This is a genomic window from Phenylobacterium sp. (assembly GCF_036677185.1).
In the GTDB taxonomy this organism is placed as follows: domain Bacteria; phylum Pseudomonadota; class Alphaproteobacteria; order Caulobacterales; family Caulobacteraceae; genus Phenylobacterium.
In genome coordinates this window covers 55347-111840 of record NZ_JAKFEN010000018.1, presented here as the reverse complement: position 1 = coordinate 111840, position 56494 = coordinate 55347, and the positions used below count along the sequence as shown (strand labels likewise).

Here is a 56494-nt window from a genome sequence, read left to right as displayed (position 1 = left end):
CTTCGCCGACGCCCTGGAAGGCGCCTACGCCTCGGCCAGGGGCGTGCGGGCCAAGGGGGCGGCGGTGGGGGAGGCCTATGTGACCTTCGCCTTCGAGCATCCCCAGACCTACAAGGCCATGTTCGACCTCAACCAGCCGCACGAGGAGAACTACCCCGACCTGGTGGCCGCCGCCCTGCGCGCGCGGGCGACCCAGACCTCCTATGTGAAGGACCTGATCGCCGAGGGCATCCTGGCCGGAGATCCGGAGGAGATCGGCCGCATGTTCTGGGCCGCCGCCCACGGCGCCGTCGGGCTGGAGCTGGCCGGCAAGCTGCCGGCTGGTACCGCGCGCGGCCTGCATCGCCACATGAACGGCGCGCTCGCCAAGGGTCTGCGCCCCGGCGCTTGACGGCTCCCACGGCAAGACGCCCAACTGCCCCGCAAAATCGGGGAACGCCATGAGCAAGCCATTCGAGGTCCATTGGGGCGAGGCCGAAGTCCAGACCGTACTGGACCAGGTGCGCGCCTATCCCTGGCCGCCGATTCCGCAGGTTCCCGATGGCTGGGCCTATGGCTGCGACGGCGCCTATCTGAAGGACCTCTGCGCCCACTGGACCGACCGCTACGACTGGCGCGCGGCGGTGGCCGACCTCAACCGCTATCCGCAGTTCACCGCTCGGGTCGAGGACTACGACATCCACTTCCTGCACGTGGTCGGCGAGGCCGGCGGGAAGCGCCCGCTGATCCTGACCCACGGCTGGCCGGGCTCGCACTATGAGTTCTGGGGGGCGATCGAGAAGCTGGCCTTCCCGTCGCGCCACGGCGGCCGGGCGGAGGACGCCTTCGACCTGGTGATCCCGTCCCTGCCCGGCTTCGGCTTCTCCTCGAAGCCAAACCGCCCGATCGGACAGCGGACCACCGCGCGGTTGTTCGACACCCTGATGACGCAGGTGCTGGGCTACCCCCGCTACCTGGCCCAGGGCGGCGACTGGGGGGCGATGGTCACCTCCTGGCTCGGGCGCGAGCACAGCGATCATGTCACCGCCATCCATCTGAACATGATGGCCTTCCGCCCCTTCGGCGGGCCGAAGGACGAGGCCGAGATCGCCTGGATCACCCGCCAGGGGGCGATGATGGACCTGATGGGCGCCTATTTCCGCCTGCAGGCCTCCAAGCCCCAATCCCTGGCCTGGATGGGCGCGGGCAACCCGGTGGGCCAGGCCGCCTGGATCGCCGAACGGTTCCACGACTGGTCCGACCTGCGCGAGAAATCCTTCGACCAGGCCCATCCCAAGGACCGGCTGCTGACCAACATCATGATCTATGTGATGACCGACAGCTTCGCGACCGGCGCCTGGTACTATCGCGGCTTCCTGGAAGAGGGCGGCGTGGCGCTGGCGGACGGCGAGCGCTGCGAAACCCCCACCGCCTTCGCCAACTTCCCCGGCGAACCGCTCTACACCGCCCCGCCGCGCGCCTGGGCCGAGCGGGCCTACAATATCGTCCGCTGGACCGACCAACCGCGCGGCGGCCACTTCGCGGCGATGGAGGAGCCCGACCTCTTCGTGGCCGATGTGCGGGAATGGGGACGCGGGGTCTGATCCCCAAGCTCGTCATCCTCCGGTCAGCCGTAGGCTGATCCGGGGGACCCAAGCTGACTCTCAGGACAAGGCGAATTCGGCTTGGGTCCCCCGGATCGCCCTTCGGGACGACCGGAGGATGACGAGCGTTTTGGCTAAGCCGCCCCATCCTCCAGCGCCGTCTGGATCGCGGCGAGCAGGCGGTCCAGCTCCAGGGGTTTGGGCACCAGCACATCCATGCCGGCGGCCAGGTATTCGGCCTGGTGATGGGCCATGGCGTTGGCGGTCAGCGCGATGATCGGCGTGCGCTTCAGGCCCAGGTCCAGCTCCCGCCGGCGGATCAGGCGCGTGGCGGTGGGGCCGTCCATCACCGGCATCTGGACGTCCATCAGGATCACGTCCCAGGCCTCGGCGGCGCTGGCGGCGACAGCGGCCTGGCCGTCGTCCACGCAGCGGACCTCGACGCCGAGCTGGGCCATCAGGGTCTTCAGGACGAGCTGGTTCATCGGATTATCCTCGGCCGCGAGGATCCTCAGCTCGCCCATGTCGGCGGCCGGCTCGGCTTCGTCGGCCGGGACGGCCCGCGCCTGACCCTCGGCGCGGACTAGCGGCAGGCGCACGGTGAACACCGAGCCCTCCCCCACCGTGGAGCGCACGGAGATATCGCCGCCCATCAGGCCGGTCAGCTCGCGGCAGATGGCCAAGCCCAGACCCGAGCCGCCGAAGCGCCGCGTGGTCGAGGCGTCCTCCTGGACGAACTTCTGGAACAGCGCCCCGAGGCGGCCGGCGGCGATGCCCGGCCCGGTGTCGGAAACCTCGAACATCAGGTTGGTCCCGTCGTGGACGACCGAGACGGCCACCTCGCCGCGGGCGGTGAATTTCACGGCGTTGGAGACCAGGTTGTAGACGATCTGGCGGACCCGCGTGGGGTCCCCGCGCCAGACGCCGGCCGCTTCCGGCGCCACGACCAGGGCGAAGGAGACGTCCTTCTCGGTGGCCAGGGTCGTGAAGGTGGCCTCGGCGCCCTGCATCAGGGTCCTGACGTCGATCAGGCCGTCCTCCAGCTCCAGGCGCCCGGCCTCGATGCGCGACAGGTCCAGCAGGTCGTTGAGCAGGGCCAGCAGGGTCTCGCCGGCCTGGCGGATGACAGAGAGACGCTCGCGTTGACGCTCGGGCAGCTCGTCGCGGGCCATGGCCTGGGCCATGCCCAGCACCCCGTTCAGGGGCGTGCGGATCTCGTGGCTCATGGTGGCCAGGAAGGCGGACTTGGCGGTGTTGGCGGCGTTGGCCTCGTCGCGGGCGCGCTTGAGCCGGGCGTTCACCACCTTCAGTCGCCGCTCCGAGCGTTTGATGTCCTCGATCGACTGGGTGATCACCACGCAGCGCACCGGGCCCTCGCCGGCGAAGCGCGCCGCGGTCATCCGGAACCATTCGCCCGACTGAGCGGAATAGGCCCGCACGAAGCTTTCCTTGCGGCCGTCCAACACCGCGCGGACCCCGCGCTCCAGCGCCCGGCCATGCCCGCCCGGCAGGCGGGCCAGGACGGCGAACAGGTTGCGGCCCATGGGATAGACGTTGCTCTGGACGATTTCGGCGCCCAGCTTCCTGAAGGCGGAATTGGCCGCGATGATCGCTCCGGATTCGTCGATCACCGTGAGCATGGCCGCCAAGCCATCGATGACCCCGCGCCCGAAGCGCTCGGACTCGGCCAGTTCGGCCATGGCCGCCCGCTGGGCGGTGATGTCCTGGCTGGCGCCGTGCAGGGCCACGCACTGGCCGTCGACCATTTCGGGTTCGCCGATCACCCGCAGCCAGATCCGCTCGCCGGCGCCGGTGATGGCCGGCGATTCGAAATCGACCCGTTGGCCGGTGCGGACGGCTAGCTGAAGATGCTCGCGGATCCGGTTACGGTCGCTGGCTTCATAGAGGTCCAGGGAGTCGATATGAGACTCCACCAGGCTTGGCCGGCCGAGCAACCGGGCCAGTTCCGGGCTCCAGCGCACTACGCGCTCCTTCAGGTCGACTTCCCAGCCTCCCAGCCGGGCCAAGGCGCCGGCCTGGCGCAGCGCAACGGTCGTGGCGTGCAAGCGGGCCTGCAGTTCGTAGGCGGCGGTGATCTCGGTCTGCACCGAGGCCGTGCCGATCCGCACCCCATGGGCGTCGAAGCTCGGCCGGACGTCGAGGTCGATCCAGTAGGTGCGGCCGTTCTTGGCGCGATTGAGGATCTCGACCCGGAACCCCTCCCCCGCCGCCAGGGCGGCCGACATCTGGGCGATGGTCTGGGGGTCGGTCTCCGGGCATTGCAGGAGGTCCGCCGGCCGGCGGCCCATCGCCTCGTCCAGGCTGTAGCCGCTGAGCTCCACGAAACCGTCGTTCACCCACTCGATCCGCCCGTCGCGGTCGCAAAGCATGATCCCGCGCGAAGTCGTGCGCACCAGGTCCGCAAGCCGTGAACTGAGATCCGGTACTCGTGCGACGTCCATCCAGCGCTCCCTCGGAGACGATGCCGCGAGTCCCGTGAAGAAAGCAGAAATTCCCCGCTGTTTGGTGAACGCCGCCGGGGCCGCGCGAAACCCGTTCCCACTTTGCGGCCAAGCCCGTTAGAACCCTGGTCCGATGGCCCGCTACGACTTCGCCTCCGACAACACCGCGCCCGCCGCCCCCGAAGCGATGGCGGCGCTGGTCGCCGCCAATTCCGGCTTCACCCCGGGGTACGGGTCCGACCCCATCAGCGCGCGCGGGGCCGACGCCGTGCGCAGGCTGCTCGACGCCGACGCCGAGGTGCGGTTCGTCGCGTCCGGCACGGCGGCCAATTCCCTGGCGCTCGCGGCCCTGTGCCGGCCGTTCGAGGCGGTGCTGGCCCACGAGCACGCCCATGTCTGCACCGACGAGACCGGAGCGCCCGGCTTCTTCGGCCAGGGCCTGGGCCTGGTCGGCCTGGCCGGCGCCTCCGGGCGCATCGACCCCGCGGCGCTGGCCGCGCCGCTCGGCGAGCGCGACGTCGCCCACCGCCAGTCGCCGGCCGCCCTGTCCCTCACCAACGCCACCGAATACGGCACGGTCTATTCGCACGAAGCCCTGGCCGCGCTGATCGCGCCCGCCAAGGCCAAGGGCCTGGGCGTGCATCTGGACGGCGCGCGGCTGGCCAACGCCGCGGCGGCCGGCTTCGACCTGACCCGGATCAAGGACCTTCCCGTCGACATCCTGGTGGTCGGCGGGACCAAGGCGGGGATGAGCCCCAGCGAGGCGGTGGTGATCTTCGACCGCAAGCTCGCCCACCGGTTCGACGCGCGGCTGAAACAGGCGGGCCAGCTTCCCTCCAAGGGCCGATTCTACGCAGCGCCGTTCATCGGCATGCTGGAGGGCGGCGCCTTCGTCGAGCGGGCGGCGCATGCCAACGCCATGGCAAGGCGCCTGGCGGGCCTCATGCCCTTCCCCCTGCGCCATCCGGTGGAAGCCAACGCGGTCTTCGTGGAGATGGACGAGCCCACCCTGCGCTGCCTGCACGCGAGCGGCTGGTTCGCCTACCGGTTCCTCGACGGCTCAGTCCGCTTCATGTGCTCCTGGGCCACGACGCCCGAGGCCGTCGACGAGCTCGGCGCGGCGCTCGCCGCCCTCGTCTAGCCAGACCGATCGGCGCGCTCGCTTCTGGCGGCCGGGCGCGAGTATCCCCCTCTGCACGTAACGTAACCGGGGGCATGGATTGGCCCGATCATGGCGCTCCTGTGTTGCTGGAACGACGCAGTCGCCACATTTAGTGCAATTAAAGTGCGGAAACAGCGAGGCTCGCCACCACCTGCCGTTGCCGGCGTAACACCTGCGTGACAGGGTTCGGCACTCCCGTAGCGACGCGATCCACGACCGTCCTCGCCTCATGGCGTCGATGAAATCGGCTGGGCGCGCCAAACGGTGAAATCAAACGCGGCGTCGGAGCACCCATCCGGCGACCTCTCGTTCATCCAAAGGCCGGGGGGCCAAGATGAAAAGCCATATGAACAACCTCCTTCGCACCATGCTGCTCGGATCGGCAGCCGTCACCTGCCTGGTCCTGCCGGGCACAGCGTTCGCGCAAAGCCAGACGACCGACCGCGCCGCCGCAGTGGACGTCGATGAAGTCATCGTCACGGGCTCGCGCATCCGTCGTCCCGACCTGACCTCGGTTCAGCCGATCCAGATCATTTCCAGCGTTGCGATGGACGAACGCGGCTACACCAACGTCGCCGACGCGCTCAACGACTTGCCTTCGACTGGCATCCCGATCAGCCCGATCGGCGACCAGGGCTCCTTCGGCACTGGCCGGAACTTCATCAACATCTTCAACCTCGGCTCGAACCGCACCCTGACCCTGGTGAACGGCCGCCGCTTCGTGGGCGGCAACCCGGCCTCCATCTTCACCGGCGCCAGCGCCGGGGGCCAGGTCGACCTGAACGTCATCCCGACCGGCCTAGTCGACCGCATCGAAACCATCCAAGCCGGCGGCAGCGCCGTGTACGGTTCGGACGCGATCGCCGGCGTCATCAACATCATCACCAAGCAAGACCAAGCAAGAGTTCGAAGGCCTTGAGTTCGATGGCCAGTACGGCGTTTCCGAGCGGGGCGACGCCGAGTCGTGGCGCACCCGGATCACGGCCGGCACGAATCTGCTGGACGGCCGCCTGAACCTGGCCGGTAGCTACGAGTACAACGAGACGTCACCGCTGGGCTTTGTCGATCGCCCGGTCACGGCGCGCCAGCTCACCTTCGCCGCCAACCCGCAGAACACCAGCGGGTCTGACGCGATCCCCGGCGCGATCATCATCCTCAATCGCCGCATTCCGGAAACCACCACGGGCGGCCTGCCCTTCCGCACCGGCAGCTCGGCCCTCTCGGGTCTGCTCACGATCGTCGATCCGACCAATCCGGCCCAACGGGTGACGGCGCAGTTCGGCCCGGGCGGCGCGTTGATCCCCTACAGCGCCGGCACGTTCTACTCGGGCTCGGTGGCCTCTGGCGGTAACGGGCTGAATCTCGGGGAACTCAGCTCGCTGCAGTCGCCGGTCGACCGCCACGTGGCGACGGGCTTCGCCCGCTTTGACATCACGGAGCGCGTTCGGGTGAAGGGCGAGCTGTTCTACAGCTCGTTCAAGGCCGTCGAGCCGTTCAACCAACCGATCTACAACGCCCCGCTGTTCGGCGGCAATTCGGCCTCGCTGCGGTTCTCGACCTCCAATCCGTTCCTGCCTGCGGCGACTCGCGCGGCCCTGCTGTCCCAGCCCACGGCCCTGCCCGCGGACGCGGCTTCGCCCGGTGACGCGATCTTCTTCCTGTCGCGGGCCTCGGTCGATATCGGAAACAACAAGACCGAAGCCGAGGGTGACACCCTGCGCACGGTGGCGGGACTCGAAGGTGACTTCGACCTGCTCGACCGCTCCTTCTACTGGAACGTGTCGGCGAACTTCGGCCGTTCAGAGGGCAGCTTCACCAGCCCGAACATCATCCAGAGCCGCTTCTTGCAGGCGATCGACGCCGTTCGCGACGCCAGCGGCGCCGTCGTGTGCCGCGACCCCGTGGCGCGGGCGGCGGGTTGCGCCCCGCTGAACATGTTCGGCCTAGGTTCACCCAGCCAAGCGGCGCTCGACTATATCGGCGTTCGTTTCCAGAGCGACTATGCGCTGCTGCAGACGGTCTATGAAGGTAACTTCGGCGGCGAACTGATCGACCTGCCGGCCGGACCTTTGAGCTTCAATGTCGGCTACGAGTATCGCCGCGAGAAGTCAGACTTCAATCCGAACGCTCCGCAGGAACTAGGCGTCGGCCGCTCGGCCGCCATCTCGAACCTGCAAGGCAAGTTCGACACGAAGGAAATGTACGTCGAGGGCCTGGCGCCGATCTTCGGCGGCGACTTCACCCTGCCGGGCCTCCACCGCCTGGAGATCGAGGGCTCCTACCGCAAGATCGATCACAGCCAGGCCGGCGAGGACAAGGCCTGGAGCTACGGTCTGCGGTGGTACCCCGTCGAGGACCTGCTGCTGCGCGCCCAGAAGAGCCGTTCGTTCCGGGCCCCGGCCATCACCGAGGTCAACCTGCCGAACGCGACCAGCTTCATCACCGCCACCGACCCGTGCGACTTCCGGAACATCGGCACCGGTCCGAACCCGGCGACGCGCACGGCCAACTGCCGGGCGGCGTTCCAAGCGCTGGGCCTACCGGCGAACTTCTCACTGACCTCTCAGATCCAGGCGGCGACCGCCCAAGGCAACACCTCGGGCAACCCGAACCTGGAAAACGAAATCGCCGAGCAATGGTCGGCGGGCTTCGTCTATCAGCCGTCCTTCGCTCCTGGGCTGGCGGTCTCGTTCGACTGGGTCAATATCGACCTGACCAACGCCATCTCGAACTTCAACCTGACCTCGATCCTGCAGGTCTGCTACGACTCGCCCAACCCGCCCGCCGACGCTTGCAACCGCTTCCTGCGCGGGAACGCCACCCTGGCCGCCGCACGGCAGGGCCAGATCCTGACCAACGGCGAGAGCAACGGGGCGGGTGTTACGTCAATCGGCCCGCAGACCGGCTTCATCAACGCCGGCTATACCCACTTCCAGGGCTTCACCCTGGGAATCGACTACAACGTCAATCTCGCCGACCTGTCGGACATGCAGGATTGGCTGGGCGGCAATCCGGGCAGCCTGAACTTCAACTTCGACCTGTTCCACGTGAACAAGCAGGAGACCTCGGTCACCGGCCTCGGCTTCGACCTGAATGACGACAAGAACGAGATCGGCAACGCCGACTTCCGCTGGAAGCTGGAAAGCGCCTATCTGCGCGACCCGTTCTCGGTGATCTGGACGATGAACTACATCGGGGAGTCGGAGTTCAACAACGACTTCACTCCGGAGACGCGCCTCCCGCTGACTGTGAAGCGCTACATCCTCCACGATCTGGCCTTCACCTATAAGCTCGACAATCTCGCCGAGCGGATGGGCGTCGGCATGGACAACCTCAAGCTCCGCTTCATCGTGCGCAATGTCGCTGACAAGGAGCCGCCGTGGGGCGCCACGAACTCGGCCAATGCATACGGTACCTACGACTTCATCGGTCGCTACTATCAGGTGGGCCTCACCGCCCGCTTCTAGGGCCTAGAGGGTCGTCCGCTTCGCGCGGGCGGCCTAGCTGGAGAGCAACGGAACCGCCGGCGTGGACGCCGGCGGTTTTGTTTTGGCCCCTAGTCCTCGGCCAGCCAGCCCAGCACCTCGGGCCAGTGCTTGTGCGGCAGGAAGTGGCCGGTCGCCGGGAAGACCCGCGTCTCGCCCACCCGCTCTCCCAGCCAGGCCTTGACCTGGTCGATGCTGGTCATGGCGTCGTCGGCGCCGTGCCAGACGCTGATCGGCGCCGACAGGCCCGAGAGATCGAGATCGGGACTCCTGGCCGCGCAACGGACCTCGTCGGCGATGCCGCGATGGGTCACCGCCAACGACTCGCCGATATAGTCGACGATGAAATCCATCACCCCCGGATGCGCGGCCAGATAGGCCGCGTCGCTGGGCGCCGACGCCGCGGCCCGGACGAAGCGCTCGATCCCCCGGCGGTTGAGCTGCATCCGCATCAGGGCGAACAGGGTGTCGGCCAGCCAGGCGTTACGCAGGATCCGCCGGCGGAACAACACTCCCGGATGGCCCGCGTCGTGCTCGGTCTCGATCATCTGGCCCGAGGGCCGCACGGAGGCCAGCAGGACGCGATCGACGCCCGCGCCAAGTTCGGCGGCGGCCATCAGGGCGAAGGCCGCGCCCGACATGAAGGCGGCGATCCGCACCGGGCCGAGCCCCAGACCGGCGGCCAGTTCCGCCATGTCGCGGCCGACCCCCTGAATGGTGAAGTTGGGTCGCGGGTCGGAGCGTCCAGCGCCGGGCCGTTCCGGCGCGATGAGACGCAGGCCGAGGTCCCGGGCCAGCACATCGGAGCCTCGCGGCAGGATGCTGCAGCCCAGGCCCTGATGGAACACCAGCACCGGCCGCCCCTGGGGATCCCCATAGTCGCGCCAGGCCAGCCGGCGCCCGTCGGAAAGCTGGAAGAACCGGATGGGCGGCGCGGTGGCCAGGGCGCCGCGTTCCGTGGCCGAGATCGCCGCCGCCGGCGCCTCCTCGCCGAAGGCGCCCGAGAGCGAGCCCAGCTGGGTCAGGGCCCGCACCAGCTCGCTCTGGCGGTTCAGGCCCATCTTGTCGAACACCGCGCGGAGCTGGTTGCGCACGGTGTTGACGCTGATCGCCAGGTCGTCGGCGGCCTCTTTCAGGGTCAGGCCATCCTTCAGCCGGGCCGCCACGCGCGTCTCGGCCGGGGTCAGCCCGAAGCTGTCGCGCATGGTGGCCCACAGCCGGTCGGTGGTCTCCACCGCCGGGAACAGCACCGCCACCGCGCCCTCCCCCAGCTCGCCGAGCGGCGGCAGGTCGGCGGCCAAGGCCACCGGCAGGGCCCGCGCCGGGATCACATAGGCGAAGTGCGGGGCCTCGTCGTCGGCCTGGGTGAACTTGACGATCACCTGGCGGCCGGCGGCCTCGCGCAGCCGTCGCCGCGCCGCGTCCAGGGCCTCGTGGTTGGCGGGATTGAAGAACCGCAGGCCCCGGGCCTCGACCAGGCCCAGCCGCTGCTGGAAGGCGGCCGCGCCCCCAGCGTTCCAGGCTATGGCCCCGCCGCTGGGGCCGATCAGCACCACGCCGGCCTGGGTCGCGGCGGCCGGTTCGGCCGGCGCGAGGCCCGCGATCCGTGCGGCGCCGTCGGCCCGGGCCGCTCCGCCGGCCGAGGCCCCGCCCAGGGCCTCGACCAGTTGCTCCCATCGGTCGGGTTCGGCCGCGACGGCGTACAACGCCTCCACGACCAGGGAGATGTTGGCCTTGCCTTGGGGTGTCGCCGTCACCCCTGGCGTCAGGCGGGCACGGCTTGGCGGTGGCCGACCATCCGCGCCAGGCGGCTGTTGATGATCTCCTCGGCCTCCGCGACGATCCGGTGGATCAGCTCCTCGCAGGACGGGATGTCGTGGATCAGGCCCTGGATCTGGCCGGCCGACCAGATGCCGGCGTCGTTGTCGCCCACCTCGTAGACGCTGCGTCCCCGCGTGCCGGCGACCAGCTCGCGCACGTCCTCGAACTTGGCGCCCTGTTTTTCCAGCGCCACAACCTGCTGGCTGATGGCGTTCTTCGCCACCCGGCTGGTGTTGTGCATGGTGCGGAAGATCAGGTCGGTGGCGCGCTCGTCATTGGCGACGATCTGTTCCTTGATGGCCTGGTGGATCGGGCTTTCCTTGGTCGCCATGAAGCGGGTGCCCATGTTGATGCCCTCGGCGCCCAGCGCCAGGGCCGCGACCAGGCCGCGCGCGTCGCCGAAGCCGCCCGAGGCGATCATCGGGATCTTGATCTTGTCGGCCGCCGCGGGGATCAGGATCAAGCCGGGCACGTCGTCCTCTCCGGGGTGGCCGGCGCATTCGAAGCCGTCGATGGAGATGGCGTCCACGCCCATCCGTTCGGCCGACAGGCCGTGGCGCACCGAGGTGCACTTATGGACGACGACGATGCCGTGCTTCTTGAACTCGTCGACGTGTTCCTGCGGCTTGTTGCCGGCGGTCTCGACGATCTTGACGCCTGAGTCGATGATCGCCTGGCGGTACTCGGCATAGGGCGGCGGGGTGATCGCCGGCAGGATGGTGAGGTTCACCCCGAACGGCTTCTTGGTCAGGCTCCGGCAGCGCTCGATCTCCTCGCGCAGCTTGTCCGGCGTGGGTTGGGTCAGGGCGGTGATGAAGCCCAGGCCGCCGGCGTTGGCGACGGCGGCCACCAGCTCGGCCCGGCCGACCCACTGCATGCCGCCCTGGACGATCGGATGCTCGACGCCCACGAGCTCGGTGAAACGGGTCTTCAGGGCCATGACGTTCTCCCAAACAGCTGTTTGGAAGACAATGAACCCGGCGCCGGGGCGTCAGGCAAGCCGTTTGCGCAACGATCTTGCTATTGCAGGCCCGAGCGCCCGATGGCGTAGAAGCGGTCGGAGCGCTGCTTGCGCAGGGCCTCGACATTCATCGAGGCCAGGGACTCCAGCTCCTCGGCCACCGCATCGCCCACCGCCTTCATGGCGGCTTCCTTGTCGGAATGGGCGCCGCCCGGCGGTTCGGGGATGATCCGGTCGACGATCTTCATGCCGATCAGGTCCTGGGCGGTGATCTTCATCGCCTTGGCGGCCTCCTCGGCCGTCCGCGCGCCGCGCCACAGGATGGAGTTGGCGCCCTCGGGGGGGATCACCGAATAGATGGCGTGCTCCAGGATCAGCACCCGGTTGCCGCAGGCGATGCCCAGAGCGCCGCCCGACCCGCCTTCGCCGGTGACCACCGCCACCATGGGCACGTTGAGCATCAGGCACTTCTCGGTCGAGCGCGCGATGGCCTCGGCCACGCCGCGCTCCTCGGAGCCCACGCCCGGATAGGCGGCAGGCGTGTCGACGAAGCTGATCACCGGCAGGTTGAACCGCTCGGCCATCTCCATCAGCCGGATCGCCTTGCGGTAGCCCTCCGGCCGCGCATAGCCGAAATTGTGCTTCACCCGGGTGACGGTGTCGCGGCCCTTCTCGTGGCCCATGACCACCACCGGCTGGCCGCGGAATCGGCCCAGCCCGCCCATCAGCGCCTGGTCGTCGGCGAACTTGCGGTCGCCGCGCAGCTCCACGAACTCCTCGATCAGCCCGCCCACATAGTCGACGAAGTGCGGCCGCTCGGGGTGGCGCGCCACCTGGGTCTTCTGCCAGGCGTCCAGCTTGGAATAGGCTTGACGGCGCATGTCCTGGGCGCGGGCGCGCAGGGCCTCGATCTCGCCGTCCAGGGCGCCGGAGCCCGTGGTCTCGGACAGTTTCGAGAGCTCCTCGATCTTGGCTTCGAGGTCGGCGATAGGGCGCTCGAACTCGAGGTAGTGCGCGGCCATTCGAGGAATCTTCTGTTTCGCTTCCGTCTGCGGAAGGGGCGGAAATTAGGCGGGAACCTTCAGCCTAACAAGTCCGGCGAGCAGCTTGTGGTTTCATCGCCTTGGACGGGCCCCGGGGCGCGCCGTGCAACCTCTGCCCTAGAGGAACGTTTTGGCAGCCGAGGTCGAACCGAACCCACGTCCGGCGGGAGGCTGGCGGGAGGCTCCCCTTCAGAGAGTGGCGCGCCTAGCGCCTGACATCAGGAGTCCACCATGAGAGCCCTCAAGATCGCCCTTGTCGCGACCGCCGCCCTGGCCACCGCCGCGCCGGCGTTCGCCCAGTACCAACCGACCCAGCAGTACCAGCGCGACCTGCGCACCTACGAGAACGACCGCGCCGACTATGCCGACCGGCGCGAACAGTACGAACAGGCTCGCGCCAGCTATGAAGAGCGCCGCGAAACCTATGAGCGCGAACGCGCCCGCTATGACGCCCGCTATGGCCCCGGCGCCTATGTCCGCGTCTACGGTCCCGCCCCCGCCTGGGACGACTCCTATTGGAGCGACCGCTATCGGAGCGTGAGGTGGTCGAGCCGCGACGACTACGACCGCGAGCTTCGCCGCTACGAAGCCGACCGCCGCACCTACGACCGCCAACACGGCATGGGCGCCTATGAGCGTCGCTACGGCCCGCCGCCGATCTGGGCCGCCGGCGACTATGGCCGCGATGCGTCCTATTCGGGGACCTATGTCGATCCCTGCCGGGATCGCCGCAGCAACAACAGCACCGTGGCCGGCGGCCTGCTCGGCGCCCTGGCGGGCGCTGCGCTCGGCTCCAACGTGGCGGCGCGCAACGCCCGCACCGAAGGCGCGGTGCTCGGCGCCGTGGTCGGCGGGGCCATCGGCGCCGGCATCGGCCGGGCCCACGAGAACGCCAAGTGCGACGACACCGGCTATTACTACAGCTACGACCAGACCATCCCGTACCGCGAGAGCCGCTACGAGCGCGGCCGCCGCTCGGGCCAGTACGACTACAGCTACTACAGCCGCCAGCGGTGCCGCCTGGCGCCCGCGCCGATCCGCGGCGACGAGTACCGCTACGTCCGGGTCTGCCCGGACCGTGACGGCCGCTACCGCATCACCGGCTAGCCGCCCTTCGAGACAAGAGGCCGCCCGCTCCCGCGGGCGGCCTTTTCCGTGGCCCTCAGCTCTTCTTGGCCAGCGGGTGCTTGGTGGCCACCACCTCGGCCAGGCGGTCGCCAGCCACATGGGTGTAGATCTGGGTGGTGGCGATGTCGGCGTGGCCCAGCAGCTTCTGCACCACCCGCAGGTCGGCGCCGCCCTCCAGGAGGTGGGTGGCGAAGGCGTGGCGCAGGACGTGGGGGCTGACGCGCGCCGGATCGATCCCGGCGTCGGCGGCGGCCTCATCCAGCAGCTGGGCGAACCGCCGCGGCGTCAGGCGCCCGCCCTTGCCGCGCGACGGGAACAGCCACGGATTGGCGGCGTCGCCCTTGGGCAGGAAGCCCTTGCGGACCTCCAGATAGGCCTTCACCGCCGCGCGCGCCGCTGCGTTCAGCGGGGCCAGCCGCTCCTTGCCGCCCTTGCCCTTCACGATCAGATAGGCCGGGTCGCGGGCCAGCACCGCCAGCGGCAGGGCGGTGAGCTCCGAGATCCGCAGCCCCGAGGCGTAGGCCAGCTCCACCATGCAGCCGAGCCTCAGGCCCTGGGTCCCGTCGCGAGCGCCGGCCGAGGCGATGATGGCGTCCACCTCCGCGCGGCTCAGCACCTTGGGCAGGGGTCGGCCCTTCTTGGGCGCCTCCACCCGGCGGGCGGGATCGTCGGTCCGCCAGCCCTCGCCCAGCACGAAGCGGTAGAACTGGCGCACGGCGGCCCGGCGGCGCGCCGCGGTGGCCGGCGACAGGCCCCGGTCGCTCAGGGCCGCGAAATAGCTCTCGATGTCCTCGGCCGAGGCGGCGGCCAAGTCGCTGCTCCGGGTTCGAAGGAAGGCCTGGGCGTCGGTCAGGTCCTTGCCATAGGCGGTGAGGGTGTTGCGGGCCGAGGCCCGCTCGACGGCCATCATCTCCAGGAACGCCTCGGCCCACCCCGCGCCGCTCATCGCTGCGCCGCCAGGCCTTCGGCCGCATAGGCCCGTGCGTCCTCGTCCAACCCGACCGCCTGCAGGGCGCGGATGATGCGGACCCGGTCGCCCGTGGGCGGTCCGGCCGCGCCGGCGTCGGCGGAGAGCCATAGGGCCAGCAAGGCGGTCTCGCCCATCAGCTTGCGCTCGGCCGCCAAGTCCAGGGCCAGCATCCGCGAGGGCGAGGCCTTGGCCTCCGCGCCGGTATAGGTGGCGAGCTCTCCGCGCGCCTTCGGATCGGCGGGTGCGCCGAGGGCGGCGAAGATCAGGGCGGCGTTCTGGGCCTTGGGGCGGGACTTGGCGTCGGCCGCCGCCGCGCGATCCATCAGCCGGGCCAGGGTTGCGGCGTCGGCCTGTCCGGCCTTGGCCAGGCTGACGGCGTCAGCCAGCACGGGATCGTCCGGCGTCGTCACCACCTGGCCGCGTTCCAGCGCCGCGGCGACCGCAGGCGAGGCCTTGGCCTGGCTGAGATCCAGGGAAAGGTCGCGCGACAGGGCGTAGTCCAGGCCGTTGCGCAACGAGGCCGGGCCGGGATCGCCCCCGCCGGCCAGCTTCACCCCCATCAGCCGGCCGTACGCCGCGTCGCGGGCCTGGCTCTGGGCGAGATCGAAGGTGAGCTGGGCCGCGCCCGCCTCCCCCGCCCGCTGCTGGCAATAGGCGCGCAGGCGCAGCCAGTAGATGTCGTCGCGGCCGGTCGCCAGTTGCGCGGCGATGGTGCAGGCGCGATCGGGCGCGTCGGCCAGCAGGGCCGCCTCGGCCGCCGCCCGGGCCAATTCGGGCGAGCGGTCCAGGCCGGACGAGCGGTCGAGGATCGCGCTGGCCTCGGCCACGGCGCCCTGCGCCAGCAGGGCCGAGACCCGCGCCCCGGCCAGTCCCGCATCCTCGCCGACGCCCTCGGGCCCCGTGGCGCCGGTGGCCAGCACGCGGCTGGCCAGGCCCCGGCCAGCTGGCGACAGCGGCTTGGTCGCCAGTAGGACGATCACCGTGCGCGCGATGCCGGCGGAGGTTCCGCGCCACAGGTTCGGGCCCAAGCCCGTGTCCCGTCCCGCGGTGGAGAAATGGTCCGGCGCGGCCAAGGGGGTGACCGCCACCTCCTGAGCGCTCGCCGCGCCGGAGACCAGGAAGGCGCCGAGCGCCATGCCGATGAGCCTTCGAGCCATCACCACCTCAACCTAACTCAACGCCTGAAGTTGGCGCGAGGGGCCCTGCTCGTGTAGACCTTCGCCGTTCATGGACCGTTACACACCGCTGCGCGCCCGGACCATCGCCCTCGTGGGCCTCATGGGCGTTGGAAAATCGAGCGTGGGCCGCCGGCTCGCCAACGCGCTCGATCTGCCGTTCCGCGACGCCGACGCGGAGGTCGAGGCCGCGGCCGGTCGCTCCATCCCCGATATCTTCGCCGACCTGGGCGAGGCCGCCTTCCGGGAGGGCGAGCGCCGGGTGATCGCCCGCCTGCTGGAGGACCCGCCTCATGTCCTGGCCACCGGCGGGGGGGCCTTCATGAACCCCGAGACCCGCGCGCTGATCAAGTCCCGCTCGATCTCGGTCTGGCTGAAGGCCGACCTCGACGTCCTGGCCCGGCGGGTGTCGCGCAAGGAGAATCGACCGCTCATCTCCGGCAAGGACCCGCTGGAGGTGCTGCAGGCCCAAGCGGCCGAGCGCTATCCGTTCTATGCCGAGGCCGATGTGGTGGTGGAGACCGGCGACGCCGCCCACCATGTGACGGTCGACCAGGTGATCCAGGCCATGACCGCCCATCTACAGGACCATCCCCGATGAGCCGCACCGTCCGCGTCGGCCTGGACGACCGCGCCTATGACGTGATCATCGGCGGCGGCCTGCTGGACCAGGCCGGAACCTGCCTGCGGCCCTTGTTCAAGCGCCCGCGCACCGCGGTGGTCACCGACGAGACCGTCTGGGCCCTGCACGGCGCGCGCCTGACCACGGCTTTCGAGGCGGCGGGCATAGCCTGCCATCCCATCGTCATGCCGCCCGGCGAACCGACCAAGAGCTGGGAGGGGCTGGCGCAGGTCAGCGACCGGCTGCTGGCCCTGGAGCTGGACCGCGGCGACGTGATCACTGCCTTCGGCGGCGGCGTGGTCGGCGATCTCGCGGGTTTCGCCGCGGCGATCTACAAGCGCGGGATCGATTTCGTGCAGATCCCCACCACCCTGCTAGCCCAGGTGGACTCCTCGGTGGGCGGCAAGACCGCCATCGACACCCCCCGGGGCAAGAACCTGATCGGCGCCTTCCACCAGCCGTTGGCGGTCCTGGCCGACCTCGACGTGCTCGCCACCCTCTCGGACCGCGAGATGCGGGCCGGCTACGCCGAGGTCATCAAGTACGGCCTGCTGGGCGACTTCGCCTTCTTCGAATGGCTGGAGACGCATGGACCGAAGGTTCTGGCGCGCGATCCCGAGGCCCTGGGCTACGCCGTCGCCCGCTCGGTCGAGATGAAGGCCGAGATCGTCGCCGAGGACGAGAAGGAGGTCGGCCGCCGCGCCCTTCTGAACCTCGGCCACACCTTCGGCCACGCCCTGGAGGCCGAGACGGGCTTCGGCGAGGGCCTGCTGCACGGCGAGGCGGTGGCGGCGGGCTCGGCCATCGCCTTCCGGTTCTCCGCGGCCCAGGGGCTCTGCGCGCGCCAGGACGCCCAGCGGGCCGAGGCGGCCATCGCCGCCGCCGGCCTGCCCACCCGATTGGCCGGCGTCGCCGCCGCGCCCTTCGCCGCCGAGGCGCTGGTCCGCCACATGGGCCAGGACAAGAAGGCCGAGGGCGGCAAGCTGACCTTCATCCTGGCGCGCGCGCTGGGCGATGCGTTCGTCGCCAAGGATGTCTCCGCACAGGCCGTCCACGACTTCCTGATCTCCGAAGGAGCTTCCCCGTGATCGTCGCGATCCTCGCCGGCCTAGCGCCGGTCCTGGTCGTCCTGCTGGGCCTCTCGGGACTGATATCGGCCGCCGAGACCTCGATGACCGCGGCCAGCCGCGGCCGGATGCACCAGTTGGAGCGCGAGGGCGACCGCGCCGCCCGTAGGGTGAACGTGCTCATCGCCGATCAGGAACGGATGATCGGGGCGATCCTGCTCTCCAACAACGTCATCAATATCGGCGCCTCGGCGCTGACCACCCTGGCCCTCTCCACAGCTTTCCCCGGTCCGATCGGGGCCCTGATCGCCACCGCGGTGATGACCGTGCTGATCGTGATCTTCAGCGAGATCCTGCCGAAATCCCTGGCCATCGCCCGCGCCGACGACGTGGCTCGGGCGCTCTCGATCCCGACCTATTGGGTGGTGCGTATCTTCGGGCCGCTGGCCAACGGCGCCCAGTGGGTCGTGCGTCAGACCCTCAAGCCCTTCGGCATCAACCTCTCCATGGAGACCGACGTCCTGGCGGCCCACGAGGAGATCCGCGGCGCGGTGGAGTACCACCACTCCGAGGGCCTAGTGGAGAGCCGCGACCGCCGCATGCTGGGCGGGGTGCTGGACCTGTCGGAGATGGATGTCACCCAGGTGATGGTCCACCGCAAGTCGATCTCGATGATCGACGCCGACCTGCCGTCGCGCGAGATCGTGGCGGCCATGCTGGAGAGCGGCCACAGCCGCGTTCCGCTCTATCGCAACGACACCGAGAACATCATCGGCATCCTGCACGCCAAGGATCTGCTGGTGGCCATGGCCGATTCCAACGCCGCCTTCGAGAAGCTGGACATCCCGGCCATCGTCCGCGAGCCCTGGTTCATCCCCGAGACCACCACCTTGAAGGATCAGCTCAACGCCTTCCTCAAGCGCCAGAGCCACTTCGCCCTGGTGGTGGACGAGTACGGCTCCCTGCAGGGTCTGATCACCCTGGAGGACATTCTCGAGGAGATCGTCGGCGAGATCGAGGACGAACACGACAACGCGCTCGAGGGCGTGCGCGCCCAGCCGGACGGATCGGTGATGGTCGACGGCTGGGTGGCGATCCGCGACCTGAACCGCGCGCTCGACTGGAACTTGCCCGACGACGACGCCGTCACCGTGGCCGGCCTTGTGATCCACGAGGCCCAGACCATCCCCAAGGTCGGCCAGACCTGGACCTTCCATGGCCATCGCTTCCAGGTGGTCAAGCGCGAACGAAATCAGATCACCTGCCTGCGCATCTCGCCGCCCCAGGACACCGTTGAACTCTAACGGTCGGGAAGGCGACAGACACGCGCTGGTAGAAAGCCTTCAATCGTCACAGTGGATCGCGAGGAACTGCGATTCTGGTCCGACGGGCGATGCTGGGGGTGTCGTCCGTCGGACAGCCTCGCCCCGGCGCGCGGACTTGACTATGATCCGCTCGGCGCGGCTCTTGTGGTGACGCCGGAGAATTCCGGGGTTTGGGAGCGAGAATGAGCGAAATTCCTGATCTGGCGGGCCTCCGCGTCCTCGTAGTCGAGGACGAGATGATGGTCTCGATGCTGATCGAGGACATGCTGGAAGACCTGGGCTGCAAGGTCGTGGGTCCCGCCTCGCGGCTCGACGAGGCCATCGAATTGGCCAACACCGCCGAACTCGACTGCGCGGTCCTCGATGTAAATCTGGGCGGACAGCCGATCTTTCCCCTCGCCGACCTGCTGCGGGCCAAAGGTGCGCCTTTCGCCTTCGCCACCGGTTACGGCGACGCCGGCCTGCGCGACGTCGACAAGGGTTCGATGGTCCTGCAGAAGCCGTTTCGCGAGGGCGACCTGGCCCGGATTCTCGGCGAGCTCCGCGCCAAGGTTCTCTGATCCGCGACCTCGGATGGTAAGCCGAGGCGAAACCAAACCTATGGTTTAGCCAAATAACCAGAGTATTTGACTTCGGGTTACAATAAACACGCTGAATCCATTTTTTATAACAACCTTTAATGCGGCGCGCGACTCCGCGTTTGCTTAAGGGATTCTCGGGTTTTCTTCGAATTAACTCATTCGATTAGGCCAGGATTTAGCACGGTCCGGCATGCTGCGCTCACGAACTGAAATCGGGGGCGGAGATGTCGACACGCAAGGTGTTCGCTCGGGATACGCGCGGCAACGTCGCCGTCCTGTTCGCGTTGGGCTTGCCGCTGGTGATCGGCGGATCGGCCCTCGGGATCGAGACCACCTCCTGGTACTTCAAGTATCAGGCGATGCAGTCGGCGGCGGACGCCGCGGCCTATGCGGCGGCGATCGAGGATCGGTCGGGCTCGTCGGAAGCCGAAATCCAGGCGGTGGCCAACCTTACCGTCAGCGACAACGGCTTCGATATCGGGCCCGGCACGATCCAGGTGACCCGGACGGCTCAGAATGGCGGTGGCCAGGTCGAGGTGATCCTGCGCGACCAGGCGCCTCGATACTTCAGCGCCTTCTTTCTGAAGAACGACGTGACGCTGTCGAGCCGCGCCGTGGCGACCTACAACTCCGCCGCCAGCGCCTGCCTGCTGGCCCTGGATCCGACCGCCGGCGCGGCGGCGCAGTTTTCCGGCAGTTCGATCCTGACCCTGGACGGCTGCAGCGTCATGTCGAACTCAGTCGCCGCGAACGCGGTCAATGTGCAGGGCTCGGCCAAGCTGTCCACGGACTGCGTCATCGCCGTAGGCGGAGTCACGGCCACCACCGGCCTGACCATGAGCGAGTGCGACGCCCCGATGACCGAGCAGACGCCGGTCGCCGACCCCTACAAGAACGTGCCCGCGCCGACGCCCAGCGGTAGCTGCAAGCCGGTCCCGAACAATGGGACGCTCAACCCCGGCCGCTACTGCAGCGGCCTGACCGCCAAGGGAAACCTGACCCTCAATCCCGGCGTCTACTACGTGGAGGGCGACTTCACGGTGAACGCCACCGCCAGCGTCACCGGCTCGGGAGTGACCATCTACACGACGAACGGCGGCTACGTGAAAATGAACGGCTCGGCCCATGTGGACCTTACCGCGCCGGCCAGCGGCGCCTATTCGGGCATCCTGTTCTTCGGTGACCGAAACACCGTGGGCGGGAGCAACAAGTTCCTCGGCGACGCCAGCTCCCAGATGACCGGTGCGATCTACTACGCCTCCCAGGAAGTCGACTACCAGGGCAATTTCTCCGGGCAGAACGGCTGCACCCAGGTCGTGGCGCGCATCATCCAATGGACGGGGAACGCCACCGTCGGCGTCGACTGCAGCGCCTTCGGCATGACCGCTATTCCCCTGCTCAATCTCGTGAGGCTGACGGCATGAGCACCTTCCTTCGCGCCTTCCATCGTGACCGCCGCGGCGTGGCGGCCATCGAGTTCGCGCTCATAACGCCGGCGATCGCCCTGCTGGCGGCAGCATCCTTCGCCGTCTGGCAATTCGCCGAGGGTCGCCAGGAGATGCGCAGCGCCCTTGAGGTTGGCGCCCATTACTACATGAACGGCGGATCGGATGACGCGGTCGCAGCCACCCTGGCCCGGTCCAACTGGCGCAACAGGCCCGAGACGGGCGTCATCGTGACGGCGCGGGCCTGCCGCTGCGGCGAGGTCGTGGTGGCCTGCGCCAGCCTCTGTCCGGCCAGCCGCCCGCCGGCGGTCTATGTCACCCTCTCGGCCACGGCGCCCCTGCATCGCGATGGCCGCGAAGTCACCGATCGGACGGTGGTCCGTGTCCGCTAGGCTTCGGAGAGCATTTCGGGCCGCGGCGAGCGAGGGCGGAACCTCGGCCGTCGAGTTCGCCTTGGTGGCGCCCGTCATGATCATGCTGCTTCTGGGCATCATGCAGTTCGGCTGGACGCAGCACAGGCTCTCCAGCGTCCGCAGCGCGATGGAGCGGGCCAACCGCGCCTTGCTGATCGATCCGCAGCTCACCCAAGCCGCGGCGCAGGCCATCGTGACGAGCCACCTGGACACCACCGCCAACACCGATGTCACCGTCACGCTCACGACGGAGACCATCGCCGCCGGCAAGGTCGCGCGGCTGACCACCCTCTATGTCGCCGAGTTCGGCGTCCCCGGGCTCGCCACGTTCAGCATTCCCTTTCGGGTCAACAAGACCACCGTCCTCAAGGCGGCGACCTAGCCCTGGCTACTTCGGCAGGGCGAGCGAGGCCTGGGCGAAGGCATAGCGCCAACCCTCGGGCGTGCGCACATAGGTGTCGCTGAACCACAGGCGGCGATCGAAAGCGCCCTTCTCGTTGACGCCCTTCACCCAGAGCCGCGCGGTCACCACCGCGGTGTCGCCCCAGATCCGCACCACCTGGGTGCCGGGATCCTCGTCCTGCTGCTCATAGGTGATCGAACCGGCCCGGGCCTCCTTCAGCAGGTCGTCGCGCGAGACCGTGCGGCCGTCGCCCAGCACCAGGGTGAAGTCGTCGTGCAGGATCGCGTCCATGGCCGCGGCGTCATTGCGCTTCACCGCGGCCTGGTAGGCCAGGTCGAGGGCCGCGACGGCCCTGCGGTCGTCCTCGGGCCCAGCCCGCGCCACGCCGGGGACCACGAAGGCCGCCGCGGTGGCGAGGAACAGGCTCAGCATTTTCGAGTCCATGGGCGGTCCTCCTGGCGTCTCGGGCCGCAGAGCCTAGCGGCCGCGGGCGCCACGGGCTTTCAGCTTCTTCAGGTTCGCCGACCTGAATTTTCCGATAGCGCCGGGACTGCGCCGGGGGTCATGTTCGCCCCGTGAACCAGCGCCCCTGCCCCGACGCCTTCCACGAAACGCGGCGGCGTCTTATCGAAGGCGGGCCACTGCGCGTGGACATCGCCACGGCCCACGGCCTGACCGCCGACTGGACGGCCGAGGTGCTCTCGGACGAGCGCCAGATCCTGATCCCCATCGCCAGCACCTTCTCCTTCAAGGCCGGCCGGCGCGAGGCGATCTGCGATCCCAACCAGGTGCTCATGATCTCGCCGGGCCTGGTCTCCCGCGACCGCCGGCTGGCTGATGACGACGTGCGCGCCATCATCCTCACCCTGTCCGAGGAGCACCTGGAGGAGCTGGTCGGCGAAAGCCTCGCCCGGTTCGACGAGTTGACCATCCCGGCGTCGCACACCGCCCAGCGGCTGGCCGCGGCCCTGATGCGCGGCGAGGGCGAGGATGGCCTCAGCATCGAGGACGCCGCCCTGCGCCTGCTGTGCTCGGCGCTAGGCGCGCCGTCCCGCGCCGATCCCCTGGGCCCGCGCCCGCTGCGGCTTGTCGCCGCCGTCAAGGAGATGCTGGCCCAGGCCTCCGAGCCCCTGTCGCTGACCCGGATCGGCCGGGCCCTGGGGGTCTCGCCGGTCTATCTGTCGGAGATCTTCCACCGCGCCGAGGGCACGCCCATCGGCCGCTACCAGCGCAGGCTGCGCCTGACCCGCGCGCTCGCCCTGCTGCCGGAGACCGAGGACATCGCGGGCCTGGCCCTGGACCTGGGCTTCTCCAGCCATAGCCACTTCACCGCCGCCTTCCGCGCCGCCCACGGGGTCACGCCCTCGGCCTATCGCGGGACGCCGCCACGGACGGCCCGGCGGCGTTAGAAGCCCTTGGCCATCATCCCGGCCAGCACCTTGTCCGGGGTCATCGGATAGTCGCGCAGCCGCACGCCGGTGGCGTTGTAGATGGCGTTGGCCACCGCCGCGCCCGCCCCGCAGATGCCCAGTTCTCCGACGCCCTTGATGCCCATCGGATTGGCCTTGTCGTCGGCCTCGTCCAGGAAGATGGCGTCCAGGTCGACGATGTCGGCGTGGCTGGGCACCAGGTACCCGGCCATGTCCTGGTTGATGAACGAGCCATAGCGCGGGTCGACGGCGTTGCCCTCGGTCAGCGCCGTTCCGACGCCCCAGATCATGCCGCCGGTGACCTGGCTCTTGGCGGTCTTGGCGTTGAGGATGCGGCCGGCGGCGAACACCCCGAACATCTTGCGCATCCGCACCTCGCCGGTGACCGTGTCCACCCCCACCTCGGCGAAGTGGGCGCCATAGGTGTGCTGGGAATAGTCGCGGGCGTCGGCGGCCGGGCTGATGGAGCCCTCCACATAGACCCCCTCGGGCGCGGCGCGGGCCACCAGGGCGGCCAGGCCCTCGGTGCGGTTCTCGATGCCGATCAGGCCGTTCTCGAAGGTGACGTACTCGGCCGGTCCGCCATAGAGCGGCGAGTTGGGGTCGCCCACCGCCAGTTCGGTCAGCGCCCGGCGCAGGTTCATGCCCGCCTCATAGGCCGCCGAGCCCGCCGTGGCGGCCCCGAACTGGCCGCCGGAGCCCGGCGCCGGCGGGAACTCGGAGTCGCCGATCTCCACCTTCACCTTGTCCATGGAGACGCCCAGGGTCTCGGCGGTGATCTGGGCCAGGATCGTATAGGTGCCGGTGCCGATGTCGGTCATGCCTTGGCGCAGCGTGATGGTCCCGTCGGCGTCGATCCGCACCCCGGCCTTGGCCGGCAGCAGGAAGTTGCCGCGGATGGCGCAGGCCATGCCCATGCCCACCAGCCAGCGCCCGTCGCGGACCTGGCCGGGCTTGGGATTGCGGCGGTCCCAGCCGAACCGCTGGGCGCCCTCGGTCAGGCATTGGACCAGTTGGCGGATGGAGAACGGCTTGCCGGTCTCCGGGTCCACGTCGGGCTCGTTGCGGATGCGCAGCTCGATGGGGTCCATGCCGAGCTTCTCGGCCAACTCGTCCATGGCGCATTCCAGGCTGAGCATGCCCGGCGCCTCGCCCGGCGCCCGCATGGGGCCCGCCCCCGGCAGGTCCATCTTCACCAGACGATGGCCGGTCAGCCGGTTGGGCGCGGCGTAGAGGTTGCGCGAGAAATTGGCCGCGTGCTCGGTGAAGATCGCATTGCGGGCGCAGTGGGTGGTCGCCTCCACCGCGAAGGCGGTCAGCCGGCCGTTCGGTTCGGCGCCCAGGCGCACGCGCATGATCACCGCCGGCCGGTGGATGGTGCCGTGGAACATCTGCTGGCGGGTGTAGGCGATCTTCACCGGCCGCCCGAGCTCCCGCGCGCCCAGGGCGGCGAGGATCAGGTCGTCATAGGGCTGGCCCTTGCCGCCGAAGCCGCCGCCGATATAGCGGGTCAGCAGGTGGACCCGGTCGCCCGGGATGGCCAGGGTCTCGGCCAAGGCATGCTGGCCGCCCTTCACCATCTGGATCGAGGTGTGGACCGTGACCTTGTCGCCGTCCCACCAGGCGAGCGTCGCCACGGGCTCCATTTGCACGTGGTTCTGGACCGGGCTGACATAGGTCTCGTCGATCGTCACCGGGGCCGATCCGTAGGCGGTCGGGAAGTCGCCGATATGGACATCTTCCTCGCCCGGAGGCTGGTCAGCCTGGTCCAGGCTGGCCACGAAATCCACAACCGCCGGCTCGGCCGCGTACTCGGCTTCCACCAGGTTGGCGGCGGCCCGCGCGTTCTCGAAGGTGTCGGCGACGACGAAGGCCACCGACTGGCCGAAATACTCGATCCGGTCGCCCACCAGGGCGGGATTGGAGGCCCGCTGGCTGCGAGGGTTGGCACGGCTGCCGCGCGAGGCCTGGGCCGGGACGTTGTGATGCGTCCAGACGAACTGCACGCCGGGGGAAGCCTCCGCCGCGGCGGTGTCGATGCGCGTGATCCGGCCGCGTGCTATCGGCGCGGTCACCAGATAGCCATAGGCGGGCGGCGACGGGGCCTCGACCTCATAGGCGTAGGGGGCGTTCCCAGTGACCTTCAGCTTGCCCTCATAGCGATCGACCCCCTTGCCGATCAGCCCGCCGCGGTTCTCGGTGATGGGGTTGGGCGCGGCCCAATCCTTGACGGAGCTCATGCGCCCCTCCCTTGCTCGGCGAGCGTCGCCACCGTCAGCCGGCGGATGACATCGATCTTGAAAGCGTTGCGGCCATTGGCCCGGGCGCTCGCCAACTCGGCCTCGACGGCCTCGGCGGGCGAAGCGCCGGCCGCCAGCGCCGCCTCGGTCTTCTCGGCGCGCCAGGCCTTGTGGGCCACGGCGCCGAAAGCCACCTGGCCGCCGGCCACAGCCACACTGGCAAGCCCCCCGGCGTAGGAGGCCCGGTCGCGGACCTTGGCGTAGGCCTGCCCGCCCTTGGGCGGCGGCGGCAGGATCACGGCGGTGATCAGTTCGCCGGGCGCGAGGTCGGTCTCGATCTGCGGGGTGTCGCCGGGCGGGCGGTGCAGGTCCTGCACGGCGCGGGTCCGCGAGGACCCGTCCGGCGAAAGGATTTCCACGCTGGCGCCGAGCGCGGCCAGCGCCACGGCCATGTCCGAGGGGTGGGTGGCGATGCAATGGTCGCTGGCGCCGAAGATGGCGCTGTTGCGATTGAGGCCCTCCAGCGCGCCGCAGCCCGAGCCGGGCTGGCGCTTATTGCAGGGCTTGGTGGTGTCGTAGAAATAGGCGCAGCGGGTTCGCTGCAGCAGGTTGCCGCCCACCGTGGCCTTGTTGCGAAGTTGGCCCGAGCCGCCCGAGACGATGGCCTGGACCAGGACAGGATAGAGGGCCCGCACCGTGGCGTCGGCCGCCACCTGGCTGTTGGTCGCCGCCCCGCCCAGCCGGACGCCCCCGTCGGCGGCCTCGATCCCCGCCAGCGGCAAGCGGCCCACATCCACCAGATGGGTCGGCCGCTCGATGTCGAGCTTCATCAGGTCCAGCAGGTTGGTGCCGCCGGCGAGGAACTTGGCCCCCGGGGTCGAGGCCACGGCCTTCACGGCCGATAGGGCGTCGGCGGCGCGTTCGTAGGTGAAGGGCCTCATGCGGCGTCTCCCGCCACGTCGCGGATCGCCGCCAGGATCTGGGGATAGGCCGAGCAGCGGCAGATGTTGCCGCTCATCCGCTCGCGGATCTCGCCGTCGGTGAGCGAGATGGCGCCGGTCAGGTCGTCCGTCGCCTGGCTGGGCCAGTTGTCGGCAGCCTCCTTCAGCATGCCCACCGCCGAGCAGATCTGGCCCGGCGTGCAGTAGCCGCACTGGAAGGCGTCCTGGTCCAGGAAGGCGACCTGCATCGGGTGCAGAGCCGCTTCGGTCCCGATGCCTTCGATGGTGGTGATCTCGTCGCCGTCGTGCATGACCGCCAGGCTAAGGCACGAATTGATCCGCACCCCGCCCACCAGAACGGTGCAGGCGCCACACTGGCCGTGATCGCAACCCTTCTTCGAGCCGGTGAGCTGCAGGTGCTCGCGCAGGGCGTCCAGCAGCGTCGTGCGCGGATCGAGATCGAGCGTCCTCGCCTCGCCATTGACGGTCATTGTCGTCTTCATGTCGCCTCCCCAGGCGGGCCGCCGCAGTCCGGCGAACCAGGAAATAATTCTAGCTCGGCTCTCCGGGAGCCAGCGCCTTGACCGAAAGGGCGTGGATGGGCCCGTTCAATTCTTCAGCCAGGGCCTTGTAGACCATACGCTGGCGCGCCACCTTGGGCGCTCCAGCGAAGGCCGCAGCCTCGATCAATACGTTAAAATGACTTTCTCCCCCTGGTGTCGCGCCCGCGTGGCCGGCATGCCGGTCGGAGTCGTCCTGGATTTCCAGGCGGGTGGGCGAGAACGCCGCGGTGAGCTTGTCGTGGATGGTCTCAAATATGGCGCCCATCGGCATCAAGTTCAATTCTTGAAAGGGACTCTAGGAGCCTCATACTTGGGTCATGGCCGGCGCGTTTCAATACAAGCCTAAGTTCGTCGACATCCGGGTGCGTCCGCCGACCCCCGAAGAGGCCGCACAGGCCGATGACGACGTCTATGCGCTGAAGCCCGGGGAACGGGCTTGTGACCATGCGGGGTGCCGCCTGGCCGCGACGGCGCGCGCGCCGAAATCCCGCGACATGCTCAACGAGCACTATTGGTTCTGCCAGGGCCACGCGGCCGAATATAACCGCCAGTGGAACTTCTTCGCCGGGATGAGCGAGGGCGAGGTGCGTCAGCGCCAGGCCCAGAGCGCCGCCGGCGACCGCCCGACCTGGGAGTTCAAGGCCAGCCGGTTCTCCCGCGAATCGGCGGCGGCCAGCCACAACTTCGGCAAGGGCCAGGGCTATCGCGATCCGTTCAACCTGTTCGGTGGCGGCGGACCCAACGCCCGCGTGGTGACACCCGAAACCCGGCGAATCGGCAAGCTGGAGCGCAACGCCCTGGCCGACCTCGACCTCGAGGACTCCGCCGACGCCCCGAAGATCCGCGCCCGCTACATCGAGCTGGTGAAGCGCTGCCACCCCGACAGCAACGGCGGCGACCGCTCGGCCGAACACAAGCTCCAGCGGGTGATCAAGGCCTATCAGGTCCTGCGCAAGGCCAAGATGGCCTAAATCTCCGCGGCGGAAGGACCAAGGCCGTCCCATGACCAGCGCCGCGCCCGATCCCCTGAAGACACCCGACCCGACCTGGGCCCAGGGCCTGGCGGCGGCCATGGCCCGCGCCGGGGTTAGTCCCGACGCCATCTCGGCCGGCAGCGTGGCGTTCGCGGTGCTGGGCCTGGTGCTGTTCATCGCCGCCGGCTTCGCCGAGGGCCTGTCGCGCGGGGCGCACCTGATCGGGGCGGGGGTCTGCATCCAGTTGCGGCTGCTCTGCAACCTGCTGGACGGCATGGTGGCCGTCGAACACGGCAAGGGCGGCACGTCCGGCCCGATCTGGAGCGAGCTGCCCGACCGCATCGCCGACGCCCTGTTCCTATTGGGGGCCGGATACTGCGCCGCGGCCTCGGGCATGGTGTTCGCCGCCCCCCTCGGCTGGGCCGCGGCGGTGCTGGCGGTGCTGACCGCCTATGTCCGCGAGCTGGGACGCGGCCTGGGCTTCGCGGCCGACTTCTCCGGCCCGATGGCCAAGCCGCACCGGATGGCCGCGCTCACCGCCGCCTGCGCGGTGGCCGCCTTCGAACCCCTGTGGGGCTGGCGGGGCGAGGCCCTGATGGTCGGGCTGTTCGCCATCGTGCTGGGCGCGATCTGGACGGTGGCCCGGCGGACCCGGACCCTGGCGGCGCGGCTCGCCGCGAAAGGTTAGCCGTCAGACCGGAACGTCGCCCGCGACCGTCGTGCGGTGCATGACCCGCAGGTGCCCGTCATAGCCGCCCTCGGCGAAGTGGACGGTGCAGCGGTTGTCCCACATCAGCAGCATGTCCTGCTCCCATTTGTGGCGGTAGACGAACTGGTCCTGGACGATGTGGGCGAACAGGAAGCCGAGGATCGCCTGGCTCTCGGCCACCGCCATGCCCTCGATCCCCACCGTGTAGACCGGGCTGACGAACAGCGCCTTGCGGCCGGTGACCGGATGGGTGCGCACCAGGGGATGGGTGAGCGTCTTGTCGGCTTCGGGCGAGACGATGATCTCCATGGTCCGCTTGGCGGTCTCCTTGGCGAAGATCCCCTGGGTCCCGTAGGCGCGGGTCGCCGAATGGACCGCCCGCACCCCCTCCAGCATCTTCTTCATCACCGGCGACAGGGCCTCATAGGCTCGCGAGCAGTCGGCGAACAAGGTGTCGCCGCCCACCGGGGGGATCACCTGGGAGCGCAGCAGGGTGGCGGCCGGCGGCGTCGTCTGGAAGCTCCAGTCGGAATGCCAGCCCGCGCCGAAATTGGTCGCTTTCTCGTCGGGCTCGCGGCGCAGTTCCAGGACGTTCGGGTGGCCGGGCATGGGGGCGATGAAGGGATCGACCCCGAACGGACCGATGGTCTGGGTGAAGGCCTCCAGCGCCTCCAGCGACAGGGGCTGGCCGGGGAAGGCCACCACCGAATGACGGGCCCAGGCGTCCTTCACGGCGGCGAGGGCGGCCGGCGCCAACGGCCGCGACAGGTCCACGCCCTCGATCCGGGCGCCGAAGCCGCTCTCCTGCTGCGTGACGACGATCTCGGCGACCTGGCCCATGACGTTTCCTCCGGTTCGAGGCTCACCCTAGGCCGGTCGGCTTGGCCCTGCGCGCCGAAGATTTGACATCACGCGCCACGGGACTTGGCTCTGGCTGGCGCATGGCTTCTAGTCGGCTCATGCGTGGCGCCTCGACGATCATGGCGGGCTGGATGAACGCGGCCCTCGACGGCCTAGTCCGCGAGGGCCTGGACCGGCGCGCCCTGACCCATGGCCTGCGCGGCTTCGAGGCGGGCTTCGTGGCCCGCGACTCCCGCGTCGACGTGGCCTCGGCGCGCCGGCTATGGCGGCGCGCGGCCGTGCTGCACCCCGATCCCCTGCTCGGCCTCAAGGTGGGCGCGGGCCTGCCGGTGCAGGCCACAAACGTCGTGGCGATCATCGGCGCCCACAGCGCCACGGTCGGCGAGGCGCTCACCCGGCTGCTCCGCTACCAGCAGCTGGTCAGCAACAGCGGCGTCTACCACGCCGCCCAGGAGGCCGAGGGCCTCCGGCTGAGCTATGTCCCCGCCGCGAGCCCGGTGGAAGTCCACCGCCTGCAGGTCGAGTCGGTCCTGGGCTCCACCGCCGGCCGCCGGGCCGGGCTGAACGGATCGGGCGTGCGGCCCAGGCGGGTTGTGCTGATGACAGGCGCCCCGGCCCCGCGAGCGGTCTACGAGGACTTCCTGGAGCTTCCGGTGGAGTTCGGGCCCCGCGCCGGCCTGGTCTTCGCGCGGGAGGATCTGGCCCGGCCAATCCCCGGCGCCGACCCGCGGCTGCTGGAGTTGAACATGGCTTATGCCGAGGGCCTGCTGCGCGACCAGGACCGCGACGAAGCCCTTTGCGCCCACGTCCAGGCGGTGATCCGCCGCGCTGGGTTCGAGACCGCCACCGCCTCGGCCGCGGCGCGGGAACTGGGCCTGTCGGTCCGCAGCCTGCAACGGCGATTGGCGGAGGCCGGGGTCAGCTTTTCGCAGCTTCGCGACGAGACGCGGATGCGCGAGGCCATGCTCCTGCTCACCCAGTCGCGCCTGTCGCTGGCGGAACTGGCGCGGCGCCTGGGCTATTCCCAGGAGAGCGCCTTCTCCCGCGCGGTCAAAGCCTGGTGGGGACTGACCCCACGGAAGCTGCGGCAGGATGCGGAAAGCGCCTGAGCCACACCGGAGGCTGAAGTCGCCTTGAGCCCGCAAACTGCCGTTTGCATTGACCGCGTAACCCTGTAATCGAAGCCCGCCATGACTTCTTTCGCCGATACCCAAGACGACAAGCTGATCGCGTTGGTCCCGGACAGGAAGGTCTCCATTCGCGAGGCCTTCGGCGTGGACAGCGACATGACCGTGCCCGCGTTCTCGACGCGTGACGCCCACGTGCCCGATCTGGACACCGCCTATAAGTTCGATCCGGAGACGACCAAGGCCATCTGCGCCGGGTTCGCCTTTGATCGCCGGGTGATGGTCCAGGGCTATCACGGCACGGGCAAGTCGACCCACATCGAGCAGGTGGCCGCGCGCCTCAACTGGCCGCTGATCCGGGTGAACCTGGACAGCCACGTGTCGCGTATCGACCTGGTCGGCAAGGACGCCATCGTCCTGAAGGACGGCAAGCAGGTCACCGAGTTCCGCGAAGGCATCTTGCCCTGGACCATCCAGCGGCCGGTGGCCCTGGTGTTCGACGAATACGACGCCGGCCGTCCGGACGTGATGTTCGTGATCCAGCGCATCCTGGAGGCCCAGGGCAAGCTGACCTTGCTGGACCAGAACCGCGTGATCCGGCCCAACCCGTTCTTCCGCCTGTTCTCCACGACCAACACCATTGGTCTGGGCGACACCACGGGCCTCTATCACGGCACCCAGCAGATCAACCAAGGTCAGATGGACCGCTGGTCGATCGTCACCACGCTGAACTACCTGGCCCACGACGTGGAAGCCGAGATCGTGCTCGCCAAGTCGCCCCACTACGACAATCCCGAGGGCAAGCGGACCATCGCCGCCATGGTCCGCGTGGCCGACATGACCCGCAACGCCTTCATGAACGGGGACATCTCCACGGTCATGAGCCCGCGGACGGTGATCACCTGGGCGCAGAACGCCGAGATCTTCGGCGGCGACCTGGCCCTGTCGTTCCGGATGACCTTCCTGAACAAGTGCGACGAGCTGGAGCGCGGCACCGTCGCCGAGTTCTACCAGCGGGCGTTCGGGCAAGACCTGCCGGAAAGCACGGCTCGGGTGCGGGTGGCTTAGAGGCCGCTCCCAAACTCGTCATCCTCGACCGCGCCCACGGGCCCGGTCTTTGGCCCGGTCCGAGGACAGGCTCCGCGCGTATCGGGGATTCATAGACGCCGCAGACAATCCGCTGGCCCGGAGGTCATGGATGGCCGGGACTTGCGCCCGGCCATGACGAACGTGTGTGGGGTGGAACCCTAAGCCGCCAGGACCGGCAGCGCGCGGATGTCCTGCATCCGCCCGCCGACCGGTTCGGTCTGCAGGCGGCAGATGGCCGGCCCGGTGACGAACGGGATGGAAAAGGCGATGCAGGCGTCCAGCTCGACCTTGTTGCGGACATTGGTGACCGCCGCCCAGATCCGCTTCTGCTTGAACAGCGGCAGCCGTTCGGCGAAGCGGCGCAGGGCGACCAGCCGGGTTCTGGTGTCGCCTTCGGGCAGGACCAGGGTGACGCTGGTCACCGCCTCGTGCGGCAGCTTCTCGACCTCGAAGCCGGGGTCGGGCGTGCGCAGGTCGATCTTGATGAAATAGCGCTCCAGCGTTGTGCGAAGCTGGCGAAGCGCCGTGAAGGCCGGGTCGCGCGGCACGTCGTAGACCGCCGCGGCGAGCTGCGGTCGCAGGTCCGACGGCAGCGCCTGGAGCAGGGTCTCGTAGTCCGCCCGTGAGCTGGACCGGATGATGTTGGAATAGCAGATCGGCAGGTAGAGCATCCCGGTGACGCCGGGCGGCTCCAGATAGCGCAGGGCCGCCTCGACGCAGTCGCGATCGAAGGCCTCCGGCTCGCGGGGCATGTGGTCGGCGCCTTCCACCAGGGTCAGGTGCGTCCGGGCGGTTCCCGGGGTCGAGCTCACCACGTCGCCGACGAAGAGGCCGCGCGGTGTGAAATAGATCCCCTGCAGACCCACCAGCTGCGGCAGGGCCTGCTTCAGCAGTTCCCCCGCGTCGGCCATCGGGTCCTGGCCGATCATCACGTGCTGCTCGACCCAGCCCGGGCCGCTCGACCGAGAGACCTTCGGCTTCGGCGGGGCCTCCTTGGCGACGCGCGCCGCCGTCTGTTCGGCGGTCTCGATCCGGCTGAGCCGGCCGCCAGGCGGCAGCAGGCTGGGATCGGTCATGGCGCGGGCGACGGTGGCGGCGTCCAGGGCGGCGAAGGCGGTCACCGCCTCCGGCGGCCCCTCGAACAGCAGCAGGCCGACCTCGCCATCCTCGGCCTCGCCGAACAGCTTGATCTGCAGTTCGTCCGACAGCCGGGCGAGCTCCTCCACGTTCATCTCGTCGGAGCCGGGATCGGTCAGCAGGAAGGAGTAATGGGTGAGCGGCGCGAACTTGCGCGGCCACAGCCAGCGGCTCTCGAGATAGGCCGAAGCGAACTTGGCCACCAGCGGGCCCAACGTCGCCGCGGGGATGCCGGTGCGATCGGCTTCGACGGCCACTCTCAGACAGGCCACCGCGGTCAAACTTCTCTCCCAATCAATGCGCTAGGACTCATCGCAACCCTTGCGTGAATGTGTAAATGGAGTGTGACGTTCCACCAGGGTGCGACACTGACGCCACGGGACCCTTCCCTCCCCCATCGCCTGCGCGCTATGACGATAGGACCATGGCGAAGAATCCGGAAAGCCCTATCGAGCCATTCAAGCGCGCGCTGGCCAACGCCGCGCGCTCGCTCGCCGAGATGCCCGACCTGGAGATCGTCTATTCCGGCGAGGGGCCGCAACTCACCGGCAAGCGCGCGGTCTTGCCGCACCCCCCGCGCGACCTCACCCCGGCCGACGCCTCGCGCATCCGCGGCCTGGCCGACCAGATGGCCCTGCGCATCGCCCACCACGATGTCGCCGCCCACAACAAGGCGCGGCCGGCCTCGGCCCTGGGCGCGCCGGTCTATGACGCCCTGGAACAGGCCCGCATCGAGGCGGTCGGCGCCAACGCCCTCGGCGGGGTCAAGGACAACCTGCGCGCGGTGCACGAGCATGCCTGGGCCAAGAAACCGCTGAACCAGCTGGAGGCCCTGGCCAATCCGCCGATGGCCGACGTGGTGGGCCTGCTGGCCCGCGAGCGGATGACCGGCGAGCCGCCGCCGGCCATGGCCAAGGCCCTGGTCGACCTGTTCCGCGCCGAGGTGGAGAGCAAGGCCGGCCCCGATCTCGACAAGCTGGCCGACGCCTTCCACGACCAGAAGGCCTATGCCCGCATCGCCCGGACCATCCTGCGCGACCTCTCCATGGGCGACGACCTCTCCGACGCCCCCGACCAGTCCGACGAGGACGAAGAGGGCGACGAGGGCGAGAGCGAGGCCAGCGATGATGGCGACGAGGGCGACGGCGAGGGCCAGTCGCCGCAGCAGACCTCCATGGACGACAGCGAAGCGACCCATCGCGAGAGCGAGGACGCCGACAGCCAGGCCATGCAGGCCGACGACGATTCCGACGCCGAGGACAGCGACGAGCCCCCCGAGATGGGCGACGGCGAGCAGCCGGCCCGTCCCGACCTGAAGGGTGAGGGCAAGCAGGCCACCTATAAGATCTTCACCACCGCCCATGACGAGGTGGTCGCCGCCGAGGAGCTGTGCGACGCCGAGGAGCTGACCCGGCTGCGCGCCTATCTCGACCAGCAGCTGGCCAGCCTCTCCAGCGTGGTCTCGCGCCTGGCCAACAAGCTGCAGCGCAAGCTGATGGCCCAGCAGAACCGCTCCTGGACCTTCGACCTGGAGGAAGGGATCCTGGACGTGGCGCGCCTGACGCGGGTGATCACCGATCCCACCGCCTCGCTGGCCTTCAAGGAGGAGGAAGACACCGAGTTCCGCGACACGGTGGTCACCATCCTGATCGACAATTCCGGGTCCATGCGCGGTCGGCCGATCATGGTGGCGGCGGTCTGCGCCGACATCCTGGCCCGCACCCTTGAGCGTTGCGGCGTGAAGACCGAGATCCTGGGCTTCACCACCCGGGCCTGGAAGGGCGGGACCAGCCGCGAGGACTGGCTGAAGGCCGGCAAGCCCGCCCAGCCGGGCCGGCTGAACGACCTGCGCCACATCATCTACAAGGCCGCCGACGCCCCGTGGCGCCGGGCGCGGCGCAATCTCGGCCTGATGATGCGCGAGGGGCTGCTGAAGGAGAACATCGACGGCGAGGCCCTGATGTGGGCGCACCAGCGGCTGATGGGCCGCTCCGAGCAGCGCCGCGTCCTGATGGTGATTTCCGACGGCGCGCCGGTGGACGACTCGACCCTGTCGGTGAACTCCGGCCACTACCTGGAGCGCCACCTGCGCGAGGTGATCGGCGAGATCGAGGCCAAGAGCCCGGTCCAGCTCATCGCCATCGGCATCGGCCACGACGTGACCCGCTACTATCGCCGCGCCGTGACCATTGTCGACGTGGAGCAGCTGGCCGGCGCCATCGTCGATCAGCTGGCCGAACTGTTCGACGAGGAGGTCCGCCGGGTCACCCGCAAGAACGCCAACCTGCTGCAGCCGCCGCCCAACACCCAGGGGCCGCAGGGACCCGCCGCCCGGCGCTCGACCTTCAAGGAAGTGCGGAGAGCCGTCGCGTGAGATCGGGACTGGTCCTGGCCGCGGCGCTCGCGCTTTCGGCCTGCGCCCAGCCCGTGACCTTGCCAGCCTCGCCGGTCGCGGCGGGACCCGGGATCGCCATCGCCGCCACGGCGGTCGCCCTGAACCCGCAGGATCCGGACCAGGACCGCGTTGGCGCCTTCCGCTACGCCGGCGGCCTGGTGCTGTCCTCGCCCGACACCGCGCGCTTCCACGGCCTGTCCGACCTGGCCATCGGCGCCGGCGGGGCGGTGACCTCCGTCAGCGACGAGGGCGACCTGATCAAGGCCCGGCTGGTGTTGGACAAGGCCGGACGGCTGGCCGGTCTGACGGACGGACGTGTCGCGGCCCTGACCAATCCCGACGGCAAACCGCTGCAGGGCAAGCAGGAGGGCGATTCCGAGGGCCTGGCCCTGCTGGCGGGCGGCGACCTGCTGGTGAGCTTCGAGCAGCGCCATCGCATCTGGCTCTATCCCGCCGCCGGCGGCCCGCCGCGGCCGGCGCCCATGCCGGAAGCCGCCTTCCCCGACAACGGCGGGCTGGAAGCCCTTGGCCCGGACCCCGCCTCGGGCGCCGACGCCTATGTGGCCGGGGCCGAGGAGAGCGGCCAGACCTGGACCTGCCGGGTCTCGACCAGCTGCACGCCAGGTCCGGTCATCGCCAAGCCGCCGGAGTCCGGCCTGGTGGCGGTCGCCCGCCTGCCGCAGGGCCGCACCGCCTGGCTGCTTCGCGCCTGGGACCCCGTGCGCGGCAGCCGGGTCAGCCTGGTGGTGCGCGACGACAAGGCCGAGGTCGCCCGCATGGACCTGGCCAGGCCGCTCACGGTCGACAATTTCGAGGCCCTGGCGGCGGTCCCCGCCAAGGACGGGACCATTCGGTTCTACCTGCTTTCCGACGACAATTTTCAGAGCTCCCAGCGGACCCTGTTGCTGGCGTTCGACTGGAAGCCGTAGGGCCCTCGCCTATTCCGGAACCCAGACGAAGCCGTCGGCCTCGGCGCGGACACGTCCGACGCCGGGGAACGGGAAGTGCGGCGCGTAGAGTCGGAGGTTTCCGTCCGCCGCCCGCTTGAACAGGGCGCGGCGGCTGGCCTGGGCGGTGGGGGCGTCGCCGTCATAGTCGATGGTCCAGTCGGGCTTGCGCACCGAAACGACGAAATGGTGGGCCGCGTCGCCGATATAGAGCAGCCGTTCCGCGCCCGAGGCGATCTCGTAGGCGCTATGGCCCGGCGTGTGGCCTTTCACCGCGACGGCGGTCACCAGGCCGGGCAGGATGACGGCGCCGGGCTGGAAGGCCGCGACCTTCGGGGCGATGGCGGCGACGGTCGGCGCGAGGCTGGCGTCGGCCTGCATCGCCTGCCACTCGGGGGCGGAGATATGGATCGCGGCGTTGGGGAAGGCCAGCAGGCCGCTTCCCAGCACCAGGCCGCCGATGTGGTCGCCGTGGCTGTGGGAGATGAAGATGTCGGTGACCTGGGCGGGCTGGACCCCGGCCGCGGCCAGCGAAGCGGAGAGCTTGCCGGCCTGGGGCGCCCACGAGACCCCGGCCGCGCCGGCGTCGAACAACAGGACCTTGCCCTCGCCGCGCACCAGCAGCGGCTGGATGCTGAGGTTGAGGATATCCGTCGGTTGTCCGGCGGCCTTGAGCAGGTTGGTGACGTCGCTGGCAGGCCGCCCGATCCCGAAGGTCTTGCCGTCATTGGGAACCAGGAGCACGCCATCCTTCAGGGCCGTCGCATCGAGTGCGCCGATCTTGAAATTGAAGACGTCGGCGGACGGAGCGGCGGCCGGCGGTGCGGCGGGGGCGGCGGGCTCGCTCTTCGGCGAGCATCCGGCCAGGGCGATGAGCGCGGCCAGGGCCGCGACGGTCTTGCTTGGGATCATGGCGACGCCTCTCCAGGTCTGCTCGACGCAGACATAGGCCCAAGCACTCCACGCGCCAGGGCGCACGTCAAAACAAAAAGGCCGCCCCGAGGGACGGCCCTTTCGAAATCCGATGAGCTTGGGCTCAGGCGGCGGCGGTTTGCGCCGCGAGCTTGGCCTTCACCTGCTTCTTGATCTTCAGCGCGCGCGGCGAGAGGTTCTCGTCGCGGGCCTTGATCAGGAACACGTCCAGGCCGCCCCGGAAGTCCAGGGTGCGCAGGGCCGCGTTGGTGATGCGCAGGCGGAAGGTCTGACCCAGCGCGTCCGACTGCAGCGTGGCGGGCGCCAGCGCAGGCAGGAACCGACGCTTGGTCTTGATATTCGAGTGGCTCACATTGTGGCCGACCATGGGGCCGATACCGGTGAGTTCGCAACGACGCGACATGGCTTCTGACCTACGCGAGAAATAAGGATGCGGCGGGCGGACCCGCGCGAGAGCCGGCGATATAGGCGAAGGCTGCGTCCGGCGTCAAGGCGGACCGGCCACGGAAGCGGTCATCTTGGGCCCGGAAGGCCAAAAAACCGCAAGCGGGACCGGAACGCGTTTGTGCCTCGGGGCCTTTGAGATACAATAGCTTGTAGGGAACAAAGGCTGAATCGAGCGGAGTCGCCGATTCGGTCACGGTTCGTTTCGGCCGTGTTCCGCAGGTTCCCCTGTTCACGTTAACCGCGAATCTCCAAGCCGCCGCGGAAGCGGGGAGGCCCGCACCTCGGGCCTCCCGACTTGCTAGCTCAGCACCACCAGAACCACGCGGCGATTGGCCGAACGGCCGGCGCGGTCGGTGTTGGGCGCCACCGGAACTTCCTCGCCATACGAGATGGAGGACATCCGGTTCAGGGCGACGCCCTGCTTGTTCAAGGCGCGGCGCACGGCCTCGGCCCGGTCGGCGCCCAGCTGCTCGTTGTAGGCGTTGGTGCCGGTGGCGTCGGTGTGGCCTTGCACTTCGACATAGACATTGCGGTTCTCGGCCTTCAGGCGCTCGGCCAGGGCGGCGATCCGCGCCTCGGCTTCCGGCGACAGGCTGGCCTTGTCGAGGGGGAACTTCACCGCGTCGTCCGACAGGACCACGGTGTACATGAACTTGCCTTCGGCCAGCTTGCCGGCGGCGACCGCGCGTTCCAGCGCTTCACGGGAAGTCCGGTCCAGCTCGCCGATCCGGGTCTCGTGGGCCGCGACCTTGGTGTCGACAACGCCGACCTGCTCATTGACGTACTTCTTGGTGGCGCAGCCGCCGAGGCTCAGCGCGCCCAACAGCAACGCGCCCATCACCACCACGTTCGTCTTCCTGGTCTTCATCTTTTTCTCCCTCAAGGGTCTCAGCACGCCAATCCGGCCTTCGGATCTCTCCGGCGTCGGTGCGTGCTGACGCCTTAAAACGGCCGTTTGGTGACATGGTTGCGGCGGGGAGTTGGCTCAGCTTGACCGTAGTTAACGGCGGCCGACGCTCCAGCAACCCCTTGCACAGGACTCGGTTCGCGCATATTAATAACTGACCAGTCAGTTATTAGGGGCCGCGACATGCTTCCCGCGGGCGGACCGAAATTCAAGCGACGCAAGGCGGAGCGGCCCGACGAGATCGTCACGGCCGCCTTCGAGATCTTCTCGGAGAAGGGCTTCGCCGCGGCGCGCCTGGACGATATCGCCGCCCGCGCGGGGGTCTCGAAAGGGGCGATCTATCTCTACTTCGCCACCAAGGAAGACATTTTCCGCGCGGTGGTCGAAATGGGCGTGGCGCCCAACCTAGGTCTGATCCAGGCCAATATCGCAGCACATCCGGACTCTTTTCCCGACCTCATACGGGGCGCGGTCAGCGTCCTGGGCCAGATGATCGCCACCACTCCCATCGGCGGCATCGTCAAGATGGTGATCGGCGAGTCACGCAACTTCCCGGAACTGGCGCGGACCTGGCACGACACCCTGATCCGCCCGGCGCTTGGCGCCATGACCCTGGCGATCACCGCCGCCCAGGCCCGCGGCGAGCTGCGGCCGGGCGATCCGCGCCAGTACGCCCTCTCTCTTGTCTCCCCCATGCTGGTGGGCGTCATCTGGCGCGAGACCTTCGAGCCGGTCGGGGCCGAGCCCTTCGACATACCGGCGCTCGCCAGGCAGCACGCCGAACTGTGGTTGCGCGGCATGCTCGTCCAGCCGGAGGCCCAACCATGAAGCCGCAACGCCTGCTGGTCGGAGGCCTGCTCCTCACCGCCGCGACCGTCATCACCGTGATCTGGGTCGCACCCCGGCTCTCCCAGCCCAAGGCCCTGACCGGCTATGTCGAGGGCGAGCCGCTCTATCTGGCCGCGCCGGTGGCCGGCAGCGTCCACCAGGTCTTCGTCCAGCGGGGCGACCGGGTGATCGCGGGCCAGCGGCTGTTCGTGGTCGACCCCGCCCAGCTCAAGGCCCAGCGCGACCAGGCCCAGGCCGAGGTCGAGACCGCCCGAGCCCAGGCCCAGGACGTCCGCAAGGGCCAGCGCGCCGTGGAGCTGGCCGTCTTCGACGCCAACATCGCCGCGGCCGACGCGCGTCTGCGTGACGCCGCCGCCGACCTGCGCCGGATCCGGCCCCTGGTGCGGCAAGGCATTTACGCCCCGGCCCGGCTGGACGACTCCCAGTCGGCCCATGACGCGGCGGCCGCCCAGCTCGCCGCCGCGCGCCGCCAGCGGCAGGCCGCCGCCCTGGGCGCTCGTGACGACCAGATCCGCGCCGCCGACTCCCGGGTCGAGCAGGCCGGCGCTGTCCTCGGCGCCGCCGACGCACGGCTGACCGACATCGCCCCCCTGGCCCCCGGCGCGGCTCGGGTCGAGGAGGTGTTCTTTCAGCAGGGCGAATGGGCGCCCGCCAACCAGCCCATCGTCGCCCTCCTGCCCGACGACCGGATCAAGCTGCGGTTCTTCGTCCCCGAGCGAGACATCGCCGCCTATCGCCCCGGCGGGGTGGTGGCCTTCACCTGCGACGGCTGCAAGGCCGGACTGACGGCGAAGATCACCTTCATCAGCCCGCGGCCCGAGTTCACCCCGCCGATCATCTACAGCCGCGACGCCCGCGACCGGCTGGTCTACCTGGTGGAGGCCAGGCCCTCGGCGCGGCTCAATCCCGGCCAGCCCGTGGACGTCGAACCGATCGGCGCCGGCAAATGACCCTCGCCATCGACGTCCGCGGCCTGAACAAGAGCTTCGGCGACAAGCACGTCGTGCAGAATGTATCCCTGCAGGTGGAGGAAGGCCGGATCTGCGGCTTCCTCGGCCCCAACGGCTCGGGCAAGACCACCACCCTGCGCATGCTCTGCGGCCTGCTGACCCCCGACAGCGGCGAGGGCACGGCGCTCGGCCTCGACATCATCACACAGGCCAACCTGATCAAACGTAGCGCCGGCTACATGACCCAGAAATTCTCGCTCTACGAGGACCTGAGCCTCGAGGAGAACCTGCAGTTTTCGGCGCGCGTCCACGGCCTCGACCACCGCAAGGACCGGGTTGACCGGGCGCTGGAGCGCCTGGGCCTGATCGAGCGGCGCGGCCAGCTCGCGGGCTCGCTCTCCGGCGGCTGGAAGCAGCGGCTGGCGCTCGCCACCGCCACCCTGCACGAACCCAAGCTGCTGCTGCTGGACGAGCCTACCGCCGGTGTCGATCCCAAGGCTCGGCGCACGTTCTGGGACGAGATCCACGCGCTGTCGGCCGAGGGCCTGACCGTGCTGGTCTCCACCCACTACATGGACGAGGCCGAGCGCTGTCATGAGATCGCCTACATCGCCTACGGAAAGCTCATCGCCCGCGGCACGGCCGACCAGGTGATCGCCGACACCCAGCTCGTCACCTTCAACGGCGAGGGCCCCGGCATCGACCGGCTCGCCGCCGAGATCGCCAAGCGGGACGGGGTCGAGATGGCCGCGCCGTTCGGTCAGTCCCTGCACGTCTCAGGCACGGACCGCGCGGCCCTGGAGGCCGCCATCGCCCCCTATCGCCGCGAACCGTTCCGCTGGACGCAGGTCGAGCCCAGCCTGGAGGACGTCTTCATCCGGCTGATGGACCAGTCGGAGGACAATTTCCGATGAACGGCTTCTCCCCAACGCGGGTCTTCGCGGTCATGGTCAAGGAGTTCAAGCAGCTCACCCGTGACCGGGTCACCTACGCCATGATGCTGGGCCTGCCGGTGGTCCAGCTGCTGCTGTTCGGCTATGCGATCAATTCCGAGCCGCGCCATCTGCCCACCGCCCTGCTGGTGCAGGAAGACAGCGTCTTCGCCCGTTCGATCACCTCGGCCCTGCACAACAGCGCCTATTTCGACCTGGTCGCCCAGGCGCGCTCGCCCGCCGAGCTGGACGAGATGGTCCGGCGCGGCGACGTGCAGTTCGCCATCACCGTCCCCGGCGACTTCACCCGGCGCGTGGCGCGGGGCGACAAGGCCCAGATCCTGGTCGAGGTCGACGCCGCCGACCCCTCGGCCACCGGCGCCGCTGTGGCGGCCCTGGCCGCCCTGCCCAACCAGGCCCTCGTCAACGACCTTAAAGGCGCCCTGAGCCCCCGGGCGATGGGCAAGGCTCCCTTCGAAGTCGTCGTCCACCGCCGCTACAATCCCGAGGCCATCACCGCCTACAACATCGTCCCGGGTCTGCTGGGGGTCATCCTCTCCATGACCCTGGTGATGATGACCGCGCTCTCGGTCACCCGCGAGGCCGAGCGGGGCACCATGGAGAGCCTGCTGGCCACCCCCGTGGAGCCGCTGGAGGTGATGGTCGGCAAGCTGGCCCCCTATGTGGTGGTGGGCGTCGTCCAGACCGTGATCATCCTGCTGCTGGCCCGCTTCCTGTTCGACGTGCCCATGCTAGGCGGCTGGCTCGGGCTGACCCTGGGGATCAGCCTGTTCATCGTCGGCTCCCTGGCCCTGGGCTTCCTGATGTCGACCCTGGCGCGCTCGCAACTGCAGGCCATGCAGATGAGCGTCTTCTACATCCTGCCCTCGATCCTGCTCTCGGGCTTCATGTTCCCCTTCCGCGGCATGCCCGCCTGGGCCCAGGCCATCGGCGAGGCGGTGCCGGTCACCCACTTCCTGCGGGTGGTGCGCGGCGCCCTGCTGAAGGGCCAGGGGATCGAGGACATGTGGCGCGAGCTGCTGGCCCTGGTCGCCTTCGTCTGCGTTGTGACCGCGCTGGCCATGGCGCGCTATCGGCGGACCCTGGACTAGGGCGGCGCGCGCATTACGGCGAATTAACCCGCCACCGCGTTGCCCCGCGGGCAGCCTCGACCATAGCTTGCGCCCCAAACTCCTTTGGGAACCCTTCTCCTATGCACAGCCGTCGTGAACTGCTTTCGGGCGCCGCCGCCCTCGGACTGGCCGCCGCCGCGCCAAAGCTCGCCCTCGCCGCCGCCCCCACGGGCGAGGCGGCCAAGATGTACGCCTTCTTCGATAAGGCCATGGCCGAGACCTTCCGTCGCCAGCCGGAGGTTCCGACCTTTCTGGGCATCGACAAGGGCGTCCTGGCCTGGACCAAGTCGGAGCTCTCGGACTTCTCCATGACGGCCCTGGCCGAGAACAAGGCCAACAACGCCGAGCAGCTCAAGGCCCTGCGCGCCATCGACCGCGGCCAGCTCACCGGCATGGACGCGGTCAATTACGACACCGTCGAGTTCACCCTGGCGACCTCGGACGAGGGCAATCGCCAGTTCAACTACGGCGGCCAGGGCGCCGGCGCGCCCTATGTCCTGTCCCAGCTGACCGGTTCCTATCAGCAGATGCCGGACTTCCTCGACAACCAGCACGTCATCGAGACCAAGTCCGACGCCGACGCCTACATGTCGCGGATGGAGGCCTTCGGCCGGCTGCTCGACCAGGAGGCCGAGGTGGCGCGCCACGACGCCGGCCTGGGCGTGTTCGCCCCGGACTTCGCGCTCGACAAGGCCCTGACCCAGCTGAACGCCTTCCTGGCCAACGCCCCGGCCGACGCGCCCGTGGTCAAGAGCCTGGTCCGCCGCACGGGCGAGAAGAAGATCGAGGGCGACTGGGCCGCCCAGGCCGAGGGCCTCTATGCCGAGAAGGTCCGCCCGGCCCTGGCCCGCCAGGCCGCGCTTTTGACCGACCAGCGCGCCAAGGCCGTGCACGACGCCGGCTGCTGGCGCCTGCCGGAGGGCGAGGCCTATTACGCCGTCTCGCTCAAGCAATACACGACCTCCAACATCACCCCGGACGAGGTGCACAAGACCGGCCTGGAGCTGGTGAAGAGCCTAAGCGCCGAGGCCGATGTCCTGATGAAGAAGGCCGGCTATTCGAAGGGAACGGTCGGCGAGCGCTATCGCGTCATGGGAACCGATCCCAAGCAGCTCTATCCCAACACCGACGCCGGCAAGGCCGAGCTGCTGGAAAAGCTGAACGAGCAGATGAGGATCGTCACCAAGAAGCTCCCCGCCTGGTTCGGTCAGCTTCCCAAGGCGCCGCTGGAAATCCGCCGCGTGCCCACGGCGATCGAGGCCGGCGCGCCGGGCGGTTACTACAATTCCCCGTCCCTGGATGGCTCGCGCCCCGGCATCTATTGGATCAACCTGCGCGACACCGCCGAAGTCCCGGCCTGGACCCTGCCGACCCTGACCTATCACGAGGGAAGCCCGGGCCATCACCTGCAGCTCGCGCTCAACAACGAAGCCGGCGACCTGCCGCTGATCCGCAAGGTGATCGGCTTCTCGGGCTATAGCGAGGGCTGGGCGCTCTATGCCGAGCAACTGGCGGTCGAGATGGGCATGTACGACAACGACGTGCTGGGCCACATCGGCATGCTGCACGACGCCATCTTCCGCGCCGTGCGCCTGGTGGTCGACTCGGGCATGCACTCCAAGCGCTGGAGCCGTGAGCAGGCGCTGAAGTTCTATCAGGACAGCATAGGCGACCACGAGGCCGCGGCCATCACCGAGATCGAGCGCTACGCCGTCTGGCCGGGCCAGGCTTCCAGCTACATGGTCGGCAAGATGACCTGGCTGAAGGCCCGCGAGCGCGCCAAGAAGGCGCTCGGCCGCAAGTTCGACATCCGCAAGTTCCACGACGCGGGCCTGCTGGCCGGCGGCACGCCGCTGACCGTGCTGGACCGGGTGATCGACAACTACGTGGCCGCGACCAAGAAGGGCTGACGCCCTCGCCCGCCGCATGTTTCGCCTGAAGCGGGACATGCGGCGCGGCGCCGCTTGCCGAGCGGCGATTCCCATCCCACCTTCGATATATGAGTGATCGCCCTTCGGGCGCGGCGCCGCCGAGAGTGGTGGCGGTGCTGGGGCCGACCAATACCGGTAAGACCCACCTGGCCGTCGAACGGATGCTGGGTCACGCCTCGGGCATGATCGGCCTGCCCCTGCGCCTGTTGGCGCGCGAGATCTATGACCGGGTGGTCAAGCTGCGTGGGCCACGCGCCGTGGCCCTGATCACCGGCGAGGAGAAGATCGTCCCGCCGCGGGCCCAGTATTTCGTCTGCACCGTCGAAGCCATGCCGCTGTCGCGCGAGGTCGAGTTCCTGGCGGTGGACGAGATCCAGCTCTGCGCCGATCCCGAGCGCGGCCACGTCTTCACCCATCGCCTGCTGCATGCGCGGGGCCGGTCCGAGACCATGCTGATGGGCGCGGCCACCATGGCGCCCCTGGTGCGGCGCCTGCTGCCGAACGCCGAGATCGTCACCCGCGAGCGGTTCTCCGCCCTGACCTATGCCGGGTCGAAGAAGCTGACCCGCCTGCCCCGGCGGTCCGCCATCGTCGCCTTCTCCGCCGACCAGGTCTACGCCATCGCCGAGCTGATCCGCCGCCAGCGCGGCGGGGCCGCCGTGGTCATGGGCTCGCTCAGTCCTCGGACCCGCAACGCCCAGGTCGCCCTCTACCAGTCGGGCGAGGTCGACTTCCTGGTGGCCACCGACGCCATCGGCATGGGCCTGAACATGGATGTCGACCACGTGGCCTTCGCGGGCCTGCGCAAGTTCGACGGCCGTCGGACCCGCTACCTGCATCCCCAGGAGATCGGCCAGATCGCCGGCCGCGCCGGCCGCTACCTGAAGGACGGCACGTTCGGCGTCACCGGCGAATGCGAGGACATGGACGCCGACCTTGTCGAGGCGGTGCAGGAGCACCGGTTCGAAGCCACGGTGGCCGCCGAATGGCGCAACGCCCGGCTGGATTTCGCCACCCTGCCCCGGCTGCTGGACTCGCTGGCCCGGCCGCCGGAGCGCGAGGGCCTGAAGCTCGCCGCCGAGGCCCTGGACGAGAAGACCCTGCGCATCCTGGCCGGCGAGCCCGAAGTGGTCGAGCGCTGCGCCCGCGACCGCCAGGCGCTCGCCCGGCTATGGGACGTCTGCCAGACGCCGGACTTCCGCAAGACCTCGGGCGAGGAGCATGTGCGGTTGGTGCGCGAGTTCTTCGGCTGGCTGACCACGCGCGACCGCAAGATCCCGCAGGACTGGATCGCCGCCCAGCACCATCACCTGGACCGCACCGACGGCGAGATCGACACCCTGGCCGCGCGGCTGGCCAGCGTGCGGACGCTGGCCTATGTCGCCAACCGCCCCGACTGGCTGGCCGACGCCGGCCACTGGCAGGACCGCATGCGGCGCCTGGAGGACCGCCTCTCCGACACCTTGCACGAGAAGCTGATGGCCCGGTTCGTCGACCGGCGGACCAGCGCCCTGATGCGGGCGCTGAACGTGCGCGGTGAGATGCTGGCCGGGGTCAGCGCCGACGGCGAGGTGGTGGTCGAGGGCCAGTATGTGGGCCGCCTGACCGGGGTCGCGTTCGAACCGGCCCAGGGGTCCTCGGTGCTGGAGGAGAAGGCCCTGCGGGCCGCCGCCGTCGCCGCCGTGGGCCCCGAGATCGCCAAGCGGCTAGGCAAGCTGGCCGCCGAACCCGATGAGGCCTTCGCGGTCACCCCCGACGGCGTGGTGCTGTGGCGCGGCGAAGCCGCCGGGGCGATCTCCGGCGGGACGCGGTTCGCGCCGCGGGTGCGGCTCTATGGCGAGCTTGGTCCGGCCGCGGCCCGTGAGCGCGCCGCCCGGCGGCTGGAAGCCTTCCTGGCCTCCGAGGCCGGGCGCAGGTTGGCGCCCCTGCATCGCCTGGAGACCGCGGTGGAGACCGGCATGGTCAAGGGCCTGGCCCGCGGCCTCGCCTATCGGCTGATCGAGGCCGGCGGGATCCTGGACCGCGCCGTGGTGCGCGCCGAGGCCAAGGGCCTCTCCCAGGTCGAGCGCCGGGCCCTGAAGGGCCTGGGGGTGAAGCTCGGCGCCTTCAGCCTCTATCTGCCGGCGCTGCTGAACCCGCCGTCGCGGGCCTTCGCCCAGGCCCTGGCCCGCTCCGACTGGCGGCCGTCCATGGACAAGGTCGGCGCCCTGCCCGATCCGCCGCCACCGGCCCCCACCCTGGCCGCCTTCGGCCTGCGCGCCGTGGGCGGCCACGCGGTTCCCGTCGAGGCCCTGGAGCAACTCGACGCCCTGCTACGCGCCGCCCCGCGCCAGGGCCAGGGCTCGCTGCTGACCGACCAGGCCCATGAGTCCCTGGGCTGGAGCGCGGTGGAGATGGCGGCGATCCTGCGGGGGCTGAACTTCGCCCCCACCGCCAAGGTCCAGCCGGGCGAGCCCGTCGCCTGGCGCCGCCGCGGCGACAAGCCCGCCGCCAAGACTGACGCCCCGACCGGCTCGCCGTTCGCGGCCCTGGCGGCGCTCAAGGACCGGCCGGTCCCCGCCCGGCGTCCGCGCCGCCGGCGCAAGGCCAAGGCCGTGCGCGCATGAGCGAAGGCTGCCGCGCCGATGTCTGGCTCTGGCGGGCCCGGTTCTTCAAGACCCGGTCGCTGGCCGCCAAGTTCGTCGACGAGGGCAAGGTGCGGCTCACCCGCGCCGGCGCCGAGAGCCGCATCGACAAATGCGCGCGGCCGGTGAGGGTCGGAGACCAGCTGGTTTTCGCCGTTGGCGGCAAGCTGACCGCGGTGGCCGTCGAGGCCCTGGGCGAACGCCGGGGCCCGCCCGCCGAGGCGCGCACGCTCTATTCGGCGCTGCCCAGCGGCTAGACTCCAACGCCGACGGATGGTCTCGTTCGGGAAAAGGGAGGCCAGCATGTCCGAGACCTTGATCCGAGATACCTCGCACGCCTCGGCGGGCGAGCTGGTCGAGGCCCTGGTCCGGCGCGACGTCAGCGCCCTGGAGCTGTTCGACGCCGCCGTCGAACGCATCGAGGATCGCGACGGACCTATCAACGCCGTGGTGGTCCATGATTTCGACCGGGCGCGCGAGGCGGCCCTGGCCGCCGACGTGGCCCTGGCGCGGGGCGAACGCCGCCCGCTGCTGGGCCTGCCCATGACGGTCAAGGAATCACACAATGTCGCCGGCCTGCCGACCACCTGGGGCTTCGAGGAGGCCAAGAGCTTCAAAGCCAATGTCGATTCCGTCGGCGTCCAGCGCCTGAAGACCGCGGGCGCGGTCATCCTGGGCAAGACCAATATCCCGGTGAGCCTGTCGGACTGGCAGAGCGTCAATCCCGTCTATGGGCGCACCAGCAATCCCTGGGACCTGACCCGCACGCCTGGCGGCTCCTCCGGCGGCGCAGCGGCGGCCCTGGCCTCCGGCATGGTCCCGCTCGAGTTCGGCTCCGATATCGGCGGCTCGATCCGGGTCCCAGCCGCGTTCTGCGGCGTCTATGGGCACAAGCCCAGCTACAACCTGGTGCCCCAGCGCGGCCACGCCCCGCCGGGCTTCGACGGCGGCGACACGCCCATCGCGGTGCTGGGCCCCCTGGCCACCACGGCCGAGGACCTACAGCTGGCCCTGGACGTCCTGGCCGGCCCGGTGGGCGACGAGGCCACCGGCTACCTGCTCGACCTGCCGGTTCCGCGTCACGCGGAGCTGGCCGACTACCGCGTCCTGATCCTCGACAGCCATCCGCTGGCCGCCCTGGACCGGGAGGTGAAGCACGCCCTGACGGAGCTCGCCAACCACCTGGACCGCCAGGGCGCGAAGGTGACGCGACGGAGCGACCTGCTGCCGGACCTCGCCAGGTCGCACGAGGTCTATATGGGCATCCTCGGCGCCACCATGTCGCGCGGCGGGCCGCCGCGACCAGACGTCATCTCCGCCCACGCCTGGATGGATCTGCTGGACGCCCAGACCTTCGTCCGCCGCCAGTGGGCCGAGCTCTTCAAGACCTTCGATGTGGTGTTGGCCCCGGTGTTCGGCACGAGCGCCTTCCCGCACGTCGAGGAGGCCGACCCCGCCAAGCGGACCCTGACCATCAACGGCAAGCCCACACCCTATTTCGACCAGCTCGCCTGGGCCGGCATGGCGACCCTGGGCCACCTGCCGGCCACCGCGGCGCCCATCGGCCGCGCCGCCTCGGGCCTGCCGATCGGGGTGCAGATCATCGGCCCCTATCTGGAGGACCGCACGACCATCGATTTCGCGCGGCTGCTGGAACGCGAGTTCGGCCGGCCGCCGCGGGCCGGAGACGCCTGAACCCATGAAATCGATTCTCGCCGCCGCCTTCGCCGCCCTCGTCTCGACGACCGCCGCGGCGGAGCCGCCGATTGAGCCCCGCGCCGTGGCCGGCCTCGCCCAGCCCGCGGAGATCCGCATCGACAGGTGGGGCGTCAGCCACATCTATGCCGGCAGCGTCCGCGACGCCTTCTTCCTGCAGGGCTACAACGTCGCCCGCGACCGGCTTTGGCAGGTGGACCTGTGGCGCAAGCGCGGCCTGGGGCTGCTGGCCAGGGATTTCGGACCCTCATTCGTGGCCCAGGACCGGGCCGCGCGGCTCCTGCTCTATCGCGGCGACATGGCGCCGGAGTGGGCGGCCTATGGTCCCGGCGCGAAGGACAATACGGAGGCCTTCACGGCCGGGCTCAACGCCTATGTGGGGGAGATCCGGGCGGGCAAGCGACCCCTGCCCATGGAGTTCGCCATCGCCGGTTCCGCCCCCGACCTCTGGAAGCCGGAGGACGTGGTCCGCATCCGCAGCCATGGCCTGACCCGCAACGTCCCCAACGAGGTGGCCCGGGCCCGCATCGCCTGCGCCGCCGGCCTGGAGGCGGCTCGGCTCTACAAGCACCTCGAGCCAAAATGGGAGACCAAGGTCCCCGAGGGCCTCGATCCCTGCGATATCCCCGCCGACGTGCTGGACGAATACCAACTCGGGACCAGCGGCGTGAAGTTTTCGGGGGCAGCGGCCAAGACCGCCATGCTTGAGATCCCGCCCGAGGCGGTCGGCTCCAACAACTGGACGATCTCCGGCGACCGCACCGCCACCGGCCGGGCGATCCTGGCCAATGATCCACACCGCGAGCATGGCGCGCCGTCGCTGCGCTACATCGTGCATCTGGAGGCGCCGGGCTTTTCGGTGATCGGCGCGGGGGAGCCTGCCCTGCCGGGCGTCTCCATCGGCCACAACGGGACCATCGCCTTCGGCCTGACCATCTTCCCGGCCGACCAGGAGGACCTCTATGTCTACGAGACCCGTGGCGACACCTATCGCTATGGGAACGGGTGGGAGCCGATGCGGTCCGTGGTCGAGGAGATCGCGGTCAAGGGCGAGGCCCTGCCGCGCAAGGTCACGCTGAAGTTCACCCGCCATGGCCCCGTGCTGAAGGAGGACGCCGCCAAGGGCCGCGCCTTCGCCCTGCGCAGCGTCTGGAGCGAAACCGGGACCTCGGCCTATTTCGGCTCCATGGGCTATATGACCGCCAAGACCTGGGATGGGTTCAAGGGCTCGTTGGCCAACTGGGGGGCGCCCTCGGAGAACCAGGTCTATGCCGACACCCGGGGCGAGATCGGCTGGGTGGCGGCGGGCAAGGTTCCGCAGCGGCCGGGCTGGGACGGCCTGCTGCCGGTCCCCGGCGACGGGCGCTACGAGTGGAAGGGCTTCCTCTCGATCGACGAGTTGCCCAGCGCGCACAATCCGCCAGCCGGCTGGTTCGCCTCGGCCAACCAGATGAACCTGCCTGACGGCTATCCCTATGCCGAGCGCAAGGTCGGGTTCGAATGGACCAACGGTGCGCGCATGGCGCGGATCACCGAGGTGCTGGCCGCCAAGCCCAAGCTCACCTTGGCCGACGCCATGGCCCTGCAGACCGATCCCTACGATATCACCTCGCGGCGGATGCTGGCGGTGCTCGCGCCGTTGACGTCCGATGACCCGAGGCTGACCGCCGCCCTTGCCCTGCTGCGCGGCTGGGACCATCGAACCACCGCCGATAGCGCCGGCGCCGCGCTCTACGAGGTCTGGATCGGAAAGCACCTGGGCAAGGCGGTGGTGGCCCGCGCGACGCCGCAGGCCGCCCGCGCCATCATGGGAAACGGCGACATCGCCGCGGTGATGGATCTGTTGGAGCACCCCGACGCCAGCCTGGACGCCGCCGCCCGCGACTCCGCCTTGCGTGAAAGCCTGATCGCGGCCCATGACGAGGTGGCCGGCAAGCTGGGTCCCGATCCGAAAACCTGGGCCTGGGGCCGGCTGCACCATGCCCGCTTCGAGCACGCCCTGGCGCCGCTCGCCTCCGCCGCCCAGCGCGAGGCCCTGACAGCGGGACCCGCCCCCATGGCCGGGACCAGCCTGTCACCCCTGGCCGCCGCCTGGCGGCCCGCCGACTATCGGGTGATCTCCGGCGCCTCGTTCCGGATGGTTCTCGACGTGGGCGCCTGGGACAACAGCATGGCGATCAACACGCCCGGCCAGTCCGGCGATCCGGAGAGCCCGCATTTCGACGATCTCTTCCCGCTGTGGGTCACGGGCCAGTACGTGCCGTTGAGCTATTCCCGCCCGGCGGTGGAAGCCGCGACGGAGCGGGTTCTGCGCCTCACCCCGGCAAACTGAGCGGCCGCTATCGGGCCTTGCAGATATCCTGTGGGCGCTCGCCATTGACAATGTCGGGCCGGAGCCGGAAAAACCGCGGCCCGAGAGAGCGGCCGGAGCTTCAATTTCCGCGATGACCTACATCGTCACCGACGCCTGTATCAAATGTAAGTTCATGGACTGCGTCGAGGTCTGTCCGGTGGACTGCTTCTACGAGGGCGAGAACTTCCTGGCGATCAATCCGGACGAATGCATCGACTGCGGCGTCTGCGAACCCGAGTGCCCGGTGGACGCCATCAAGCCCGACACCGAGGACGAGCCGGACTCCAAATGGCTGCGGATCAACACCGACTACGCCAAGGTCTGGCCGAACATCACGGTCAAGGGAACACCTCCCGCGGACGCGGAGGCTTTCGAGCGCGAAACCGGTAAGTTCGAGAAGTATTTCAGCGAAAAGCCCGGCCGCGGCTCCTGATCTCGCCTGATCCGGCCCGGAATCAGGGCGCCAAGCCTTTCAATCGGCTGAATTTTATGCTATCGTCACAGATGACGTGGCGAGAGCGCTTACGCGCGCTGCGTCGTTTCTGCAGAAGAGCCGTCCCGGCCGACGTACGCCTTGCATAGGCGAAGGGTGTCTTAGAGGTCTAATCCGTTTCCACAGGGGTAAGGCGCCGCGCGGTTTTCGCGGAGGGTGTCCTTTGTCCTGTGGCGCAATGGTTAAGATCTCTTAACGGGTTCGGCCAAGTCGAAAGGACTTGAGCGAATGAGCAAGAGCGGTCTGGAATTCTCCATCGGCGATCATGTCGTCTATCCGGCCCATGGCGTGGGTCAGGTGCAGGGGATCGAAACCCAGGAAGTCGCCGGCTATTCGCTCGAAGTCTACGTCATCACTTTCGATCATGAGAAGATGACGCTGCGGGTTCCCACCGCCAAGGCCCGCACCGCCGGCCTGCGCTCGCTGGCCGAGGGCAATGTGGTCAACCAGGCGCTCACCACCCTCAAGGGCCGCGCCCGCGTGAAGCGCACCATGTGGTCGCGCCGCGCCCAGGAATACGAAGCCAAGATCAATTCCGGCGACCTGATCTCCATCGCCGAGGTGGTCCGCGACCTGCACCGCGCCGAGAACCAGCCGGAACAGTCCTATTCGGAACGCCAGCTCTATGAATCGGCCCTGGACCGCATGGCCCGGGAAGTCGCGGCCATCGAGCGCATCGACCGCGACGCGGCCATCGGCATCCTGAACAAGAGCCTGATCAAGGCCGTCGCCGCCTAAGACGCGCGGACCTCCATCGAATTTCGGACGCCCGGCGCTCGCGCCGGGCGTTTTCGTTCAAGCTTGAACGAGATGATCCTCGAGCCGGATCGGCAGGCGCCGGATCCGCACGCCGGTGGCATGGAAGACGGCGTTGGCGATGGCCCCGGCGGTCCCCACCGTGCCCAGCATGCCGATGCCCTTGATCCCACCCGCCAGGTGCGGATCGTCCTCGTGGATCATGTGGATGTCGAAGGCCGGCATGTCGGCCTGCACCGGGATCAGGTAGTCGGCGAGATTGTCACCCAGCACCCGACCGGAGGCCCGGTGGTCCACGGTGCGCTCGTGCAGAGCCATGCCGATCCCGCCGATCAGCCCGCCCACATACTGGCTGCGAGCCAGCAGCGGGTTGAGGATGCGGCCGGCGGCATAGGCGGCGGTCAGGCGCTTCAGCCGCACCTCGCCCAGCTCCGGATCGACGGCCACCTCGGCGAACACCGCCCCAAAGCCGAAGGCGCTGACGGGGCGGTCGGGGTCGGGCGTCGTCTGGGCGAAGGCCTCCAGGCCGCCCGGCGCGGCGCGGCGGGCCAGGGCGGCCAGCGACTCCGAGCGGTTACCGGTCAGGCTGCGCACATGGCCGTCCTGGAGGGCGAGCTCGGCCGGCGCCTCGCCCAGCAGGCTGGACGCCGGGTCGGTGGACGCCAGGGTGATCAACCGGGTGCGCAGGTCGCGAGCCGCGGCCTCCACGGCAGGCGTGAAGCTGGCCGTGGCGATGGAGCCGCCGGAATAGGGGCCCTCGGGCAGCAGGGTGTCGCCGATCTCCACCCGCACCCGGGCGAGCGGCACGTCCAGGATCGCCGCGGCGAGTTGGCCCAGCACCGTGATCGTGCCGGTGCCCATGTCCTGGGTGCCGCAGCGGACGGTGACCCCACCCTCGGCGTCGAGCGTCACGCTGGCCGCCGAGGCCATGCTGTAGACCGGGTAGCAGACCGCGGTCATGCCCCAGCCGAGCGCACAGCGGCCATCGCGCATCGCGCCCGGAGCCAGCGGCCGGCCCGCCCAGCCGAAGGCCTCGGCGCCGACCCGGTAGCACTCCCGCAGGCCGTTGCTGGACCAGGGCAGGCCCGCGTTCTGGTCCCGCTCGGCGAAGTTCCGCAGCCGCAGCTCCAGCGGATCGAGGCTGAGTTCATGAGCGAGCTCGTCCATGGCCGATTCCAGGGCGAAGCTACCCGGCCCCTCCCCCGGCGCGCGCATGGGATTGGGCTGCGGCGCGTTCAGCCGCACCAGCCGGTGCGTGGTCGCCACATTGGGGCAGGCGTACATCATCCGCGCCGTGGTCGCGACGGCGTCGGCGTACTCAGCATAGGTCGAGGTCGGCGCCACGGTGTCGAGGGCGATGGCGGTCAGGCGACCGTCGCCATCGGCCCCCAGGCGCAGATGCTGGCGGGTCTCCTGCCGGCGTCCCACCAGGGTGAACATCTGGGCCCGCGTGAGCTCCAGCCGAACCGGCGCGCCGACATGCCGCGCGAGCTGGACCCCCAGGATTATGCCGGGATACCAGGCCCCGCCCTTGGCGCCGAAACCGCCGCCGAGATATTCGCAGACCACCCGCACCTTCTCGACCTCGAGGCCGAAGGCGCCGGCGATGGCCGCGCGGTGGGCGAAAACCGCCTGGGTGGTCGTGTAGACGGTGAGCAAATCCGATCCCCAGTCGGCGATCACCGACTGAGGTTCCATCGGATGATGGTTGTTGGCCGCCGTCTCGTAGCGCAGGTCGAGGCTCACCGGGGCACGGGCCAGGGCGGCCTCGGGATCGCCGCGCAGGCTGTCGGTCGGCGTGCGGCCAGCGGTCCTGGGGGCGTAACTGTCCGGAAGGGCCAGGTCGAAGTCGGTGGCGGCGGGTTCAGCCTCATAGGCGACTTCCACGAGCGCGGCGGCGCGCCGCGCTGCGATCAGACTGCGCGCGATCACCACCGCCACCGGCTCTCCCGCGAAGCGCACGACGGGCTCTTGCAGGTGAAGGACGGCGGCGGCGCGGGCCAGGGGCTCGGCGTTCTCATGGGTCATGATGGCGACGAAGCCGGGGAGCCTCTCGGCCCGGGAGGCGTCGATGGACGTCACCCGGCCGCGCGCGATGGGCGCGGTCACCAGGGCCGCATGCAGCAGGCCCGGAATCTGGGTCTCAGCCGAATAGCGGGCCTGGCCGGTGACCTTCAGACGGGCCTCGAGGCGCGGCGCGGATTGAGAGGGGTTCATGCCTGGTCTCCGGCCTGGACGAGCGCCCGGAACACCGTGCGCTTCAGAAGTTCGATCTTGAATCCGTTGTGGGTGAGGGGCTGGGCTCCGTCCGCCGCCAGCGCCGCCGCGTTGCGATAGGCCGCCTCCCCCACCTCGGCGCCGGTCAGGGCCGCCTCGCTGGCGCTTAGGCGCCAGGGGATGGTCCCGACGCCACCGGCCGCAATCCTGGCCCGAACGATCCGGCCATTGGTCACCTCAAGGGCGACGGCGACCGACACCACCGCGAATTCGAAGGACGCCCGGTCGCGGACCTTGAGGTAGAGGGATCGGCCGGGAGCGTCAGGCACGTCGACCACGGCGATCATCTCGCCCTGTTCCAGGACGGTCTCCCGCGTGGGGCTCTCGCCGGCCGGCAGATAGAGCGCCTCCAGCGGCAGCACCCGCTCGCCCGCCAGGCTCCGCAGGCGGACCTGGGCGTCCAGGGCCACCAGAGCGACGGCGAGGTCCGAGGCGTGGGTCGCCACGCAGGAAGGGCCGCCACCGAAAATGGCGTGCAGCCGGTTCTCCCCGGCGACCGCGGCGCAGCCGGAACCCGGCTCCAGCTTCTCGCAAGGCGTGATCCCGCTGCGGAAATAGGCGCACCGGGTCCGCTGCAACAGGGCGCCGCCCACGGTGGCCATGTTGCGGACCTGGCCCGAGGCGCTGGCCTCGATAGCCTGAGCGACGGCGGGATGGCGGCGGCGAACCTCGAGATGGTCGGCGATATCGGCCAGCCGCGCCGTGGCTCCGAGCATCAGGCCGCCGTCGCCGGCGGTCACCTCCGCCAGGGGCAGGCGGCCGATGTCGATCATCCGACCGGGCGCGGCGACGCCGGCCTTCCAGAGCGGCATCAGGTCCGTGCCGCCGGCGATGAAGGCGCCGCCGTCCCGGGCGGCGGCGGCGAGGGCCTCGCCCTCGGTCTGCGCACGCAGATAGTCGAAGGCCCTCATGCCCGGAGCCCCGCGACCTCGGCGACAGCCGCCAGGATGTTGGGATGGGCCCCGCAGCGGCAGAGATTGCCGCTCATCTGCTCGGCGACCTCGGCCAGGTCGGTCGCCCGGCCTTCGGCGAGCAAGCCCACCGCCGACAGTATCTGGCCGGGCGTGCAGTAGCCACATTGCAGAGCGTCATGGGCGATGAAGGCCTGCTGCATCGGATGCAGAGCCTCGCCGGTCGCCAGGCCTTCGATGGTGACGATGTCGCGGCCCTCCTGCATCGCCGCCAGGGTGAGGCAGGCGTTGATGCGCCGCCCGTCGACCAGGACGGTGCAGGCGCCACAGGCACCCATGTCACAGCCCTTCTTGGTTCCGGTCAGTCCAAGCCCGTCGCGCAGGACGTCCAACAGGGTGGCGCAGGGCTCGGCCGCCAGGCTGCGGCGCGCGCCGTTGACGCGCAGGGTCAGGGCCCGTGGTTCGGGGGATGGGTCGGTCATGCAATGTGTCTCCGGCCCGGACGCGCTCCGCCACGCTCCGATGGGGGCGCGGATCCGCCGGTCCGGCGGCGAGCTCGAAGATGTCTGGGCGAGACAGATCCTAGGCTCCGTGGATATAATTCGTCCAATCGATTGATTGTATATTTGAAGTTCACGCCATGAATTTAGCCGCTCTCGACCTCAACCTGCTGGTCGCCCTCGACGCCCTGCTCAGCCAGGCCAGCGTCAGCCGCGCCGCCAAGCGGATCGGCCTGTCGCAGCCAGCCACCAGCCACGCCCTGCGCCGCCTGCGCGAGATGATGGACGATCCGCTTCTGGTCCGGGTCGGAGCCGGCATGGAGCTCACCCCCCGCGCCCACGCGCTGCGCGCGCCGCTCGCCGAAACCCTGGCCCATGTGCGCGGGCTGTTCGTGGCCGAGGACTTCGAGCCAGCGACCAGCCAGCGGCGGTTCTCGCTGATGATGCCGGACCATGTGTTCGACCTGATCTTGCCGCCGCTGGTGGCCGGGGTGGCGGCCCAGGCGCCGGGCGTGCGCCTCGACGTGCGCCCCTGGCGCGGCCCCGGCCAGATGACCCCGGACCTCGCCCGCAACATCGATCTGGTCATCGCCTGCGCCGACGACGACTTTCCTGGCTTCCATCGCCGCACCCTGTTCCGCGACACCGACACCATCGCCGCACGCAAGGGCCATCCAGCCCTGCCGCGACTTGGCGAACTTCAGACCTTCCTGGCCACCGGAC

General features: G+C 69.5%; 51 protein-coding genes (2 of these 51 only partly in view). 32 read left to right on the top strand and 19 right to left on the bottom strand.

What is annotated here, in order from left to right:
* Together V6M51_RS09035 and V6M51_RS09030 are read left to right on the top strand one after the other, a co-directional pair.
* Positions 1-391, top strand: partial view of a TetR/AcrR family transcriptional regulator gene (locus tag V6M51_RS09035; protein ID WP_305676735.1) — the 3' portion only. 209 nt of this gene lie to the left of the window's left edge; only the last 391 of its 600 coding nucleotides appear in the window; its start codon lies beyond the left edge, outside the window; the stop codon is at positions 389-391.
* A gap of 49 nt (positions 392-440) precedes the next feature.
* Entirely contained in the window at positions 441-1583 is a 1143-nt protein-coding gene (locus tag V6M51_RS09030) for an epoxide hydrolase family protein (protein WP_332766482.1), read from the top strand.
* Between the two features lie 134 nt (positions 1584-1717).
* On the opposite strand, the gene V6M51_RS09025 is transcribed toward V6M51_RS09030, so the two are convergent.
* Positions 1718-4045, bottom strand: a complete 2328-nt coding sequence (locus tag V6M51_RS09025; RefSeq protein ID WP_332766480.1) for a PAS domain-containing hybrid sensor histidine kinase/response regulator — start codon at positions 4043-4045, stop codon at positions 1718-1720.
* 133 nt (positions 4046-4178) lie between these two features.
* Here V6M51_RS09025 and V6M51_RS09020 point away from each other — a divergent pair, with 133 nt between their 5' ends.
* The 3 genes from V6M51_RS09020 to V6M51_RS09010 all read left to right on the top strand — a co-directional run bounded on the left by V6M51_RS09020 (position 4179) and on the right by V6M51_RS09010 (position 8674).
* Positions 4179-5186: a threonine aldolase family protein gene (locus tag V6M51_RS09020; protein WP_332766478.1), complete on the top strand. Its 1008-nt coding sequence runs from the start codon at positions 4179-4181 to the stop codon at positions 5184-5186.
* A 388-nt stretch (positions 5187-5574) separates the two neighbouring features.
* Positions 5575-6126 carry a TonB-dependent receptor plug domain-containing protein gene (locus V6M51_RS09015; RefSeq protein WP_332766476.1) on the top strand — a complete coding sequence of 184 codons (552 nt, stop codon included), beginning with the start codon at positions 5575-5577 and terminating at the stop codon, positions 6124-6126.
* Positions 6127-6502: 376 nt separating this feature from the next.
* Positions 6503-8674, top strand: a complete 2172-nt coding sequence (locus V6M51_RS09010) for a TonB-dependent receptor domain-containing protein (protein ID WP_332766474.1) — start codon at positions 6503-6505, stop codon at positions 8672-8674.
* Positions 8675-8763: 89 nt separating this feature from the next.
* Here the strand turns inward: V6M51_RS09010 and V6M51_RS09005 are convergent, their stop codons facing one another.
* Genes V6M51_RS09005 through V6M51_RS08995 form a run of 3 tightly spaced genes read right to left on the bottom strand, consistent with a single transcriptional unit; the run spans position 8764 to position 12496 of the window.
* Complete coding sequence (locus tag V6M51_RS09005; protein WP_332766472.1) at positions 8764-10449, bottom strand: alpha/beta fold hydrolase; 1686 nt, start codon at positions 10447-10449, stop codon at positions 8764-8766.
* A gap of 8 nt (positions 10450-10457) precedes the next feature.
* On the bottom strand, positions 10458-11486 hold the full coding sequence (locus tag V6M51_RS09000; RefSeq protein ID WP_442957687.1) for an NAD(P)H-dependent flavin oxidoreductase: 1029 nt from the start codon (positions 11484-11486) through the stop codon (positions 10458-10460).
* A gap of 47 nt (positions 11487-11533) precedes the next feature.
* Positions 11534-12496 carry an acetyl-CoA carboxylase carboxyltransferase subunit alpha gene (locus V6M51_RS08995; protein ID WP_332766470.1) on the bottom strand — a complete coding sequence of 321 codons (963 nt, stop codon included), beginning with the start codon at positions 12494-12496 and terminating at the stop codon, positions 11534-11536.
* Positions 12497-12748: 252 nt separating this feature from the next.
* On the opposite strand from V6M51_RS08995, the gene V6M51_RS08990 reads away from it, so the two are divergent.
* Complete coding sequence (locus tag V6M51_RS08990) at positions 12749-13624, top strand: glycine zipper 2TM domain-containing protein (protein ID WP_332766468.1); 876 nt, start codon at positions 12749-12751, stop codon at positions 13622-13624.
* A 55-nt stretch (positions 13625-13679) separates the two neighbouring features.
* Here the strand turns inward: V6M51_RS08990 and V6M51_RS08985 are convergent, their stop codons facing one another.
* The gene (locus tag V6M51_RS08985) at positions 13680-14591 is read right to left on the bottom strand and encodes a site-specific tyrosine recombinase XerD (protein WP_332766466.1); all 912 of its coding nucleotides are present in this window, start codon (positions 14589-14591) and stop codon (positions 13680-13682) included.
* Positions 14588-15772 (bottom strand): hypothetical protein, encoded by a 1185-nt coding sequence (locus V6M51_RS08980; protein WP_332766464.1) that lies wholly within the window; start codon positions 15770-15772, stop codon positions 14588-14590. Before V6M51_RS08980 ends, V6M51_RS08985 begins: the two co-directional genes overlap by 4 nt.
* A 70-nt stretch (positions 15773-15842) precedes the next feature.
* Between V6M51_RS08980 and V6M51_RS08975 the strand changes: the two genes are divergently transcribed.
* From V6M51_RS08975 to V6M51_RS08945, 7 genes are all read left to right on the top strand, one after another.
* Positions 15843-16391 carry a shikimate kinase gene (locus tag V6M51_RS08975; protein WP_332766462.1) on the top strand — a complete coding sequence of 183 codons (549 nt, stop codon included), beginning with the start codon at positions 15843-15845 and terminating at the stop codon, positions 16389-16391.
* Positions 16388-17500, top strand: coding sequence for a 3-dehydroquinate synthase (gene aroB / locus V6M51_RS08970; RefSeq protein WP_332766460.1), 1113 nt, complete (start codon positions 16388-16390; stop codon positions 17498-17500). The genes V6M51_RS08975 and aroB overlap by 4 nt, the downstream gene beginning before the upstream one ends.
* Entirely contained in the window at positions 17497-18783 is a 1287-nt protein-coding gene (locus V6M51_RS08965) for an HlyC/CorC family transporter (RefSeq protein WP_332766458.1), read from the top strand. Before aroB ends, V6M51_RS08965 begins: the two co-directional genes overlap by 4 nt.
* A gap of 203 nt (positions 18784-18986) precedes the next feature.
* Entirely contained in the window at positions 18987-19364 is a 378-nt protein-coding gene (locus tag V6M51_RS08960) for a response regulator (RefSeq protein WP_442957686.1), read from the top strand.
* A 245-nt stretch (positions 19365-19609) separates the two neighbouring features.
* The gene (locus tag V6M51_RS08955; protein WP_332766456.1) at positions 19610-20809 is read left to right on the top strand and encodes a pilus assembly protein TadG-related protein; all 1200 of its coding nucleotides are present in this window, start codon (positions 19610-19612) and stop codon (positions 20807-20809) included.
* A complete protein-coding gene (locus tag V6M51_RS08950) occupies positions 20806-21222 on the top strand; it encodes a TadE/TadG family type IV pilus assembly protein (RefSeq protein WP_332766454.1) in 417 nt (138 codons plus the stop codon). The genes V6M51_RS08955 and V6M51_RS08950 overlap by 4 nt, the downstream gene beginning before the upstream one ends.
* The gene (locus V6M51_RS08945; protein ID WP_332766452.1) at positions 21143-21625 is read left to right on the top strand and encodes a TadE/TadG family type IV pilus assembly protein; all 483 of its coding nucleotides are present in this window, start codon (positions 21143-21145) and stop codon (positions 21623-21625) included. The genes V6M51_RS08950 and V6M51_RS08945 overlap by 80 nt, the downstream gene beginning before the upstream one ends.
* A 6-nt stretch (positions 21626-21631) precedes the next feature.
* Here V6M51_RS08945 and V6M51_RS08940 read toward each other — a convergent pair whose 3' ends face one another.
* Positions 21632-22090, bottom strand: a complete 459-nt coding sequence (locus tag V6M51_RS08940) for a nuclear transport factor 2 family protein (RefSeq protein WP_332766450.1) — start codon at positions 22088-22090, stop codon at positions 21632-21634.
* 203 nt (positions 22091-22293) lie between these two features.
* Here V6M51_RS08940 and V6M51_RS08935 point away from each other — a divergent pair, with 203 nt between their 5' ends.
* Positions 22294-23055, top strand: a complete 762-nt coding sequence (locus tag V6M51_RS08935) for a helix-turn-helix transcriptional regulator (protein WP_332766448.1) — start codon at positions 22294-22296, stop codon at positions 23053-23055.
* On the opposite strand, the gene V6M51_RS08930 is transcribed toward V6M51_RS08935, so the two are convergent.
* From V6M51_RS08930 to V6M51_RS08915, 4 genes are read right to left on the bottom strand one after another with little or no spacing between them, the layout of a single operon-like run.
* The gene (locus V6M51_RS08930) at positions 23052-25316 is read right to left on the bottom strand and encodes a xanthine dehydrogenase family protein molybdopterin-binding subunit (RefSeq protein ID WP_332766446.1); all 2265 of its coding nucleotides are present in this window, start codon (positions 25314-25316) and stop codon (positions 23052-23054) included. The two genes, V6M51_RS08935 and V6M51_RS08930, sit on opposite strands and share 4 nt — an antisense overlap.
* Positions 25313-26257 carry an FAD binding domain-containing protein gene (locus tag V6M51_RS08925; protein ID WP_332766445.1) on the bottom strand — a complete coding sequence of 315 codons (945 nt, stop codon included), beginning with the start codon at positions 26255-26257 and terminating at the stop codon, positions 25313-25315. The genes V6M51_RS08930 and V6M51_RS08925 overlap by 4 nt, the downstream gene beginning before the upstream one ends.
* Positions 26254-26760: a 2Fe-2S iron-sulfur cluster-binding protein gene (locus V6M51_RS08920; protein ID WP_332766443.1), complete on the bottom strand. Its 507-nt coding sequence runs from the start codon at positions 26758-26760 to the stop codon at positions 26254-26256. Before V6M51_RS08920 ends, V6M51_RS08925 begins: the two co-directional genes overlap by 4 nt.
* 49 nt (positions 26761-26809) lie before the next feature.
* Complete coding sequence (locus V6M51_RS08915; RefSeq protein ID WP_332766625.1) at positions 26810-27085, bottom strand: BolA family protein; 276 nt, start codon at positions 27083-27085, stop codon at positions 26810-26812.
* A gap of 52 nt (positions 27086-27137) precedes the next feature.
* On the opposite strand from V6M51_RS08915, the gene V6M51_RS08910 reads away from it, so the two are divergent.
* Both V6M51_RS08910 and V6M51_RS08905 read left to right on the top strand, forming a co-directional pair.
* Positions 27138-27791: a J domain-containing protein gene (locus V6M51_RS08910; protein WP_332766442.1), complete on the top strand. Its 654-nt coding sequence runs from the start codon at positions 27138-27140 to the stop codon at positions 27789-27791.
* Between the two features lie 31 nt (positions 27792-27822).
* The gene (locus V6M51_RS08905; protein WP_332766440.1) at positions 27823-28482 is read left to right on the top strand and encodes a CDP-alcohol phosphatidyltransferase family protein; all 660 of its coding nucleotides are present in this window, start codon (positions 27823-27825) and stop codon (positions 28480-28482) included.
* Between the two features lie 3 nt (positions 28483-28485).
* On the opposite strand, the gene V6M51_RS08900 is transcribed toward V6M51_RS08905, so the two are convergent.
* Complete coding sequence (locus V6M51_RS08900) at positions 28486-29343, bottom strand: TauD/TfdA dioxygenase family protein (protein ID WP_332766438.1); 858 nt, start codon at positions 29341-29343, stop codon at positions 28486-28488.
* Positions 29344-29444: 101 nt separating this feature from the next.
* On the opposite strand from V6M51_RS08900, the gene V6M51_RS08895 reads away from it, so the two are divergent.
* Positions 29445-30473 (top strand): AraC family transcriptional regulator, encoded by a 1029-nt coding sequence (locus V6M51_RS08895; protein ID WP_332766436.1) that lies wholly within the window; start codon positions 29445-29447, stop codon positions 30471-30473.
* Between the two features lie 81 nt (positions 30474-30554).
* Positions 30555-31559, top strand: a complete 1005-nt coding sequence (gene cobS, locus V6M51_RS08890; protein ID WP_332766435.1) for a cobaltochelatase subunit CobS — start codon at positions 30555-30557, stop codon at positions 31557-31559.
* Positions 31560-31738: 179 nt separating this feature from the next.
* Here the strand turns inward: cobS and V6M51_RS08885 are convergent, their stop codons facing one another.
* A complete protein-coding gene (locus tag V6M51_RS08885) occupies positions 31739-32998 on the bottom strand; it encodes a hypothetical protein (RefSeq protein ID WP_332766433.1) in 1260 nt (419 codons plus the stop codon).
* 143 nt (positions 32999-33141) lie between these two features.
* On the opposite strand from V6M51_RS08885, the gene cobT reads away from it, so the two are divergent.
* Positions 33142-35091 carry a cobaltochelatase subunit CobT gene (gene cobT / locus V6M51_RS08880; RefSeq protein WP_332766431.1) on the top strand — a complete coding sequence of 650 codons (1950 nt, stop codon included), beginning with the start codon at positions 33142-33144 and terminating at the stop codon, positions 35089-35091.
* On the top strand, positions 35088-36041 hold the full coding sequence (locus tag V6M51_RS08875) for an esterase-like activity of phytase family protein (RefSeq protein ID WP_332766429.1): 954 nt from the start codon (positions 35088-35090) through the stop codon (positions 36039-36041). The genes cobT and V6M51_RS08875 overlap by 4 nt, the downstream gene beginning before the upstream one ends.
* Before the next feature lie 9 nt (positions 36042-36050).
* Here the strand turns inward: V6M51_RS08875 and V6M51_RS08870 are convergent, their stop codons facing one another.
* The 3 genes from V6M51_RS08870 to V6M51_RS08860 all read right to left on the bottom strand — a co-directional run bounded on the left by V6M51_RS08870 (position 36051) and on the right by V6M51_RS08860 (position 38307).
* On the bottom strand, positions 36051-36971 hold the full coding sequence (locus V6M51_RS08870; protein WP_332766427.1) for an MBL fold metallo-hydrolase: 921 nt from the start codon (positions 36969-36971) through the stop codon (positions 36051-36053).
* A 124-nt stretch (positions 36972-37095) separates the two neighbouring features.
* Positions 37096-37395, bottom strand: a complete 300-nt coding sequence (gene rpmB, locus V6M51_RS08865; protein WP_305676483.1) for a 50S ribosomal protein L28 — start codon at positions 37393-37395, stop codon at positions 37096-37098.
* Positions 37396-37737: 342 nt separating this feature from the next.
* Positions 37738-38307 carry an OmpA family protein gene (locus tag V6M51_RS08860; protein WP_332766424.1) on the bottom strand — a complete coding sequence of 190 codons (570 nt, stop codon included), beginning with the start codon at positions 38305-38307 and terminating at the stop codon, positions 37738-37740.
* 222 nt (positions 38308-38529) lie between these two features.
* On the opposite strand from V6M51_RS08860, the gene V6M51_RS08855 reads away from it, so the two are divergent.
* The 11 genes from V6M51_RS08855 to V6M51_RS08805 all read left to right on the top strand — a co-directional run bounded on the left by V6M51_RS08855 (position 38530) and on the right by V6M51_RS08805 (position 52065).
* Positions 38530-39174 carry a TetR/AcrR family transcriptional regulator gene (locus V6M51_RS08855; protein WP_332766422.1) on the top strand — a complete coding sequence of 215 codons (645 nt, stop codon included), beginning with the start codon at positions 38530-38532 and terminating at the stop codon, positions 39172-39174.
* Entirely contained in the window at positions 39171-40145 is a 975-nt protein-coding gene (locus V6M51_RS08850) for an HlyD family secretion protein (protein ID WP_332766419.1), read from the top strand. Before V6M51_RS08855 ends, V6M51_RS08850 begins: the two co-directional genes overlap by 4 nt.
* Positions 40142-41059 (top strand): ABC transporter ATP-binding protein, encoded by a 918-nt coding sequence (locus V6M51_RS08845; RefSeq protein ID WP_332766417.1) that lies wholly within the window; start codon positions 40142-40144, stop codon positions 41057-41059. The genes V6M51_RS08850 and V6M51_RS08845 overlap by 4 nt, the downstream gene beginning before the upstream one ends.
* A complete protein-coding gene (locus V6M51_RS08840; protein ID WP_332766415.1) occupies positions 41056-42189 on the top strand; it encodes an ABC transporter permease in 1134 nt (377 codons plus the stop codon). Before V6M51_RS08845 ends, V6M51_RS08840 begins: the two co-directional genes overlap by 4 nt.
* A gap of 101 nt (positions 42190-42290) precedes the next feature.
* Positions 42291-44120 carry a DUF885 domain-containing protein gene (locus tag V6M51_RS08835; protein ID WP_332766413.1) on the top strand — a complete coding sequence of 610 codons (1830 nt, stop codon included), beginning with the start codon at positions 42291-42293 and terminating at the stop codon, positions 44118-44120.
* Positions 44121-44209: 89 nt separating this feature from the next.
* Entirely contained in the window at positions 44210-46747 is a 2538-nt protein-coding gene (locus tag V6M51_RS08830) for a helicase-related protein (protein WP_332766411.1), read from the top strand.
* A complete protein-coding gene (locus tag V6M51_RS08825) occupies positions 46744-47022 on the top strand; it encodes an RNA-binding S4 domain-containing protein (protein WP_332766409.1) in 279 nt (92 codons plus the stop codon). The genes V6M51_RS08830 and V6M51_RS08825 overlap by 4 nt, the downstream gene beginning before the upstream one ends.
* Positions 47023-47068: 46 nt before the next feature.
* Entirely contained in the window at positions 47069-48460 is a 1392-nt protein-coding gene (locus tag V6M51_RS08820; protein WP_332766407.1) for an amidase family protein, read from the top strand.
* Positions 48461-48464: 4 nt separating this feature from the next.
* Positions 48465-50813 (top strand): penicillin acylase family protein, encoded by a 2349-nt coding sequence (locus V6M51_RS08815; protein ID WP_332766405.1) that lies wholly within the window; start codon positions 48465-48467, stop codon positions 50811-50813.
* A 112-nt stretch (positions 50814-50925) separates the two neighbouring features.
* Positions 50926-51267 (top strand): ferredoxin FdxA, encoded by a 342-nt coding sequence (gene fdxA, locus V6M51_RS08810; RefSeq protein ID WP_305676471.1) that lies wholly within the window; start codon positions 50926-50928, stop codon positions 51265-51267.
* Between the two features lie 288 nt (positions 51268-51555).
* Positions 51556-52065 carry a CarD family transcriptional regulator gene (locus V6M51_RS08805; RefSeq protein ID WP_254836100.1) on the top strand — a complete coding sequence of 170 codons (510 nt, stop codon included), beginning with the start codon at positions 51556-51558 and terminating at the stop codon, positions 52063-52065.
* Between the two features lie 57 nt (positions 52066-52122).
* Here the strand turns inward: V6M51_RS08805 and V6M51_RS08800 are convergent, their stop codons facing one another.
* From V6M51_RS08800 to V6M51_RS08790, 3 genes are read right to left on the bottom strand one after another with little or no spacing between them, the layout of a single operon-like run.
* Complete coding sequence (locus V6M51_RS08800; protein ID WP_332766402.1) at positions 52123-54300, bottom strand: xanthine dehydrogenase family protein molybdopterin-binding subunit; 2178 nt, start codon at positions 54298-54300, stop codon at positions 52123-52125.
* Positions 54297-55271: an FAD binding domain-containing protein gene (locus V6M51_RS08795; RefSeq protein ID WP_332766400.1), complete on the bottom strand. Its 975-nt coding sequence runs from the start codon at positions 55269-55271 to the stop codon at positions 54297-54299. The genes V6M51_RS08800 and V6M51_RS08795 overlap by 4 nt, the downstream gene beginning before the upstream one ends.
* Positions 55268-55753 carry a (2Fe-2S)-binding protein gene (locus V6M51_RS08790; protein ID WP_332766398.1) on the bottom strand — a complete coding sequence of 162 codons (486 nt, stop codon included), beginning with the start codon at positions 55751-55753 and terminating at the stop codon, positions 55268-55270. The genes V6M51_RS08795 and V6M51_RS08790 overlap by 4 nt, the downstream gene beginning before the upstream one ends.
* 158 nt (positions 55754-55911) lie before the next feature.
* On the opposite strand from V6M51_RS08790, the gene V6M51_RS08785 reads away from it, so the two are divergent.
* Positions 55912-56494, top strand: partial view of a LysR family transcriptional regulator gene (locus V6M51_RS08785; protein WP_332766396.1) — the 5' portion only. The gene runs 332 nt beyond the window's last position; the window shows 583 of its 915 coding nt (coding positions 1-583); the start codon lies at positions 55912-55914; its stop codon lies beyond the right edge, outside the window.

Coding starts and splice junctions, on each gene's coding strand:
- V6M51_RS09030 (WP_332766482.1), top strand. CDS start 441: ATGAGCAAGCCATTCGAGGTCCATTGGGGCGAGGCCGAAGTCCAGACC.
- V6M51_RS09025 (WP_332766480.1), bottom strand. CDS start 4,045: ATGGACGTCGCACGAGTACCGGATCTCAGTTCACGGCTTGCGGACCTG.
- V6M51_RS09020 (WP_332766478.1), top strand. CDS start 4,179: ATGGCCCGCTACGACTTCGCCTCCGACAACACCGCGCCCGCCGCCCCC.
- V6M51_RS09015 (WP_332766476.1), top strand. CDS start 5,575: ATGCTGCTCGGATCGGCAGCCGTCACCTGCCTGGTCCTGCCGGGCACA.
- V6M51_RS08995 (WP_332766470.1), bottom strand. CDS start 12,496: ATGGCCGCGCACTACCTCGAGTTCGAGCGCCCTATCGCCGACCTCGAA.
- V6M51_RS08990 (WP_332766468.1), top strand. CDS start 12,749: ATGAGAGCCCTCAAGATCGCCCTTGTCGCGACCGCCGCCCTGGCCACC.
- V6M51_RS08985 (WP_332766466.1), bottom strand. CDS start 14,591: ATGAGCGGCGCGGGGTGGGCCGAGGCGTTCCTGGAGATGATGGCCGTC.
- V6M51_RS08980 (WP_332766464.1), bottom strand. CDS start 15,772: ATGGCTCGAAGGCTCATCGGCATGGCGCTCGGCGCCTTCCTGGTCTCC.
- V6M51_RS08975 (WP_332766462.1), top strand. CDS start 15,843: ATGGACCGTTACACACCGCTGCGCGCCCGGACCATCGCCCTCGTGGGC.
- aroB (WP_332766460.1), top strand. CDS start 16,388: ATGAGCCGCACCGTCCGCGTCGGCCTGGACGACCGCGCCTATGACGTG.
- V6M51_RS08960 (WP_442957686.1), top strand. CDS start 18,987: ATGAGCGAAATTCCTGATCTGGCGGGCCTCCGCGTCCTCGTAGTCGAG.
- V6M51_RS08955 (WP_332766456.1), top strand. CDS start 19,610: ATGTCGACACGCAAGGTGTTCGCTCGGGATACGCGCGGCAACGTCGCC.
- V6M51_RS08950 (WP_332766454.1), top strand. CDS start 20,806: ATGAGCACCTTCCTTCGCGCCTTCCATCGTGACCGCCGCGGCGTGGCG.
- V6M51_RS08945 (WP_332766452.1), top strand. CDS start 21,143: ATGTCACCCTCTCGGCCACGGCGCCCCTGCATCGCGATGGCCGCGAAG.
- V6M51_RS08940 (WP_332766450.1), bottom strand. CDS start 22,090: ATGGACTCGAAAATGCTGAGCCTGTTCCTCGCCACCGCGGCGGCCTTC.
- V6M51_RS08930 (WP_332766446.1), bottom strand. CDS start 25,316: ATGAGCTCCGTCAAGGATTGGGCCGCGCCCAACCCCATCACCGAGAAC.
- V6M51_RS08925 (WP_332766445.1), bottom strand. CDS start 26,257: ATGAGGCCCTTCACCTACGAACGCGCCGCCGACGCCCTATCGGCCGTG.
- V6M51_RS08920 (WP_332766443.1), bottom strand. CDS start 26,760: ATGAAGACGACAATGACCGTCAATGGCGAGGCGAGGACGCTCGATCTC.
- V6M51_RS08915 (WP_332766625.1), bottom strand. CDS start 27,085: ATGGGCGCCATATTTGAGACCATCCACGACAAGCTCACCGCGGCGTTC.
- V6M51_RS08910 (WP_332766442.1), top strand. CDS start 27,138: ATGGCCGGCGCGTTTCAATACAAGCCTAAGTTCGTCGACATCCGGGTG.
- V6M51_RS08905 (WP_332766440.1), top strand. CDS start 27,823: ATGACCAGCGCCGCGCCCGATCCCCTGAAGACACCCGACCCGACCTGG.
- V6M51_RS08900 (WP_332766438.1), bottom strand. CDS start 29,343: ATGGGCCAGGTCGCCGAGATCGTCGTCACGCAGCAGGAGAGCGGCTTC.
- V6M51_RS08895 (WP_332766436.1), top strand. CDS start 29,445: ATGGCTTCTAGTCGGCTCATGCGTGGCGCCTCGACGATCATGGCGGGC.
- cobS (WP_332766435.1), top strand. CDS start 30,555: ATGACTTCTTTCGCCGATACCCAAGACGACAAGCTGATCGCGTTGGTC.
- cobT (WP_332766431.1), top strand. CDS start 33,142: ATGGCGAAGAATCCGGAAAGCCCTATCGAGCCATTCAAGCGCGCGCTG.
- V6M51_RS08870 (WP_332766427.1), bottom strand. CDS start 36,971: ATGATCCCAAGCAAGACCGTCGCGGCCCTGGCCGCGCTCATCGCCCTG.
- rpmB (WP_305676483.1), bottom strand. CDS start 37,395: ATGTCGCGTCGTTGCGAACTCACCGGTATCGGCCCCATGGTCGGCCAC.
- V6M51_RS08860 (WP_332766424.1), bottom strand. CDS start 38,307: ATGAAGACCAGGAAGACGAACGTGGTGGTGATGGGCGCGTTGCTGTTG.
- V6M51_RS08855 (WP_332766422.1), top strand. CDS start 38,530: ATGCTTCCCGCGGGCGGACCGAAATTCAAGCGACGCAAGGCGGAGCGG.
- V6M51_RS08850 (WP_332766419.1), top strand. CDS start 39,171: ATGAAGCCGCAACGCCTGCTGGTCGGAGGCCTGCTCCTCACCGCCGCG.
- V6M51_RS08845 (WP_332766417.1), top strand. CDS start 40,142: ATGACCCTCGCCATCGACGTCCGCGGCCTGAACAAGAGCTTCGGCGAC.
- V6M51_RS08840 (WP_332766415.1), top strand. CDS start 41,056: ATGAACGGCTTCTCCCCAACGCGGGTCTTCGCGGTCATGGTCAAGGAG.
- V6M51_RS08835 (WP_332766413.1), top strand. CDS start 42,291: ATGCACAGCCGTCGTGAACTGCTTTCGGGCGCCGCCGCCCTCGGACTG.
- V6M51_RS08830 (WP_332766411.1), top strand. CDS start 44,210: ATGAGTGATCGCCCTTCGGGCGCGGCGCCGCCGAGAGTGGTGGCGGTG.
- V6M51_RS08825 (WP_332766409.1), top strand. CDS start 46,744: ATGAGCGAAGGCTGCCGCGCCGATGTCTGGCTCTGGCGGGCCCGGTTC.
- V6M51_RS08820 (WP_332766407.1), top strand. CDS start 47,069: ATGTCCGAGACCTTGATCCGAGATACCTCGCACGCCTCGGCGGGCGAG.
- V6M51_RS08815 (WP_332766405.1), top strand. CDS start 48,465: ATGAAATCGATTCTCGCCGCCGCCTTCGCCGCCCTCGTCTCGACGACC.
- fdxA (WP_305676471.1), top strand. CDS start 50,926: ATGACCTACATCGTCACCGACGCCTGTATCAAATGTAAGTTCATGGAC.
- V6M51_RS08805 (WP_254836100.1), top strand. CDS start 51,556: ATGAGCAAGAGCGGTCTGGAATTCTCCATCGGCGATCATGTCGTCTAT.
- V6M51_RS08800 (WP_332766402.1), bottom strand. CDS start 54,300: ATGAACCCCTCTCAATCCGCGCCGCGCCTCGAGGCCCGTCTGAAGGTC.
- V6M51_RS08795 (WP_332766400.1), bottom strand. CDS start 55,271: ATGAGGGCCTTCGACTATCTGCGTGCGCAGACCGAGGGCGAGGCCCTC.
- V6M51_RS08790 (WP_332766398.1), bottom strand. CDS start 55,753: ATGACCGACCCATCCCCCGAACCACGGGCCCTGACCCTGCGCGTCAAC.